This is a genomic window from Nocardioides astragali, assembly GCF_024436375.1.
GTDB lineage: Bacteria > Actinomycetota > Actinomycetes > Propionibacteriales > Nocardioidaceae > Nocardioides > Nocardioides astragali.
Genome location: NZ_JAFMZM010000001.1, coordinates 556561 through 612717 on the forward strand (window position 1 = coordinate 556561; position 56157 = coordinate 612717).

At 70.7% G+C, this 56157-nt stretch carries 54 protein-coding genes and 2 pseudogenes (2 of these 56 cut by a window edge); 31 read left to right on the forward strand and 25 right to left on the reverse strand.

Going from position 1 to position 56157, the window contains the following annotated elements; genetic code table 11:
• Positions 1 to 754: the 3' portion of an FAD-binding oxidoreductase gene (locus tag J3P44_RS02820; RefSeq protein ID WP_255888709.1), read on the forward strand. Its footprint begins 530 nt before the window's first position; the window shows 754 of its 1284 coding nt (coding positions 531–1284); its start codon lies beyond the left edge, outside the window; it ends in the stop codon at positions 752 to 754.
• A gap of 165 nt (positions 755 to 919) precedes the next feature.
• Here J3P44_RS02820 and J3P44_RS02825 read toward each other — a convergent pair whose 3' ends face one another.
• Positions 920 to 1477: a YceI family protein gene (locus J3P44_RS02825; protein ID WP_255888710.1), complete on the reverse strand. Its 558-nt coding sequence runs from the start codon at positions 1475 to 1477 to the stop codon at positions 920 to 922.
• Between the two features lie 78 nt (positions 1478 to 1555).
• On the opposite strand from J3P44_RS02825, the gene J3P44_RS02830 reads away from it, so the two are divergent.
• Positions 1556 to 2206 (forward strand): TetR/AcrR family transcriptional regulator, encoded by a 651-nt coding sequence (locus tag J3P44_RS02830; RefSeq protein WP_255888711.1) that lies wholly within the window; start codon positions 1556 to 1558, stop codon positions 2204 to 2206.
• Positions 2207 to 2356: 150 nt separating this feature from the next.
• Here the strand turns inward: J3P44_RS02830 and J3P44_RS02835 are convergent, their stop codons facing one another.
• The 7 genes from J3P44_RS02835 to J3P44_RS02865 are packed head-to-tail and all read right to left on the reverse strand — an operon-like array spanning position 2357 to position 9603.
• The gene (locus tag J3P44_RS02835; RefSeq protein WP_255888712.1) at positions 2357 to 3259 is read right to left on the reverse strand and encodes an NAD(P)-dependent oxidoreductase; all 903 of its coding nucleotides are present in this window, start codon (positions 3257 to 3259) and stop codon (positions 2357 to 2359) included.
• Positions 3256 to 3948, reverse strand: coding sequence for an SDR family oxidoreductase (locus J3P44_RS02840; protein ID WP_255888713.1), 693 nt, complete (start codon positions 3946 to 3948; stop codon positions 3256 to 3258). The genes J3P44_RS02835 and J3P44_RS02840 overlap by 4 nt, the downstream gene beginning before the upstream one ends.
• On the reverse strand, positions 3948 to 4844 hold the full coding sequence (locus J3P44_RS02845) for a cupin domain-containing protein (RefSeq protein ID WP_255888714.1): 897 nt from the start codon (positions 4842 to 4844) through the stop codon (positions 3948 to 3950). Before J3P44_RS02845 ends, J3P44_RS02840 begins: the two co-directional genes overlap by 1 nt.
• A gap of 49 nt (positions 4845 to 4893) precedes the next feature.
• On the reverse strand, positions 4894 to 6264 hold the full coding sequence (locus J3P44_RS02850; protein WP_255888715.1) for an amidohydrolase family protein: 1371 nt from the start codon (positions 6262 to 6264) through the stop codon (positions 4894 to 4896).
• A gap of 44 nt (positions 6265 to 6308) precedes the next feature.
• Positions 6309 to 7304: an alpha-ketoacid dehydrogenase subunit beta gene (locus tag J3P44_RS02855; protein WP_255888716.1), complete on the reverse strand. Its 996-nt coding sequence runs from the start codon at positions 7302 to 7304 to the stop codon at positions 6309 to 6311.
• A complete protein-coding gene (locus J3P44_RS02860; protein WP_255888717.1) occupies positions 7292 to 8293 on the reverse strand; it encodes a thiamine pyrophosphate-dependent dehydrogenase E1 component subunit alpha in 1002 nt (333 codons plus the stop codon). Before J3P44_RS02860 ends, J3P44_RS02855 begins: the two co-directional genes overlap by 13 nt.
• Complete coding sequence (locus J3P44_RS02865) at positions 8290 to 9603, reverse strand: M24 family metallopeptidase (protein WP_255888718.1); 1314 nt, start codon at positions 9601 to 9603, stop codon at positions 8290 to 8292. The genes J3P44_RS02860 and J3P44_RS02865 overlap by 4 nt, the downstream gene beginning before the upstream one ends.
• A gap of 150 nt (positions 9604 to 9753) precedes the next feature.
• Here J3P44_RS02865 and J3P44_RS02870 point away from each other — a divergent pair, with 150 nt between their 5' ends.
• The 3 genes and pseudogenes from J3P44_RS02870 to J3P44_RS25740 all read left to right on the forward strand — a co-directional run.
• Positions 9754 to 10398 (forward strand): helix-turn-helix domain-containing protein, encoded by a 645-nt coding sequence (locus tag J3P44_RS02870; protein WP_255888719.1) that lies wholly within the window; start codon positions 9754 to 9756, stop codon positions 10396 to 10398.
• A 90-nt stretch (positions 10399 to 10488) separates the two neighbouring features.
• Positions 10489 to 10569, forward strand: a pseudogene (locus J3P44_RS25735) (VOC family protein); the annotation flags it as partial.
• Positions 10570 to 10604: 35 nt separating this feature from the next.
• Positions 10605 to 10778 (forward strand): annotated as a pseudogene (locus tag J3P44_RS25740) (VOC family protein); the annotation flags it as partial.
• Between the two features lie 97 nt (positions 10779 to 10875).
• Here J3P44_RS25740 and msrA read toward each other — a convergent pair.
• Complete coding sequence (msrA, locus tag J3P44_RS02880) at positions 10876 to 11526, reverse strand: peptide-methionine (S)-S-oxide reductase MsrA (protein WP_255888720.1); 651 nt, start codon at positions 11524 to 11526, stop codon at positions 10876 to 10878.
• Positions 11527 to 11662: 136 nt separating this feature from the next.
• On the opposite strand from msrA, the gene J3P44_RS02885 reads away from it, so the two are divergent.
• The 6 genes from J3P44_RS02885 (at position 11663) to ilvA (ending at position 18029) form a co-directional block, all read left to right on the forward strand.
• Entirely contained in the window at positions 11663 to 12376 is a 714-nt protein-coding gene (locus J3P44_RS02885; protein WP_255888721.1) for a hypothetical protein, read from the forward strand.
• Positions 12377 to 12481: 105 nt separating this feature from the next.
• Positions 12482 to 13642 carry a cystathionine gamma-synthase gene (locus J3P44_RS02890; RefSeq protein WP_255888722.1) on the forward strand — a complete coding sequence of 387 codons (1161 nt, stop codon included), beginning with the start codon at positions 12482 to 12484 and terminating at the stop codon, positions 13640 to 13642.
• Between the two features lie 2 nt (positions 13643 to 13644).
• The gene (locus tag J3P44_RS25375) at positions 13645 to 13959 is read left to right on the forward strand and encodes a YidH family protein (protein ID WP_255888723.1); all 315 of its coding nucleotides are present in this window, start codon (positions 13645 to 13647) and stop codon (positions 13957 to 13959) included.
• Entirely contained in the window at positions 13956 to 15365 is a 1410-nt protein-coding gene (locus J3P44_RS02900; protein WP_255888724.1) for a glutamate mutase L, read from the forward strand. Before J3P44_RS25375 ends, J3P44_RS02900 begins: the two co-directional genes overlap by 4 nt.
• Positions 15366 to 15375: 10 nt before the next feature.
• Positions 15376 to 16824, forward strand: coding sequence for an AI-2E family transporter (locus J3P44_RS02905; RefSeq protein ID WP_255888725.1), 1449 nt, complete (start codon positions 15376 to 15378; stop codon positions 16822 to 16824).
• Entirely contained in the window at positions 16821 to 18029 is a 1209-nt protein-coding gene (gene ilvA / locus J3P44_RS02910; protein WP_255888726.1) for a threonine ammonia-lyase, read from the forward strand. Before J3P44_RS02905 ends, ilvA begins: the two co-directional genes overlap by 4 nt.
• Before the next feature lie 3 nt (positions 18030 to 18032).
• Here the strand turns inward: ilvA and greA are convergent, their stop codons facing one another.
• Positions 18033 to 18524 (reverse strand): transcription elongation factor GreA, encoded by a 492-nt coding sequence (greA, locus tag J3P44_RS02915; protein ID WP_255888727.1) that lies wholly within the window; start codon positions 18522 to 18524, stop codon positions 18033 to 18035.
• Between the two features lie 224 nt (positions 18525 to 18748).
• Positions 18749 to 19138 carry a DUF4307 domain-containing protein gene (locus tag J3P44_RS02920; RefSeq protein WP_255888728.1) on the reverse strand — a complete coding sequence of 130 codons (390 nt, stop codon included), beginning with the start codon at positions 19136 to 19138 and terminating at the stop codon, positions 18749 to 18751.
• Between the two features lie 37 nt (positions 19139 to 19175).
• Between J3P44_RS02920 and mca the strand changes: the two genes are divergently transcribed.
• Positions 19176 to 20090, forward strand: coding sequence for a mycothiol conjugate amidase Mca (mca, locus tag J3P44_RS02925; protein WP_255888729.1), 915 nt, complete (start codon positions 19176 to 19178; stop codon positions 20088 to 20090).
• Between the two features lie 23 nt (positions 20091 to 20113).
• Positions 20114 to 20359: a hypothetical protein gene (locus J3P44_RS02930; RefSeq protein WP_255888730.1), complete on the forward strand. Its 246-nt coding sequence runs from the start codon at positions 20114 to 20116 to the stop codon at positions 20357 to 20359.
• Positions 20360 to 20403: 44 nt separating this feature from the next.
• Here J3P44_RS02930 and J3P44_RS02935 read toward each other — a convergent pair whose 3' ends face one another.
• Genes J3P44_RS02935 through J3P44_RS02950 form a run of 4 tightly spaced genes read right to left on the reverse strand, consistent with a single transcriptional unit; the run spans position 20404 to position 24222 of the window.
• A complete protein-coding gene (locus J3P44_RS02935; protein WP_255888731.1) occupies positions 20404 to 21024 on the reverse strand; it encodes a class I SAM-dependent methyltransferase in 621 nt (206 codons plus the stop codon).
• A gap of 21 nt (positions 21025 to 21045) precedes the next feature.
• Positions 21046 to 22176 carry an N-acetylglucosamine-6-phosphate deacetylase gene (gene nagA / locus J3P44_RS02940; RefSeq protein WP_255888732.1) on the reverse strand — a complete coding sequence of 377 codons (1131 nt, stop codon included), beginning with the start codon at positions 22174 to 22176 and terminating at the stop codon, positions 21046 to 21048.
• Between the two features lies 1 nt (position 22177).
• Positions 22178 to 23437 carry a PTS transporter subunit EIIC gene (locus J3P44_RS02945; protein ID WP_255888733.1) on the reverse strand — a complete coding sequence of 420 codons (1260 nt, stop codon included), beginning with the start codon at positions 23435 to 23437 and terminating at the stop codon, positions 22178 to 22180.
• Positions 23434 to 24222 carry a GntR family transcriptional regulator gene (locus tag J3P44_RS02950; protein ID WP_255888734.1) on the reverse strand — a complete coding sequence of 263 codons (789 nt, stop codon included), beginning with the start codon at positions 24220 to 24222 and terminating at the stop codon, positions 23434 to 23436. Before J3P44_RS02950 ends, J3P44_RS02945 begins: the two co-directional genes overlap by 4 nt.
• 95 nt (positions 24223 to 24317) lie before the next feature.
• Between J3P44_RS02950 and J3P44_RS02955 the strand changes: the two genes are divergently transcribed.
• The 4 genes from J3P44_RS02955 to J3P44_RS02970 all read left to right on the forward strand — a co-directional run bounded on the left by J3P44_RS02955 (position 24318) and on the right by J3P44_RS02970 (position 26788).
• The gene (locus tag J3P44_RS02955) at positions 24318 to 25373 is read left to right on the forward strand and encodes an SIS domain-containing protein (RefSeq protein ID WP_255888735.1); all 1056 of its coding nucleotides are present in this window, start codon (positions 24318 to 24320) and stop codon (positions 25371 to 25373) included.
• Positions 25374 to 25452: 79 nt separating this feature from the next.
• Positions 25453 to 25686 (forward strand): PTS sugar transporter subunit IIB, encoded by a 234-nt coding sequence (locus J3P44_RS02960; protein WP_255888736.1) that lies wholly within the window; start codon positions 25453 to 25455, stop codon positions 25684 to 25686.
• The gene (locus J3P44_RS02965; protein ID WP_255888737.1) at positions 25683 to 26153 is read left to right on the forward strand and encodes a PTS sugar transporter subunit IIA; all 471 of its coding nucleotides are present in this window, start codon (positions 25683 to 25685) and stop codon (positions 26151 to 26153) included. The genes J3P44_RS02960 and J3P44_RS02965 overlap by 4 nt, the downstream gene beginning before the upstream one ends.
• Positions 26150 to 26788 carry an HAD family hydrolase gene (locus J3P44_RS02970; protein WP_255888738.1) on the forward strand — a complete coding sequence of 213 codons (639 nt, stop codon included), beginning with the start codon at positions 26150 to 26152 and terminating at the stop codon, positions 26786 to 26788. The genes J3P44_RS02965 and J3P44_RS02970 overlap by 4 nt, the downstream gene beginning before the upstream one ends.
• Before the next feature lie 5 nt (positions 26789 to 26793).
• Here the strand turns inward: J3P44_RS02970 and J3P44_RS02975 are convergent, their stop codons facing one another.
• From J3P44_RS02975 to J3P44_RS02985, 3 genes are read right to left on the reverse strand one after another with little or no spacing between them, the layout of a single operon-like run.
• Positions 26794 to 28980, reverse strand: a complete 2187-nt coding sequence (locus J3P44_RS02975) for an alpha-galactosidase (RefSeq protein ID WP_255888739.1) — start codon at positions 28978 to 28980, stop codon at positions 26794 to 26796.
• On the reverse strand, positions 28977 to 29792 hold the full coding sequence (locus J3P44_RS02980) for a DeoR/GlpR family DNA-binding transcription regulator (RefSeq protein WP_255888740.1): 816 nt from the start codon (positions 29790 to 29792) through the stop codon (positions 28977 to 28979). The genes J3P44_RS02975 and J3P44_RS02980 overlap by 4 nt, the downstream gene beginning before the upstream one ends.
• Positions 29792 to 31819, reverse strand: coding sequence for a beta-galactosidase (locus J3P44_RS02985; protein WP_255888741.1), 2028 nt, complete (start codon positions 31817 to 31819; stop codon positions 29792 to 29794). Before J3P44_RS02985 ends, J3P44_RS02980 begins: the two co-directional genes overlap by 1 nt.
• A gap of 166 nt (positions 31820 to 31985) precedes the next feature.
• Between J3P44_RS02985 and J3P44_RS02990 the strand changes: the two genes are divergently transcribed.
• Genes J3P44_RS02990 through J3P44_RS03000 form a run of 3 tightly spaced genes read left to right on the forward strand, consistent with a single transcriptional unit; the run spans position 31986 to position 35173 of the window.
• Positions 31986 to 33305, forward strand: a complete 1320-nt coding sequence (locus tag J3P44_RS02990) for an ABC transporter substrate-binding protein (protein ID WP_255888742.1) — start codon at positions 31986 to 31988, stop codon at positions 33303 to 33305.
• A gap of 3 nt (positions 33306 to 33308) precedes the next feature.
• The gene (locus tag J3P44_RS02995; protein WP_255888743.1) at positions 33309 to 34244 is read left to right on the forward strand and encodes a carbohydrate ABC transporter permease; all 936 of its coding nucleotides are present in this window, start codon (positions 33309 to 33311) and stop codon (positions 34242 to 34244) included.
• The gene (locus J3P44_RS03000; protein ID WP_255888744.1) at positions 34241 to 35173 is read left to right on the forward strand and encodes a carbohydrate ABC transporter permease; all 933 of its coding nucleotides are present in this window, start codon (positions 34241 to 34243) and stop codon (positions 35171 to 35173) included. Before J3P44_RS02995 ends, J3P44_RS03000 begins: the two co-directional genes overlap by 4 nt.
• Positions 35174 to 35184: 11 nt before the next feature.
• Here J3P44_RS03000 and J3P44_RS03005 read toward each other — a convergent pair whose 3' ends face one another.
• A complete protein-coding gene (locus J3P44_RS03005) occupies positions 35185 to 36174 on the reverse strand; it encodes a YihY/virulence factor BrkB family protein (protein WP_255888745.1) in 990 nt (329 codons plus the stop codon).
• A gap of 148 nt (positions 36175 to 36322) precedes the next feature.
• Here J3P44_RS03005 and J3P44_RS03010 point away from each other — a divergent pair, with 148 nt between their 5' ends.
• On the forward strand, positions 36323 to 36853 hold the full coding sequence (locus tag J3P44_RS03010; protein ID WP_255888746.1) for an SgcJ/EcaC family oxidoreductase: 531 nt from the start codon (positions 36323 to 36325) through the stop codon (positions 36851 to 36853).
• Here the strand turns inward: J3P44_RS03010 and J3P44_RS03015 are convergent.
• The 3 genes from J3P44_RS03015 to J3P44_RS03025 all read right to left on the reverse strand — a co-directional run bounded on the left by J3P44_RS03015 (position 36816) and on the right by J3P44_RS03025 (position 39322).
• Positions 36816 to 38096: a sensor histidine kinase gene (locus J3P44_RS03015; protein ID WP_255888747.1), complete on the reverse strand. Its 1281-nt coding sequence runs from the start codon at positions 38094 to 38096 to the stop codon at positions 36816 to 36818. The two genes, J3P44_RS03010 and J3P44_RS03015, sit on opposite strands and share 38 nt — an antisense overlap.
• Positions 38093 to 38767, reverse strand: a complete 675-nt coding sequence (locus J3P44_RS03020) for a response regulator transcription factor (protein WP_255888748.1) — start codon at positions 38765 to 38767, stop codon at positions 38093 to 38095. The genes J3P44_RS03015 and J3P44_RS03020 overlap by 4 nt, the downstream gene beginning before the upstream one ends.
• Positions 38768 to 38836: 69 nt before the next feature.
• Positions 38837 to 39322 carry a MarR family winged helix-turn-helix transcriptional regulator gene (locus J3P44_RS03025; protein WP_255888749.1) on the reverse strand — a complete coding sequence of 162 codons (486 nt, stop codon included), beginning with the start codon at positions 39320 to 39322 and terminating at the stop codon, positions 38837 to 38839.
• A gap of 92 nt (positions 39323 to 39414) precedes the next feature.
• On the opposite strand from J3P44_RS03025, the gene J3P44_RS03030 reads away from it, so the two are divergent.
• From J3P44_RS03030 to J3P44_RS03055, 6 genes are all read left to right on the forward strand, one after another.
• Positions 39415 to 40065 carry a GTP cyclohydrolase II gene (locus J3P44_RS03030; RefSeq protein ID WP_255888750.1) on the forward strand — a complete coding sequence of 217 codons (651 nt, stop codon included), beginning with the start codon at positions 39415 to 39417 and terminating at the stop codon, positions 40063 to 40065.
• Between the two features lie 242 nt (positions 40066 to 40307).
• Positions 40308 to 40826, forward strand: coding sequence for a TrmH family RNA methyltransferase (locus J3P44_RS03035; RefSeq protein ID WP_255888751.1), 519 nt, complete (start codon positions 40308 to 40310; stop codon positions 40824 to 40826).
• Positions 40827 to 40918: 92 nt separating this feature from the next.
• Positions 40919 to 42178, forward strand: a complete 1260-nt coding sequence (locus tag J3P44_RS03040; RefSeq protein ID WP_255888752.1) for an ROK family transcriptional regulator — start codon at positions 40919 to 40921, stop codon at positions 42176 to 42178.
• A gap of 140 nt (positions 42179 to 42318) precedes the next feature.
• Entirely contained in the window at positions 42319 to 46410 is a 4092-nt protein-coding gene (locus tag J3P44_RS03045) for a 3-keto-alpha-glucoside-1,2-lyase-like domain-containing protein (RefSeq protein WP_255888753.1), read from the forward strand.
• 153 nt (positions 46411 to 46563) lie between these two features.
• A complete protein-coding gene (locus J3P44_RS03050; RefSeq protein WP_255888754.1) occupies positions 46564 to 48531 on the forward strand; it encodes a thioredoxin domain-containing protein in 1968 nt (655 codons plus the stop codon).
• A 10-nt stretch (positions 48532 to 48541) separates the two neighbouring features.
• Positions 48542 to 49753 carry a DUF480 domain-containing protein gene (locus J3P44_RS03055; protein ID WP_255888755.1) on the forward strand — a complete coding sequence of 404 codons (1212 nt, stop codon included), beginning with the start codon at positions 48542 to 48544 and terminating at the stop codon, positions 49751 to 49753.
• Between the two features lie 24 nt (positions 49754 to 49777).
• Here the strand turns inward: J3P44_RS03055 and J3P44_RS03060 are convergent, their stop codons facing one another.
• Positions 49778 to 50938 carry a glycosyltransferase gene (locus J3P44_RS03060; RefSeq protein ID WP_255888756.1) on the reverse strand — a complete coding sequence of 387 codons (1161 nt, stop codon included), beginning with the start codon at positions 50936 to 50938 and terminating at the stop codon, positions 49778 to 49780.
• Between the two features lie 71 nt (positions 50939 to 51009).
• On the opposite strand from J3P44_RS03060, the gene J3P44_RS03065 reads away from it, so the two are divergent.
• Positions 51010 to 51942, forward strand: a complete 933-nt coding sequence (locus J3P44_RS03065) for a DUF1353 domain-containing protein (RefSeq protein ID WP_255888757.1) — start codon at positions 51010 to 51012, stop codon at positions 51940 to 51942.
• A gap of 21 nt (positions 51943 to 51963) precedes the next feature.
• Here the strand turns inward: J3P44_RS03065 and trhA are convergent, their stop codons facing one another.
• On the reverse strand, positions 51964 to 52689 hold the full coding sequence (gene trhA / locus J3P44_RS03070) for a PAQR family membrane homeostasis protein TrhA (protein WP_255888758.1): 726 nt from the start codon (positions 52687 to 52689) through the stop codon (positions 51964 to 51966).
• 95 nt (positions 52690 to 52784) lie between these two features.
• On the opposite strand from trhA, the gene J3P44_RS03075 reads away from it, so the two are divergent.
• The 3 genes from J3P44_RS03075 (at position 52785) to J3P44_RS03085 (ending at position 56051) form a co-directional block, all read left to right on the forward strand.
• Complete coding sequence (locus J3P44_RS03075; protein WP_255888759.1) at positions 52785 to 53564, forward strand: isoprenyl transferase; 780 nt, start codon at positions 52785 to 52787, stop codon at positions 53562 to 53564.
• A gap of 208 nt (positions 53565 to 53772) precedes the next feature.
• Positions 53773 to 55116 (forward strand): RNA 5'-3' helicase PhoH2, encoded by a 1344-nt coding sequence (gene phoH2, locus J3P44_RS03080; protein WP_255888760.1) that lies wholly within the window; start codon positions 53773 to 53775, stop codon positions 55114 to 55116.
• Between the two features lie 260 nt (positions 55117 to 55376).
• Positions 55377 to 56051 carry an aggregation-promoting factor C-terminal-like domain-containing protein gene (locus J3P44_RS03085; protein WP_255888761.1) on the forward strand — a complete coding sequence of 225 codons (675 nt, stop codon included), beginning with the start codon at positions 55377 to 55379 and terminating at the stop codon, positions 56049 to 56051.
• Positions 56052 to 56064: 13 nt separating this feature from the next.
• On the opposite strand, the gene J3P44_RS03090 is transcribed toward J3P44_RS03085, so the two are convergent.
• Positions 56065 to 56157: the 3' end of a GNAT family N-acetyltransferase gene (locus tag J3P44_RS03090; RefSeq protein WP_255888762.1), read on the reverse strand. It continues 510 nt past the right edge of the window; only the last 93 of its 603 coding nucleotides appear in the window; its start codon lies beyond the right edge, outside the window; its stop codon occupies positions 56065 to 56067.

Below are 56157 nucleotides of genomic sequence, written 5' to 3' on the forward strand. Positions count from 1 at the left end.
CGGCAACTTCGGCATCGTCACGGCGTTCGAGCTCCAGGCGCAGCGCGTGGGCACGATCCACTTCGGCAGCATCGCGTTCGCCCTCGACGACCTGCCGCAGCTCATCAAGGGCTGGGCCGCCGTGATGAGCACGGCCCCGGACGAGCTGACGAGCACACTGCTGCTGATGCCCGGATTCGGCGACCTCCCGGCCGGAGTGATCCTCTTCGTCGCCTACTGCGGTGACGACCCCGCCGCGATCGATCCGCTCCGCGCGATCGGGACCGTGGTCGCCGACGATGTCGCCGAGAAGCCGTACGCCGACGTGCTCGAGGAGGCCCACCCGCCGGCCGGGATCCTCCCTGTCGTGGGCAACACGTTCGTCGAGACGATCGACGACGACCTCGTCTCCGCCGTCACGTCGGCTTACGCCACGGGTGGGCGGGTGGTCTTCCTCCGCAGCCTCGGCGGTGCTTTCGGCCGGGTCGCGCCCGACGCCACGGCGTTCGCCCACCGCTCCGCCGAGGCGCTCGTCGTGTCCGCGGCGTTCCTGCCCATGGACGCGACTCCCGAGCAGGTCGAGTCCGCCCAGGCGGTCTGGCGCAGCATCGGCGACCAGGGCATCGGCTCGTACGCCGGGTTCCTCGGCTCGGACACCGAGGCCGACCTGGCCGCGCTGTGGCCGGGCGAGACCCGCGAGCGCCTGGTCGCCGTGAAGCGGACCTGGGACCCGGACAACACCTTCCGGCGCAACTTCAACGTGTCACCGGACTGAGGGGCGCGGGGGCGAGCCGAGTCAGGCAGGCGGTTTCGGCCCTGGTCAACGCGTTTCGGCTACAGCCAGAACTTGGCCCACCCAGCGTTCCGCGGGAGGTCCGTGGCCCAGGGGGAAGGGATCCGGAACCGGCGCGCTGGAGTCGCCGCGCCTCTGCAACTCCGGTCAGTCGGGCGTCGCCACGACGTCGAGCTCCAGGTCGAGGTAGCGGCCCACCAGTCCCCGTGATCCGGTGATGCCGAAGCCGGTGCGATCGAGCTTCCGGACCCAGCCGTGCACGAGGACCTCTTGGCCGGTGGCAATGACTCGGTCCACCTGCACGTCCACCCGTACCGATCGGCCGTGAGCGGTCACGGTGCCGGGCACGAGCCACCCTTCCCCCGGTGTCTCCTGCATGCGTTCGGAGGCGAAGGTGATGTCGGGGTAGTGCTCGACGTCGAGAAAGCTGCCGGATCGGACGTCCCGGTCCCGCCTCGTGCTGTCGGAGCAGAAGCTGGCGGCGTCGACCGTGACGCTCGTCGTGAGCGCGCCTGCGGCGTCTCCGACGTCAAGGGCGCCCTCGCGGACGGAGAACGTGGCGTGAACGGTCCCCAAGCCGAGCATGTGCTTGCCCGAATATCGCACCCGGGACCTGTCCGGGTCGATGCGGTAGTGGCCTGCCGCCACGACGTTGGTCGGGTCGAGCTGCGGGGCCGGCTGCGGGTGGAGCTGCGGTTCGAGCATGGGGTCCTTCTTCCCTGATGACACGCCAGCGCTTCGTTGGAGTGCCGATATATTCATTAGAGTGTTACTCTCACCAATATGTCTGTCAAGAGGTCCTACTCATCCGCTCGCCGCGACGCGCAGGCACGCGAGACCCGCCGGTCGATCCTCGGCGCCGCCCTCACCCTCTTCGTCGCCAACGGGTACGCCGCCACCACGATCGAGACGATCGCCGACGAAGCAGGGGTCGCGGTGCAGACCGTGTATGCCGCGTTCGGAAGCAAGCGCGAGCTCATGCGACAGCTGATCGAGGCCACGATCACCGGCGACGACGACCCCACGCCAGTGACGGAGAGAGCCGAGTCCCGAGCAGTCGCCGACGAGCCCGACCCGCACCGACGCGCACAGCTCGATGCCGCCCTGAGCCGGACGATCGTCCAACGCGTTGCCCCCATCGCGCGAGTGGCGGAAGAGGCAGCGGCATCCGACCCAGCGCTGGCCGCGACGATGGAGACGGTCAGGGCCGCCCGGCGCCACGAGATGCGTGGCTCAGCCACCCTTCTCGCTGGCCCCGAGGGCCTCGGCCTGGAGCCGGAGGAAGCCGCGGCGACCTTGTACGTGCTCTACAGCCCCCAGGTTGCCGACATGCTGATGAGGGACTACGGATGGTCCCCGCAACGCTACGAGACATGGTTGGCCCGCATGATCCTCGAAGGCGTCCTGGGGCAGAGGTCACCCGATCGGAAGTAGGGCGTCAGCGCCCCACTCACGCAGCCCTCTGGCCACCAAGGGCTCAGTCGTGGGGAACTTCACTCCGGTGTCCACGTCCTGTTCGCTAGCACGACGAAGTAGCTCGGCTCGTTGGCTCGTTGGCGCTCGCGGTGGAGTCCTGAGCCTGGATCAGGACTGTGACCTCGGCTCGGTCCTGAGGTGACGGGCGATGGCGCTCAGGTCGGCCGCACCCAGACCGGCGTCGATGGCTTCCCCGGCCACGCGGCGGTTGGTCTCGAGCTGGGGAATGCGGGCGCCAACGGCGCCGGCAAGGTCTGCGGCCAGGTCGAGGTCCTTGGCGACGAGGTCGAGCGCGAAGGCGACCGGCGCCGAGTCGGGGTGTTCGTACGCCGCCCGCTTGTATCCCACGAACGGTGCGGCGACCGCACTGCTCGCGATCACCTCGTATGCCAGCTCGCGCGGGACTCCAGCCTTCTCGGCGAGCACGAGAGCCTCGGCGAGGGTCTGGTTGAGCCCGAAGACCATCGCGTTCACGGCCAGCTTCATGATCGAGCCGGATCCGAGTGGTCCGAGCAGGATGATCCGCTGCGCGAAGGACTCCAGGGCTGGTCGAGCGCGCTCGACGTCGTCGGCCTGGCCGCCGGCCATGACCAGGATCGTCCCGCCCTCGACGCTCGAGACGCTTCCCGAGACAGGGGTGTCCACGAGCACCGCACCGGTCGCCCGGACGTCGTCCTCGAGCGCGCGGATCGTCTCGGGGGCCACCGTGCTGGTGTCGGCCACGACCGTCCCTTGCCTCAGCCCGGCGACCAGACCGTCCTCCCCGCGGTACGTCGCACGCGCCGCCGCGTCGTCAGCGAGCGACACGATCACCACGTCCGCGTCTCGGGCGGCGTTGCGTGCCGTGTCCGCGACGGCGACATCGCCACCGCACTTGCTCGCGACCGACTCCGCGGTCGAGCGGGTCCGATTCCAGACCGTGAGCGGGTAGCCGGCGGCGGCGACGCGAGCCGCCATCGCGGCACCCATCCGGCCGGTGCCGACGACCGAGACGCGCAGCGGGTCGCTCATGTCACCAACCACCCGCCGTCGATGTAGAGGTTGGTTGCGTTGACGCCGCGGTTCTCCAGCAGGAAGTTGACGCCGTCGACGACGTCGTCCATCGAGGCGAGTCGGCGGGTCGGCGTGCGCGAGACGTAGCCGTCCAGCACATCCGCCGGCTTCCCCGACCAGAACGGGCTGTCGCCGACGATGCCAGGATGCAGCGCGTTGACCCGGATCGGCGCCATCTCCAGGGCCAGGGCCGTGACCAGGCCGACCACGCCACCGTTGACGGTGGAGACGGTGATCGAGCCTGGGTAGGGCCGGTCTTTCGCGCGGCCACCGAAGAGCACGACCGACGACTCGTCGTTCATCCGTGGCAGCAGGGTGTGGATCACCTCGGCATACCCGACGAGCTTGAGCACGGCCAGCTTGGTCGCCCGGTCCACGTCGTAGTCGGCGATGGAGTTGTGGTCGCGCTCTATGGCGGCGATCACCAGCCGGTCGACCGTGCCGACACCTGCCAGCGCGTCGGCCAGGCCGTGGGTGTCGTTCAGGTCTACGGCCACGCCGGCGACGTCCCCCTCGACCGACTCGGCCACCTCGGCCGAACGCTCCGGGTCGCGACCGGTGAGCACCACCTCGTCGCCTCGCGCGGCGCGAGCGCGCGCCACCTCGAGCCCGATCCCGGACGTCCCGCCGATCACCAGGGTTCGCATCACGTGTCTCCCTCGAGTCGTTGTCGCAGGTAGTCCCAGTCGCGGGCGAACCGGTAGCCGTGCCGTGGGGGCAGCTGCGGCGCCTGGGTCTCGAGCCAGCGCACGCTCCCGTCCCCGTTGCGGAAGCTGTGCTGGCACCCGACGCCGGCCCAGGCAACGTCACCCGGCTCGAGGTGATACTCCGCACCGTCAAAGGTCGCGTCCACCGACCCGTCCAGGATCAGGTAGGTCTCCTCGAGCGGGTGGTCATGCAGGCCGGCGGCGCCGTGCGGCTCGTACTGCACCATGAACATCGACGACAGGACCGCGCCGAGGTCGGAGTCGACCATCATCTTCAGCGAGATCCCGCTGTAGACCAGCAGCGCCGTGCGCATGCTTGCCGAGACCTCGAGCAGTTCCTGGGACTGCCGGCTCGGGTCCATGTGTGCCGCGGTGATGTGGCCGTAGCGACGGGTGCGCGGGTCGCGGACGTCCGCGTCGACGGCGTCGGTCTCCCCGAAGTCCGGCACCAGCTGGGTGTCGAAGTCGTGCTCGGGTCGGGGCACAGGCACCGAGACCCGGACGAACCGGGTCTCCACGTCTCCCTCGTTGCGCAGCGAGTGGGGTACGCCGATCGGGATCAGCCCGTAGCCGCCGGGCCCGAGCCGAGCCGCCTCGCCCGGAGTCTGGATGACGAGGTGCCCGTCCATGACGTACACGCTCTCCTCGTAGGAGTGGACGTGCGCGGGTACGGCGCCGCCCGGCGCGAGCCGCCCCAGCCCGAAGCCGGTGTGCACCGCGGGCGTGCTCGCGTCGACGACCGACCACTGCTCCAGGCCGGTCGATCCGCCGAGCGGCCCGGCGGCCGGCGACCACGAGAGGTCCGCAGCCCGCCGGACCAGGTGGTGAGTCGTCACGCGGGCTCCATGTGCCAGCCGCAGCGAAGCGAGGATTCGCATGGGGTCCTCATGTGCGGGCCATCTCCTGCTTCTCGGAGGCGGCCTTCTCGGCAGCTGCGACGAGGTGGTCCCGGGAGTCCTGAACCAGTGACATCGCCCGGGGCACGTCGGCAAGAAGCTTGAAGTCCCGCTTGACGAAGCTGCCCGCGACCAGGACGTGCTCGACGTTCGAGACGTCGGCAGACAGCGTGACCGCGGCCGTGGGGTCGTGGACCGGCCCCACGTTGACGGCCGTGGCGTCGATGACGACCACGTCGGCCTGCTTGCCAGGCGTGAGCGAACCTGTCCGGTCCTCGAGGCCCGCGACGTGCGCGCCGTCCAGGGTGGCCATCTGGAGCATGTCCCTCGCGGTCAGCATGTCTTCTGGGATGGGCGTGTCCTGGTCCCAGCAGACGGCATTGACCCGCGCCCGCTCGGCGCCGAAGCCCGCCCGGATCTGGGTGAACATGTCGCCGGGCACCGTCGTCACCACGTCGATGGACAGACTGGGCCGGAGCCCGAACTTCCGGGCCTTGTTGATCGGCGGCCAGCCGTGCCCCATCTGGGTCTCCACCTGGGCCGCGATGGAGATCGTGCCGCCGGTGTCCGCGACCCGCTGCCACTCGTGGTCGCTGAAGTAGCAGCAGTGGATGTACGTCGTGTCGGGGCCCAACAGGCCGAGCCGATCGAGCTGCTCGACCATGCCGAACCGCCCGGCCATCCTGCCCATGCCGACGTGCACCGTGATCGGGATGCCGAGCTCGCGGGCGAGCTGCCACTCCTCCGTCACCACCTGGTCCTGGGTGAACCCGGGCCCCCGGGTGGCCAGCGCCATCGTGAGCAGCCCGTCGTCGCCGGGGACGTGCGTCGACCGTACCCGGCGTACGTCGTCGCCGGGGATCACCTCGGAGCTGAAGAACCAGTACTTCTCCAGCGAGGTGTTGGCGCTGCCGTAGGCGTACTGCGCCCGGATCCCGGTCTCCTTCAGGCCCTGGATGGCTGCGTCGGCGTGGTCGGGGGTGTTGTTGATGTGGGACCAGTCGACCAGCGTCGTGATGCCGGCGTTGAGGCACTCCAGGGATCCGGCGAGGTTGCTCGCGTAGACGTCCTCGGCCCGGTAGAGCGGCGCGAACGTGTCGAGCACCTCCACGAAGTAGTCGTCGAGGGTGGCGTTCGGCGCGCAGTTGCGGATCGCGGCCTCCCAGGTGTGCCGGTGGCTGTCGACGAAGCCCGGGATCACGATCTTGCCGGTGCAGTCGACCACCTCCGCATCGGCGTCGATGTTCGCGTCGACGCCAGTGATCTTGTCGTCCTCGATCAGCACGTCGCCGGTGGTCTGGTCCCCGATGTCCGGGTCGACCGACAGGACGGTGCCGCCCTTGAGAAGGATCTTGCCCATGGTGCTCACCCCTTTCTGATCGACCGGACGGTCCGGACGGTCGGTTAGTACGACATGAGACGGCGCACCGCCTCGACGAGCTTGTCGACGGTGGGAATGACTCGTTGCTCGAGGGCGTCCGCGAACGGCAGCGGCACGTTCTCGCTGGCCACTCGGCGGATGGGTGCGTCGAGCATCTCGAAGCCCTCGTCCGCGACGATCGAGACGACGGTGGCGCCCCACCCGCCCTGGTACGGGTTCTCCTCGACCACGATCAGCCGGCTCGACTTCGACAGGGATCCGAAGACGGTGGCCATGTCCAGCGGGACCAGGCAGCGCAGGTCGATCACCTCGAGCGAGATGCCGTCGCCCTCGAGCTCCGCGGCCGCCGCCAGCGCGAGGGGGACGGTCGCGGCCAGGGCAACGACGGTGACGTCGCTGCCCTCGCGGGCAACCCGCGCCTCCCCGAGGGGCACCACGTGTCCCGGCGGCGCCGCCTCGCCCTTCGACGCGAACAGGCCCTTGTGCTCGAAGAAGACGACCGGGTCGTCGCTGCGGATCGCCGAGGCCATCAGGCCGACGACGTCGGAGGGAGTCGAGGGTGCCGCGATCTTCAGGCCGGGCACGGTGAGGGCCCAGTTCTCGACCGACTGTGAGTGCTGGGCGCCGAAGCCGAGCCCGCCGCCGTTGGCGGTCCGCACCACGAGCGGCACCGTGAGCTGGCCGCCGGTCATGTAGCGGGCCTTGGGGATCTCGTTGGCGAGGTAGTCCCAGCAGCAGGCGAGGAAGTCGCTGAACATGATCTCCGCGACCGGGCGCATCCCCGTCATGGCAGCCCCCATGGCGGCCCCCATGATCGCCTGCTCCGAGATCGGGGTGTCCCACACGCGACCGGCCCCGAACTCCTCGAACAACCCGACCGTGGTCTTGAAGACGCCACCGGCCTTGCCGATGTCCTCGCCGATGCACACCACCGTCGGGTCGCGGCGCAGCTCGCGCGCGATCCCGTCGGCGACCGCGTCGCGGTATGTGGTCATCTGAACGGAGGTCAGGTCCGCCATGCCGCCCCTCCGTCCGCCCAGACGTCCGTGAACGCCTGGGCCGGGTCCGCCGCGGGGGCGTCCTGCGCCGCGCGGGAGGCGCTTGCCACAACCTCGGCGGCGCGCGCGTCGGCGGCGTCCACCACCTCGCGGCTGGCACCGAAGTCGAGCAGGCGTTGCCTGGCCACGGTCAAGGGGTCGCGTGCCATCCACTCCTCGACCTCTTCGGGGGGTCGGTATGTCGCCGGGTCGGTGCGGCTGTGCCCGAAGTGCCGGTAGGTCAGCGCCTCGACGACCGTCGGCCCGTTGTCCGAGCGCGCGCGTTCGACTGCCACCGACATCGTGTCGTGGACCGCGACCACGTCGTTGCCGTCGACCAGCACACCGGGCATGCCGTTGGCGGCCGCCCGGTCGGCCGCGGGGTTGGGGACGGAGGTGACCGACGCGATGGGGGTGTACTCCATGTAGCGGTTGTTCTCGCACACGAAGATCACCGGCAGCTTCCAGACGGCCGCCAGGTTGAGGGCCTCGTGGAAGGCCCCGATGTTGGTGGCGCCGTCGCCGAAGAACGCGACGGCGACCTGCGTCGTGCCCCGCAGCTTCGCGGACCACGCCGCGCCGTTGGCCATCGGCAGGTGGGCGCCGACGATGGCGTAGGACCCGAGCATCCCGTGGTCGGCCTGAGTCAGGTGCATCGAGCCGCCCTTGGCCTTGCAGACCCCCGTGGCCTTCTGCATCAGCTCGGCCAGGCAGCCCTCTGGCGTGGCGCCACGGGCGATCGCGTGGTGGTGGCCGCGATAGGTGGCGAACACGTAGTCGTCGGGACGCAGGGCCGCGCTGGTCCCGACCGCGACGGCCTCGTGCCCCGCGGCCAGGTGCGTGGTGCCCTTGACCAGCCCGCGCAGGAAGAGGTCGTGCGCGGCCTTCTCAGTGCCGCGGATGACGGCCATCTGCTCGTACCAGTCGAGCAGGGTGGACGTGGCGACTCGCTCGATCGTGTTCTCGGTCATTCGGCCCTGCCCTTCGCGGTGTTGAGGTGCGACTGCGAGTCGCGCACTGTGGGCAGTGACCCATCGACGGTCCAGTAGCGCTGGCCGGCGACCAGGAGCTCCTCGGCGGGGAACTTGGTGATCACCTCGCATCCGTCGGCGGTGACGACGACCTCCTCCTCGATCCGCGCGGCCGACCAGCCGTCACCGGCCGGCCAGTAGGTCTCGAGTGCGAAGACCATGCCCTCCTCGAGCACCTCGGGGTGCTCGAGCGAGACCAGCCGGCTGAAGATCGGCTTCTCCCAGATGGACAGGCCGACGCCGTGGCCGTACTGCAGGGCGAACGCAGCCTCCTCGTCCGGGAATCCGAACTCCTGCGCGGTCGGCCAGAGACGCACCACGTCGCCCGTGGTGGTGCCCGGCTTGACGATGGCGATCGCGGCGTCCATGTACTCCCGGCAGCGGGTGTAGGCATCGCGCATCGCCGGGGACGCTGAACCGACGGAGAAGCAGCGGTAGTAGCAGGTGCGGTAACCGAGATGGCTGTGCAGGATGTCGAAGAACGCCGGGTCACCGGGTCGGATGATCCGGTCGCTGTAGACGTGCGGGTGCGGGGAGCAGCGTTCGCCGGAGATCGCGTTCACGCCCTCGACGTACTCGCTGCCGAGGTCGTAGAGCACCTTGCTCACCACGCCGACGCACTCGTTCTCGCGGACGCCCGGACGCAGGAACGAGTAGAGCTCGTCGTACGCCGCGTCCACCATCGAGCAGGCCTGGGTCAGGAGGCTGATCTCATCCTGGGTCTTGATCCGCCGAGCCTCCAGGAAGACCTGTTGGCCGTCGACGACGTCGATGCCCTCGGCCTGGAGGGCGAACAGGATCGGCATCTCGAGCAGGTCGACGCCGAGAGGCTCGCCCTCGAGGCCGTGCTCGCGGAGCACGGTGGCCACCTTGCGGGCCACCTCCTGGGCGATGCCGGCGTCGGGGTGGAAGGCGCCGCGCAGCGTGGAGATGCCGGCGCGGGCGCGCTCGGTGCCGTCGAGCCACGGGTTGAAGAGCTGGTGGTGCTTCGCGGCCGATCCGAAGTCCCAGAGCACCGGCTCGCCGCCGCGGGGGAGCACGGCGAACCGGATCAGCTTGTCCATCGCCCAGGTGCCGATGTGGGTGGCGGTGAGGTAGCGGATGTTCGCGAAGTCGAAGGTGAGCAGGGCGCCGAGGTCGGAGCCGTCCAGGCCGGCCCGGATCCTGGCCAGCCGTTGGGTGCGCAGGCGGTCGAGATCGACGCGCTGCTCCCAGTCCACAGCGTTGGGTCCGTAGGTGCGAATCGCCATCGCAACACCGGCTTTCTCGGGTCATCCGAGTCAATACCCGGCTCCCCAGAGTGTCAAGTGTCACTGGACACTCGAGGCGGCGCTCCCTTTTCGTAGCCACGCAGAGATCGAGATGTGTAGAGTCACACCGCACACTGAAGCGAGGCGTCCATGACCCCTACCGCGGCGGGTACGAGGCCGGTAGAGCTCGGCCGATCGATCCGGGCCGCCCGTGAGAAGCGCGGGTTGTCGTTGCGCGAGCTGGCCAGGCGTGTCAACGTCTCGCCGAGCTTCGTCAGCCAGATCGAGCTCGGCAAGGCCAACCCGTCCGTCGGGACGCTCTATTCGATCCTCTCCGAGCTCGGCACCACCCTCGACGACCTGATCGGCGCACAGTCGGTCGGTTCCCCTCCGGAGCTGGTCGACGCCCCTTCGGACACCTGGGCGCCGGTCGCCGAACCAGTCCAGCCGGCTGTCGGGCGCAAGCGACTTGAGATGTCGGGCGTGGTCTGGGAGCAGCTGACCCACGACCGCGACCCGTATGTCGATTTCCTGCACGTCGAGTACGCACCGGGATCCTCGTCCTGCGCGCCCGACCAGCTGATGCGGCACGGGGGTCGCGAGTACGGCTACCTGCTGAGCGGTTGGCTTGACATCCAGGTCGGCTTCGAGACGTACTCGCTCGGCTCCGGCGACTCGATCCACTTCGACTCGATGACCCCGCACCGGCTGAGCAACCCGTACGAAGAACCGTGCACCGCGGTGTGGTTCGTGCTCGCGCGGCGCGACGACGACCGGCCGAGCGGACTGGAGTAGCGGGCACCGATTCTCGACAGGTGTGAGTCCAGCCGCCCTCTCACCAGCTCGCCCTCGCGATACTGGGCGACATGCCCCTTCGCCTGCATCGTGATCGACGCCCACGACTTGCCGTCCCTGGCCCGATTCTGGGCTGAGGCACTCGGCTGGCAGATCCTGTCCGCCCGTGAGCGGGAGGTGGTCGTCGGAGAAACGGCCGACGCGCGCCCGGCCTGTGCCTTATGCCCGCCGGGGCAGCTCGCAAGAGCGTCAAGAACCGCGTGCACCTGGATCTCACGACCACAGCCGACGATCGCGATTCGGAGATCGCGAGGTTGATCGGCCTCGGCGCTCGCCAGGTCGACGTCGGGCAGACCGGCCAGGAGTCATGGGATGTGCTCGCTGACCCCGAAGCAACGAGTTCTGCGTCTGTGCGAGATCGTGTCGACCACGGCGCGAAGGCTGAGTCGCTGGCGCGTCCTACCCTCGCAAGCGCTGTCAGGCCGTGTCGGGGAACTTCACACCGGTGTTGGCGTGGCAGCGGTAGCCGAACGGGTTCTTCGCGAGGTACTGCTGGTGGGCGTCCTCGGCGTAGTAGTAGGGGGTCTCGCTGGACGGCCGGATCTCGGTGGTGATCTCGCCGAGGCCGCGGCGCGCCAGCTCAGCGCCGTACGCCGCGGTCAGCTCGCGCGCGGTCCGCTCCTGCTCGGGCGTCGTGTAGTAGATCGCTGAGCGGTACTGGGTGCCGACGTCGTTGCCCTGGCGCATGCCCTGGGTGGGGTCGTGGATCTCGAAGAACTTCTTGAGCAGGTCGGCGTAGGAGACGACCGTCGGGTCGAAGACGACGCGGATCGCCTCGGTGTGCCCCGTGTGTCCACTGCAGACCTCTTCGTACGTCGGGTGCGGGGTGCTGCCACCGGCGTAGCCGACCGAGGTGGACCAGACGCCGGGGACCTGCCAGTAGATCTCCTCGGCACCCCAGAAGCAGCCGAGCCCCAGGATCGCGACCTCGTGACCCGCGGGGGCCTCGTCGCTGACGACCGGGGTGTGGAGGACGAGGTGCTCCCCGAGGGTCCACATCGACTCAGCGCGGCCGGGAAGGGCCTGGTCGGGGGCGGGGAGGGTGGTGGGCTTGCCGAGTCCGAACATGCGGCCATTCTCCCCGGTCGCTCAAGGAACTCCGCAAGGAACCGGTCTAGACGTCGTACTACTACCGATGACTCCGTGGTCGAGCCGCCCCCACTGTGAGCACCTCGCAACGCTCATCCATCGAAAGGAAATGTTCATGTCTTCACGTCGATCGGTTCGGCAGCTCGTGGTTGCCGTGCTTCTGGGGGTGCTCGTCGGTGGAGGCCTGATGGCCGTCACTCCCGCGGGCGCCGAGGTCAGCAACGCGGTGGCCACGAACTGGAAGAAGATCTGGAAGAAGAACCTCAAGCCGCTCGCGGACAAGCGCTACTACACCAAGGCGCAGAGCGACACGAAGTACCAGCCGAAGGGCTCCTACGAGACCGCGGGCTCGGGCTACAGCAAGGCGGAGACCTACAGCAAGGGCGAGACCTACAGCAAGGGCGAGACCTACAGCAAGGCCGAGATCGACGCCAAGCTCGCGCCATTCGTCAACTCGGTCGCCGCCTCCGCCGGTGGTGACGACGCGGTGTCGCTGACCACAGCCGACCAGGTCGTCCGCTCCGTGAGCCTCATGCCGCCCGCCGACGGTACGGTGATCGTCTCGTCCAGCGCCTACATCTGGGCGGCCGGTGCAACTGACGTGGTGGCTAGGTGCTCGATCACCACGGGCACCGCCGTGGACGGCGCCGCCTTCCAGTACGTCAACATGCCGGCGGCGGCGATCGCCGAGAGCGACTCCATCGCGGGCACGCGAGCGTTCCCCGTGACCAAGGGGAACCTGCTCACGGTGAACCTGGTGTGCGACGAGTTCGAGGGAAACGTAGTGGTCTCTGACAGCTGGTTGACGGCCATCTTTGCGCCCAACTGAGTCGGCGCAAGTTTGGCCTCGCGGAAGGGCCGTCACCCCGTGGGGGTGGCGGCCGTTCCGCTGTCCCCTCTGACCTCCCCGACCGGCTGGGACTACGCTCGCCGTGTGACCCAGGAACGTGCCAACAAGGCCGGTTTCGAGACGCGTGCGATCCACGCCGGCTACGAGCCCGACGCCATGACAGGGGCGGTCATCCCGCCCATCTACGCCAGCAGCACCTACAAGCAGGACGGGGTCGGCGGACTTCGCGGCGGCTACGAGTACAGCCGCTCCGCCAACCCCACGCGTACGGCTCTCGAGGGCGCGCTCGCGGCGGTCGAGGACGGCGAGCGCGGGTTCGCGTTCGCCTCCGGACTGGCGGCCGAGGACGCGGTGATCCGCGCGCTGACCCGGCCGGGGGAGCACGTCGTCATCCCCGACGACGCCTACGGCGGCACGTTCCGCCTCTTCGACAAGGTGGCCAAGGTCTGGGGCCTCGACCACAGCCCTGCGCCCGTCGCCGACGCCCGTGCGGTGGCCGCGGCGATCGAGCCGGGTCGTACGAAGCTGGTCTGGGTCGAGACACCCACCAACCCGATGCTGACGATCGGTGACATCGAGGCGCTGGCCACCGTCGCCCACGACGCCGGTGCCCTGCTCGTCGTCGACAACACGTTCGCCTCGCCCTACCTCCAGCAGCCGCTGACCCTCGGGGCTGACGTGGTGCTGCACTCGACCACCAAGTACGTCGGCGGGCACAGCGACGTCGTCGGCGGGGCCGTGGTCGTGCGCGACCTCGACCTGGCGGACAAGATCGGCTTCCACCAGAACGCCATGGGCGCGGTCGCCGGACCTTTCGACGCCTTCCTGACCCACCGTGGCCTCAAGACGCTCGGCGTGCGCATGGACCGCCACTGCGACAACGCCGAGGCGATCGTTGCGTTCCTCGACGGCGACCCGCGCGTCACCGAGGTGATCTATCCCGGTCTCGCCACGCACCCCGGCCACGAGGTCGCCGCCCGCCAGATGAAGCGCTTCGGCGGGATGGTCTCCTTCCGCGTCGCCGGTGGCCTCGAGCAGGCGCTCGCGGTCTGCGCACGTGCCGAGGTCTTCACCCTCGGCGAGTCGCTCGGTGGCGTCGAGTCGCTCATCGAGCACCCCGGCAGGATGACCCACGCCAGCGTCGCCGGCACCGACCTCGAGGTCCCCGACGACCTCGTCCGGCTCAGCGTCGGCATCGAGAGCGTCGAGGACCTCGTGGCCGACCTCGACCGGGCCCTGGGGTGAGCGTGCCCGACTCCGACATCCGCTTCTCGCTCGCCAACGAGCGGACGTTCCTCGCCTACGAGCGCACGGCCATCGGCCTCGTCGCCGCCGCGCTGGCCGTCTTCCACCTGCTCGACCCCTCCTGGCCCCAGCGCCTCCTGGGGCTGCTGCTCCTCGCATCTGCGGTGGTGGCCGCCAGCGGCGGCTGGCTGCGCTTCCGGCAGGCCGACCGCGCCATCCGCGAGGGACGCGACCTGCCGGCCGGCACCACCGTGCACGTGATGGCGCTGGCCATCCTCGTCGTGATCGTCGCCGCCGGGATCTCGGTGGTGGTGTGAGCGCCGTCGTCTGCGTCGACTTCGGGTCCACCTTCACCAAGGCCGCCCTGGTCGACCTCGACACCGGCGACCTGCTCGCCACCGCGGCTCACGCCACCACGCTGCCGGGCACCGGCGGGGATGGTGACGTCCTGGACGGGTACGACGCCTGTGTGAGCGCGCTGGCCGAGCAGGACCCCGCCGCCGTGGAGGCCGACGTGCTCGCCTGCTCGAGCGCCGGCGGCGGCCTGCGGATCGCGGTCGTCGGCAACGAGGAGCTGGTGACCGCCGAGGCCGGGCGTCGGGTCGCCCTGTCCAGCGGCGGCAAGGTCGTGCTGGTGCTCTCCGGTGAGCTCGACGCCGACAAGCTCACCTGCCTCCGCGACGCCGAGCCCGACGTCGTGCTGCTGGTCGGGGGCACCGACGGCGGCAACGCCGAGGTCCTCGAGGGCGACGCCGACTTCCTGTCCAAGGTCCCGTGGGCCGGCCCGGTCGTGGTGGCCGGCAACGTCGAGTCCCAGCCCTTCGTCGAAGCCGCCTTCGAGCACTCGCGGACGCCCTACGTCCTGGCCGACAACGTCGTGCCGAAGATCGGCGTCCTGGCACCCGACAGTGCCCGCCGCGCGATCCGCGAGATCTTCCTGAGCCACGTGATCGGCGGCAAGCACCTCAGCCACCGCACCGACGCCCGGGGCCGGGCCTTCACCGACCTCGTCCGCGGCGCCACGCCCGACATCGTCCTGACCGGCGTCGAGCTCCTCGCGCGCGGACTCGACGACCAGCACCCCGGCGCCGGTGACGTGGTCGTCGTCGACGTCGGCGGCGCCACGACCGACGTGCACAGCGTGGTCGAGCTCGACCCCGAGACGGCGTCCATCGACGGGCGGGGCCTGTCCCGCGAGGTCGTCGGCGTGACGCCGGTGACGCGCACGGTCGAGGGGGACCTCGGGATGCGGTGGTCGGCCATCTCGACCGTGGAGGCCGCGGGACGCGTGGACCTCGCCTCCGCGGCGGCACGGCGCCGCGCGCACCCCGACCTCCTTCCTGACTCCGAGGCCGAGCGCGAGGCCGACCTCGACATCGCCGCGGCAGCCGTCCGGATCGCTCTGGAGCGCCACGCCGGGCGCAGCAAGGTCGTGGTCAGCCCGGAGGGGCGGGTCGTCGAGCGCAGCGGCAAGGACCTGCGCGAGGTGGACCTGCTGGTGGGGTCGGGCGGCGTGCTGCGCCACGGCGGCCCCGACGCCGTACGACGTGTGCTGATGCCCGCGACCGGCGACGCGTTCGAGGGAGGCTGGCAGCTTCCGCGCGACCCGGCGGTGGTCGTGGACCGCGACTACGTGCTGGCCGCGGCCGGGCTGCTGGCCGAGGAGCACCCCGTCGCGGCGCACCGCCTCGTGAGCCGTCTCCACACGGCAGGGGATCGGTAGCGTGACCGACGTGAGCGAGCAGCAGGCGCCTGACCCTGACCCGGTCACCGCGGAGAGCACCGACGAGAGCGCCGACGGGTCGGGTCGGCGCCGGCTGTTCCTGCCCCTGGTGCGAAGCGACGACGAGGACGGCCTGCCCGAGCGGATCCTCGCGCAGTGGGCGCAGCTGCGCGCCGAGCGTCGCGCCGAGCCGGCCTTCTCGACGGGCCCGTCCAACTTCAGCCGGGCCCAGGTGCCGTGGGGACTCGACCTCGCTGCCGCCTGGTCGTGGCGGCTGATCGTGATCGCCGTAGCCATGCTCGGGCTGCTGTGGACGTTGCGTTACTTCGCGGTGATCACCCTCCCGCTCGCCATTGCCCTGCTGGCTGCCGCGCTCGCCGCACCGCTCGTCCACGCGCTGCGCAGGATCGGACTGCCGCGCGGGCCCTCGGCCGGGATCGTGATGGTGCTCGGCATCGGGACCGTCGCGCTGCTGCTGACCTTCGTGGGCCAGCAGGTCGCCCAGGGTGCCAACGACCTGGCCGACTCCGTCGCGACGGGTCTGGGACAGGTGCGCGACTGGTTGCGCACGGGGCCGTTGGACGTCTCCGACTCGCAGATCGACGGCTACATCGAGCAGGTCCAGGGGGCCGTCACCGACAGCACCGGCGCCGACGGCGTCGTCACCCGCCTCACCGAGGTCGGCACCGCCGTCGGTCACGTCGTGGCCGGCTTCTTCATCGTGCTGTTCTCGACCTTCTTCTTCCTCGCCGACGGCGACCGCATCTGGGCCTGGCTCGTGCGGATCGCCCCGCGTGCCGCGCGTGAGCGCGTCGACGCCTCCGGCCGGGTCGCGTGGGTCTCGCTCACGCAGTTCGTCAGGGCGACCGTGCTCGTGGCCCTCGCCGACGCGGTCGGCATCATGGCAGCGGCGTACTTCCTCGGCGTGCCGTTCGTGGTCGCCATCGGCGTGCTGGTCTTCCTGGGCGCGTTCGTGCCGATGATCGGTGCCACCGTCGCCGGCATGGTGGCCATCCTCGTCGCCCTCGTGGACCAAGGACCGTGGACGGCGCTGATGATGCTCGCCGCCGTCGTCGTGGTCCAGCAGTTCGAGGGACACGTCCTGCAGCCGGTCCTCATGGGCCGGTTCGTCTCGCTGCACCCGCTGGGGGTGATCGTCGCGATCGGTTGCGGCGTGCTCGTGGCGGGCATCGCGGGTGCGCTCATCGCCGTACCCCTGGCCGCGGCGGGCAACGCGGTGGCCCAGCACCTCGCCGGCTACACCGACGTCGGGGACGACGCCGAGGACGCCCTGCTCGAGGACCTGGCGACCGACGGGATCCCACCCGACGCCGTCCCGCCGGACGACAGCCCGATCGCCGGGTCGGCCGAGCGCGCCAACCACCCCGACAACGTCGGCCGCCCCGGCGGCCCGTCCCACGACCCAGCATCCTCGCCTGCATCAAAGGACGAGTCATGACCGATCAGGTGACCCTCGCCGACATCGTGGCTGCGCGCGAGCTCCTCGACGACGTCACCGTGACGACGCCGATGGAGGAGTCGCGCTGGCTGTCCGCGCTGGTCGGCGGACCCGTGATGCTGAAGTGCGAGAACCTCCAGCGCACCGGGTCCTTCAAGGCGCGCGGCGCCTACGTGCGCATCGCCCGGCTCTCCGCCGAGGAGCGCGCCAAGGGTGTGGTCGCTGCCTCGGCCGGCAACCACGCCCAGGGGGTGGCGCTGGCGGCCGCGACGCTGGGCATCGCCTCGACCGTCTTCATGCCCGAGGGTGCGCCGATCCCGAAGGAGAAGGCGACCCGCGGCTACGGCGCCGACGTGGTCTTCCACGGCCGCTACCTCGAGGACTCCCTGGCCGCGGCCCGGGCCTTCGCCGAGGAGACCGGGGCGATCCTGATCCACCCCTTCGACCACGTCGACATCGTCGCGGGGCAGGGCACGCTGGGTCTGGAGGTCCTCGAGCAGGCCCCCGACGTACGCACGGTGCTGGTGCCGACCGGCGGCGGCGGGCTGCTCGCCGGGGTGGCGATCGCGATCAAGACGCTGCGCCCCGACGTACGCGTGGTGGGGGTGCAGGCCGAGGGGGCCGCGGCCTTCCCCGGCTCGCTCGCCGCGGGTGAGCCCGTGGCGCTGGAGTCGATGACCACGATGGCCGACGGCATCGCTGTCGGGTGCCCCGGCGACATCACCTTCGACGCGGTGCGCGAGCACGTCGACGAGATCGTGACGGTCTCGGAGGAGTCGCTGTCGCGCGCGCTGCTGGCGCTGGTCGAGCGGGCCAAGCAGGTCGTGGAGCCGGCGGGGGCCGCGGCCGTGGCGGCCATGCTCGACAACCCGAGAAACTTCGAGACGCCGGCGGTCGCCGTGCTCTCGGGCGGCAACATCGACCCGCTGTTGCTCAGCAAGGTCATCCGGCACGGCCTCGCGGCGGCCGGGCGCTACCTCTACCTCCGCGTCAACATCCCCGACGTCCCCGGCGGGCTCGCCTCGCTGCTCGGCGAGGTCGGCGCCGAGGGGGCCAACGTGCTGGAGGTCGCCCACGAGCGGATCTCGCCCTCGCTGACCCTCAACGAGGTCGAGGTGCGGATCCAGCTCGAGACGCGCGGCGACCCGCACGCGCAGCACCTGATGGAGCGGCTGCGCGAGCGGGGCTACCGGGTCGACACCTGAGGCTCAGGCCCGATAGGGCTCCGCGTCGACGATCGTCACGCTGAGCTCCTTGCCGTTGGGCGCGGTGTAGCTCACCGAGTCGCCCTTGGACTTGCCGTTGATTGCGGCACCCATCGCCGACTGCGGCGAGTAGACGTCGAGGTCGTCGCCCTCGGTCAGGTTCTCGCGGGCACCGAGCAGGAACTTCTCGGTGTCGCCACCGCCGAAGTCGACGGTCACGACCATGCCGGGCTCGACGACGCCGTCGTTGGGCGGCGTCTCGCCGACCTCGGCCTTGCGCAGCATGTCCTCGAGCTGACGGATCCGGGCCTCCTGCTTGCCCTGGTCGTCCTTGGCGGCGTGGTAGCCGCTGTTCTCCTTCAGGTCGCCCTCGTCGCGCGCGGCCGCGATCTTCTCGATGATCTCCTGGCGCTTGGGGCCCTTGAGGTCATCGAGCTCGGCCTGCAGCTTGTCGTAGGCCTCCTGGGTCAGCCAGACGGTGCCCTGGTCGGTCATGTCGGTACTCCTGCTTCGCGTGGTGCTGGATGCCTGTCGTACTGGGGGTGTGCCTCAGCGCGACCGCATCTGGTCGGTGGTGCTTCTTCCGTCCGATCTGAGTCAGCGCGGCAGCAGACGTGGGCCAGCGCTGCCGGACGGGCAGGACAACAGGCTAGCAAGCGGGGCCAGAAAGCGCAGGTCGGCGGCTCCTGGGCCCGGTCAGGGGCCGCTCTAGGGACCGCTCAGCGGGGGCGCGGCTGGCCCGGGGCGGTGCAGCCCAGCTTCTCCACGGTGGTGGCCCTCCGCTCGGTGCGGATCACCACCTCGTTGGTGCCGGCGACGGGCGTGAAGGCGAGCTCCCCGACGGTCGTGTGATCCTCGGCGAAGGCGCGCAGCCGGCAGCTCGCCTCGACGCCGTCGCCGAGCTCGACGTCGAGCCGCGCCAGCGTCTCGTGGTCGTTGGTGACGTCGAAGGACACCAGGTCCGACGTCACGGCCGGGGTGCTGTGGAACCACACCGTCCAGCCCAGCCAGGCGAGGCTGACCACCGCGAGGGCGACCGCTACCCCGACCGTCACCGGGCGTCGCCACCGCGAGGGGGCGCCGTACCGGTCGGCGAGGTCGCTGGTCACGCTCAGAGCCTAAGTGGCGTCTCCTAGACTCCCGCCCATGGCCCAGCTCTCCGCAGACCGGCCCGGAGCAGACACGTTCCGCGCGGGTCTCCGACTGATGCACGTCCACGCCCACCCCGACGACGAGTCGAGCAAGGGCGCCGCGTCGACCGCGAAGTACGTCACGGAGGGCGTCGACGTCCACGTCGTCACCTGCACCGGTGGCGAGCGCGGGTCGGTGCTCAACCCCAAGATGGACCGCCCCGACGTCTGGGAGAACATCTCCGAGATCCGTCGCGAGGAGATGCACCGCGCGCGCGACATCCTCGGCGTCCGGCAGGACTGGCTGGGCTTCGTCGACTCGGGCTGGCCCGAGGGCGATCCGCTCCCGCCGCTGCCCGAGGGCTGCTTCGCCCTCGTGCCGCTCGAGGAGGCGACCGAGCGCCTGGTGCGGTTCATCCGTGACTTCCGCCCGCACGTCATGACGACGTACGACGAGCGCGGGGGCTACCCGCACCCCGACCACATCCGCTGCCACGAGGTCTCCGTCGCCGCCTACCACGCGGCCGGGGACCCCGAGCGGTTCCCCGACGCGGGGGAGCCGTGGCAGCCGCTCAAGCTCTACTACCACCACGGCTGGAGCTGGGCGAAGACCAACGCCCTGCACGAGGCGATGCTGGCCCACGACCTGGAGTCGCCCTACGAGGAGCGTCTGAAGAACTGGGAACGCGAGCCGGACTGGGACGACCGCATCACTACCCGGGTGCCGTGTGGGGAGTACTTCGGCGTCCGCGACCAGGCGCTGCTGGCGCACGCCACGCAGATCGATCCCGACGGCTTCTGGTTCGCGATCCCGCGCGAGATCCAGCAGAAGACCTGGCCGACCGAGGACTACGAGCTGGTCGACTCCAAGGTCGGGAAGACGCTGCCGGAGGACGACCTCTTCGCCGGCATCCCGATGCCCCCACCGTGACGGCGACCTGAGATGATGGAGCCATGCTCGACCTGCTGATCATCCTGCTGGAGGACCCCACTCCCGAGCCCACCGAGGTCAAGGCGGGACCGCTCGGCTTCGCGCTGTGGATCTTCATGATCCTCGCCGTGGTGGTGCTCGGCTTCAGCCTGGTCAAGCAGCTGCGCAAGGCCCAGGCGGCCAAGGACGCGGGCCTCTACGGCGACGAGCCGGTGGACCGCACCGACCCCACCGACCCCTCGGAGTCCCCGGCCACCGACGAGCGGTGAGCCAGCAACCTTCTCGGCTCGCAGCTCGGTTGCTCACGCACCGCTCAACGCCGGACCACCCGCACCAGGCAGTCCCAGGCCGTACGCCGCTCGTCGCCGCCGTGCTCGTCGGCTGAGGTGACGTCGCGCGCGACCCGCTGGGCGCGCACCACGTCGGCATCGAGGCCGTCCAGGTCGGCCAGCACGTCCTCGGCGGTCATCAGCACGGCCGGGTCCTGGGGTCCGCCGGTGCCCTCGGTGAGGTTGGTCGAGTCGTGGGCGACCAGCAGGAGCGTCCCTCCCGGCCGCAGCATCGCGTACGCCCCGCGCACCGCCCGCCGCCGGTCCTCGGCCTGGACCTGCAGGTAGGCGATCACCACCAGGTCGACCGGCTCGGGCGGCTCCCAGGTCGTCGCGTCGGCGCAGACCCACGTCAGGTCGAGGCTCGCGTCGAGGTCGGCGGCGAGCCGGGCGCCCTTGTCGAGCGCGACCTGTGAGAAGTCGACCGCCGTGACCGACCAGCCGCGGGTGGCCAGCCAGATGGCGTTGCGACCCTCCCCGGCAGCGAGGTCGACGGCCGTGCCCGCCGGCAGGTCGGCGAGCTCGGCGGCCACGAACCGGTTGGGCTCGCGCGACCAGACCAGCTCGCTGGCGGCGTACCGCTCGTCCCACGCGGAGGCGTCCATGCTCACCAGCCTAGGGACGCATCAGGGCTGCTGCCAGGATCCAGCGCGCATCACCCGTACGACGTCCAGCCGGTCGTCGAGGACGACCAGGTCCGCCCGTCTGCCCGCCTTGATCGCGCCCACGTCGTCCAGTCCCCACACCCGGGCGGGCGCCGTGCTCGCGGCGTGCACCACGTCGACCAGCGGCAGGCCGGCCGTCCGGACGGCGAAGCGGACCGCCGCGTCCATGGTCAGGGTCGAGCCCGCGATGGCACCGGTGCCCTCACCGTCGGCGAGCCGAGCCACGCCGTCGCGCACCTCGATGGCCATGGGGCCGAGCCGGTAGTCGCCGTCGGGTGAGCCGGCCGCGGCCATCGCGTCGGTGACCAGCACGCAGCGGCCGGGCTTGGCGGCGAAGACCGTCCGCAGCACCGCGGGATGCAGGTGCACCCCGTCGGCGATCAGCTCCACGTCCACCGGGGCCTCCAGCAGTGCGCCCACGGTCCCCGGCTCGCGGTGGTGGAGCGGGCGCATCGCGTTGAAGAGATGGGTGCCGAGCCGGGCGCCGGCGTCGAGCGCCTCGCGCGCCACGTCGTACGTCGCCACCGTGTGGCCGATCCCGACGACGACGCCCGCGGCGGCGAGCTGGCGCACGGCCGCGATCCCACCGGGCAGCTCGGGCGCGAGGGTCACCATGCGTACGGCTCCGTCGCCGGCGGCGAGGAGCGCCTCCACCGACGCCGGGTCGGGATCCGACAGCGAGCCCGGCTGGTGGGCGCCCGAGCGCTGTGGGCTCAGCCACGGCCCCTCGAGGTGGACGCCGGCGAGGCGCCCGTCCTGCACGAGAAGGGCCAGCTCTCGTACGGCCGCGATCATCCGCTCGCGCGTGTCGGTGACCAGGCTGGCCGCCATCGACGTGGTGCCGTGGGCCAGGTGGGCGGCCGCCACGACGTCGGCCGCTTCCGCCGTCCCGATGTCGAAGGACGCGCCGCCCCCGCCGTGCACGTGGAGGTCGACGAACCCGGGGACGACGGTGGCGTCGCCGAGGTCGACGTCGGGCGTGCGCGGTGGCGCGCCCTCGCCGACCTCGACGATGCGGTCGCCGTCCAGGTGCAGCCACCCCGGCGCGAGGATCCGCGCCGGGGTGACCACATGGCCTGCAGAGACGATCACGTCAGGCCTTGTTGTCCTGCTCGAGCATCGGGTGGCCAGCGGTCTCGTCGTCGTCCTCGCGACCGGGGGTCTTCAGGTTCCACTTGCGGATCACGGCCCGGAAGAGGAAGTAGTAGACCGCCGCATACGCCAGGCCGATCGGGATCAGCAGCAACGGCTTGGTGGCGATGTTGAAGTTGAGCAGGTAGTCGAAGAGTCCCGCCGAGAACCCGAACCCGTCCTTGATGCCCATCGCGTTGACCAGCGCCAGCGAGGTGCCGGTCAGAAGCGCGTGGATGACGTAGAGCGGGAAGGCCACGAACATGAATGCGAACTCGAGCGGCTCCGTGACACCGGTGAGGAACGCGGTGAGCGCGGCGGACAGCATGATGCCGCCGACGAGCTTCTTGTTCTGAGGCTTGGCCTCGTGCCAGATCGCCAGCGCCGCTGCAGGCAGGGCGAACATCATGATCGGGAAGAAGCCGGTCATGAAGGCGCCGGCGGTCGGGTCGCCGGCGAGGAAGCGCGGAATGTCCCCGTGCACCACCCCGGCCGAGCCCTCGTAGGACCCGAAGATGAACCACGGCGGGTTGTTGAGGATGTGGTGCAGGCCGAGCGGGATCAGCAGCCGGTTGAGCGTGCCGTAGACGAAGCCGCCGAGGATGGCGTTGTCGGTCACCCACTCGCCGAGCCCGGTGATCGCCCAGTCGAAGGCCGGGTAGACGAAGCTCATCGCGACCGAGATCGCGAGAGCGGCGAAGGCGGTGATGATCGGGACGAAGCGACGTCCGCCGAAGAAGGCGAGGTAGGGCGGCAGCGAGATGCGGTGGTAGCGCTGCCACAGCCAGGCGGAGACCAGGCCCATCACGATGCCGCCGAGGACGCCGTAGTTGATCAACTCCTGTTCGGCGTCGCCCTCGGGCAGGCCCAGGACGTAGGGCGACATGGCGTCGCCGACGGACTGGAAGACCAGGTAGCCGACGACGGCGGCCAATGCGGTCGACCCATCCGACTTCCTGGCCATGCCGATGGCGATGCCGACGGCGAAGAGCAGTGGCAGGTTGGCGAAGAGGGCCCCACCTGCCGCGCCGATGACGGCCGCCACGCTGTCCCAGCCGGCGCCGTCGGCGCCGAGCAGGTCGGGCTGCCCAAGTCGCAGCAGCAGTGCTGCCACCGGGAGTGCGGCGATGGGGAGCATCAGGCTCCGGCCGAACTTCTGTACGGGCGCGAGGTTGATCCTGCGCCTGGTGGTGCCGCTGTCTGCGGCGTCCTGGGTTGTCACGATGGATCCCTTCTGGTGCTGGTCCTGCTACGGGGGTTGGTGGTGCTTTCCTTGGCGGCGCCCTGCTCGGCGCCGAGGGTCATGTGGAGCTGGTAGCGGTCTCCGCGGTAGCGGGAGACGACGTACTCGACGCGGCGGCCGGCCGCGCTCGACACCCGGCGGAAGACGAGCAGCGGGGTGTGCACGGCGGCCTCGAGGCGGCGTGCGGTCGTGCCCGCGGCGGCCTCCCCCCAGAGCGTCTGCTCCGCGGCGTCGATGACCACGCCGTAGCGCGACGCGAAGAGGGTGTAGAGGGAGCCCACGAGGTCCTGGGTGTCGAGGTCGGGGAACAGCGAGCGGGGATACCACCCCTGCTCGATCGCCATCGGCTGCCCGTCGGCGAGACGCACGCGGTCGATGCGCCAGGCGGTGCCGTCCTGGCCCAGTCGCAGGGCCTCCGCGACCTCTGCGGGGGGTCGCTCCTCGTCCACGCGCATCAGCCGCGTCGAGGGTGCCAGTCCGCGGCTGCGCATGTCCTCCGAGAACGAGGCGAGGTGCAGGCTGCTCTCGATGCGCGGCTGGGCGACGAACGTGCCCTTGCCCTGGATCCGGTGCAGCAGGCCGCCCGCGACGAGGCTGTCGATTGCCTTGCGCACAGTGGCGCGCGAGACGTCGTACGTCGCCATCAGGTCGCGCTCGGACGGGATGGCGGTGTCGGGCCCGAGCTCGTGGGTCGCGAGCTCCGCCAGTACGTCGCTGAGCTGGACGTGCTTGGGCCGGGGGCCGTCGTCGATCCTGCGAGCCATCTCCACCTCTCGACGTAGCTCCGATCAATTGGTACGGTCTGGTACGTACCAGTTGGGAGCATGGCCCCAGCGCCCCGAGCTTGTCAAGGACCCCCATGGACATCTCTCACCCCGGCAACATGCAGACACGGATGGCGTCCGAGATCGCCGAGCAGCCGTCCGCCGTCGCGCGCACGCTCGACCACCTGCTGCTCGAGAAGCCGCGCGTGCACGACCTCGCCGGCGGCCGCCGCCGGGTGCTCCTGGTGGCCCGGGGCTCGAGTGACAACGCCGCGATCTACGGTCGCTACCTCCTGGAGGTGGCTGCCGGCGTGCCGGCCGCCCTCGCCGCCCCCAGCGTCGCCACGCACTACCGCTCACGCCTCGACCTCTCGGACGCCGTGGTCGTCTCGGTCTCGCAGTCGGGAGCCACCGCCGAGATCGTCGAGACCCAGGAGTGGGCCCGGGAGTGCGGCGCGGCGACGGTCGCGGTGACCAACGTGGCGGGCTCACCCCTGGCCGAGGCGGCGGACCTGGCGCTGGTGACGCAGGCCGGCCCCGAGCTCGCGGTGCCGGCGACGAAGACCTACTCGACGCAGCTGGTGGCGCTCGCCGTCCTGGCGGACGCGTTGTCGTCGGGGCCCGGCCTGGAGGACGACCTCCGACGCGTGCCGGACGCGGTGGCCGGGCTCCTCGGCACGGACGTGAGTGCCGCGGCCGAGGCGCTTGCGACAGCCGAGCGCGTGGTGGTCTCGGGGCGGGGACTGCTGCTCGGCACCGCGCTGGAGACCGCGCTCAAGATGGAGGAGACGTGCCTGCGGCCGGTGCGTGGCTACTCCTACGCCGACCTGCGACACGGCCCGATCTCCGTGGTGAGCGAGGGCCTGCTCGCGGTGCTGGTCGCGGCCGCCGGAGGTCCGCTCGCGGAGCCGATGGTCGACCTGGTCCGCGACCTACAGGACCGCGGAGCGCGCGTGCTCGGCATCGGCGGCACGTCGGCGTTCGCCGACCTGTGCGACCTGCACCTGGCCGGCCCGGACCTGCCCGAGACGGTCGAGCCGATCGCGTCCATCGTCCCGGCCCAGCTCATGATCGAGCAGATGGCCACGCGCCTGGGCCTCGACCCGGACAACCCGCGCGGGCTCAACAAGGTCACCCAGACCGACCGCTGACCCCCGCGCCGACGGTTGCGCACCAGCCGTCGCGAACCCAAGGTGTCAAGCACCCACCACCCACGAAAGGTTGACGAAGATGAGCAGCAAGGCAGAGCAGATCCTCGCCGGACTCGGCGGCGCGGACAACGTCGTCGAGATCGAGGCCTGCATCACCCGCCTCCGCACCGAGGTCAAGGACGGCTCCCTCGTGGACCAGGCCGCCCTCAAGGCCGCCGGCGCCCACGGCGTCATGGCGAGCGGCACCATCGTCCAGGTGGTCGTCGGGCCCGAGGCGGACAACCTTGCCGACGACATCGAGGACCTGATGTGACCCCTCCTTCAGTGCAGGTCCTCGCGCCCTGCCCGGGCCGGGTCGTCGCGATGGCCGACGTGCCCGATGCGGTGTTCGCCGAGGAGATGGTCGGCCCCGGCGTCGCCATCGAACCCGACCCTGGCCCCACCACGGTCGTCTCCCCGATCGCCGGCAAGGTCCTCAAGGTGCTGCCGCACGCCTTCGTCGTCCTCGGCGACGGGGTCGGCGTGCTGGTGCACCTCGGCATCAACACCGTCCGGCTCGAGGGGGAGGGCTTCGAGGTCCTCGCCACGCAGGGCAGCGACGTCGCCGCCGGCGACCCGATGATCAGGTGGGACCCGTCCACGCTGCCCGCGTCCGCGGGCGGCCAGGACGTGTCACCGGTCGTGCCCGTGGTGGTGATGGACGCCCCCAAGGGCTCCGTGACGAGCGACGCCATCGGTGCCTCGGTGGCCGCGGGAGACCCGCTCTTCTCGACTCCATGAGCGGCGTCTCGGCGCTGCTGCTGGACCTCGACGGCACCCTCGTCGACTCCGAGCCGATCCACCGGCGGGGCTACCGCGCGTTCTTCGCGCACAAGGGGTGGGACGTCCCCGACCTCTCGGTGTTCACCGGGCGGCGGGCCGAGGACGTCTTCGCGACCGAGCCCGGACCGTGGGCCGGGCTCGACCCGGCCGACGTGCTGGCCGAGGTGCTGCTCCACGTCCCGGACGAGGCGGCGCAGGCGGTGCCCGGAGCGCGCGAGCTGATCGAGGTGGCCCGGGCCGCCGGCGTACCCGTGGCCATCGTGACCTCCGCCGGACCGGCCTGGGTCGAGCGATCACTCGTCGAGTCGCTGCTGCTGGGGCGCGACAGCGTCGACGTCATCGTGACCGCGCGCGACGTGGTGGACGGCAAGCCCGACCCGGCGGGCTTCGCCCTGGCGTGCGAGCGGCTCGGGGCGGATCCGGCGCAGGCGCTCGCGGCCGAGGACTCCCCGGCGGGCGTGCGCGCGGCTCTCGGTGCCGGCGTACGCCGAGTGCACGGCGTCGCCACGACCCACGAGCGCGACCTGTTGCTGGAGGCCGGCGCGGTGGAGGTGCACCACGACCTCCGGGCGTTGTTGCCGCTCGTGCGCTGAGTGACTCAGGCGGACGTGTCGACCGCGACCGCCCGCAGCACCCGCACCTCCTCCGGGAGGAGCGGCGGCAGCACCACGCCGAGCTCCGCCAGCACCCGCCCGGTGAGCACGTTGCCCGGGGCGGACCAGCCGCCGGAGAAGTCGGCGCCGCCCGGGGGCGGCGGGAGCTCCTCGCTGAGCGCGTAGGACCGGTCCGGGTCGAGGCTGGTCAGGCGCAGGGCGGCCGGGTGTTGTGTCGCGGTGGCGGCGACGGTCGCGACGACGTAGCACGCCGCCGAGGCGTCCTCCGCGACGACGCCTGTCACGAGCACAGCAGGGTCCGGGTGGTCGGGATGCACCAGCCTGCCGGTGCCGATCAGCGGCCTGACCTGCTTGTGCAGGTCGATCCACGATCGCAGCTCGGCCAGGTCGCCCTCGTCCAGGCCGGTCAGGTCCCACTCGATGCCGAAGGAGTGGAGCAGCGCGGTGGCCGCGCGGTAGCGCAGTGCGTGGGTGCGGCGGGTGGTGTGCGCGGTCGGGCCGCCGACGTGCGAGCCCATCAGCTCCGGTGGGACCAGCAGGGAGGTCCATCGCTGGAGGTGCTGGCGCTCGAGGGGGTCGATGGTGTCGCTGGGCCAGATCCGGTCGGTGCGGGCGAGCACCTCGGCGTCGACGCGACCGCCGCCCGAGGAGCACGACTCGATCTCCAGAGCGGGGTGCGCTTCGCGCAGCTCGTCGAGGAGCCGGTAGAACGCCAGGGTCTGCCCGTGCACGGCGGGCCGGCCGTCGTGGGTGGCGTCGGTGAGGTCCCGGTTGTGGTCCCACTTGAGGTAGGCGATGTCGAGCTCGTCGAGCAGGGCCAGCAGGGCGTCGCGCACGTCGGCGTAGGCGCTCTCGTCCTGGAGGTCGAGCACCTGCTGGTGCCGCCACTCCGGAGGTGGGGCCTCGCGGCCACCGAGCACGCGCTCGGGGTGGGTGCGCGCCGTCTCGGAGTCGAGGTTGACCATCTCGGGCTCGACCCAGAGGCCGAACTCCATGCCGCGCCGGGTCACGTGGTCGACCAGTGGGCCGAGTCCCTGCGGCCAGACGGCCGGGTCCACCGTCCAGTCGCCGAGGCCGGCGGTGTCGTTGCGGCGGCCGAGGAACCAGCCGTCGTCGAGCACGAACCGCTCGACGCCGACCGAGGCGGCGACGTCGGCCAGCTCGGAGAGCCGCTCGAGGGACTGGTCGAAGTAGACCGCCTCCCACGTGTTGGCGATGACCGGACGCTCGGTCCGGGCGCGGGGAGTGACACCGCGCAGGTGGGCGTGGAACCGGTGGCTCAGGGGGTCGAGCCCTGCGGGCGACCAGGAGCCGAGCAGCTGGGGCGAGTGGTAGGTCTCGCCGGGGCGGAGCACCACCTCGCCCGGGGCGAGGAGCTCGCCCCCGCCGAGCAGGCAGTCGCCCTCGGGGGTGCGCTCGGCGTACGTCGTGTGGTTGCCGCTCCAGGCGGTGTGCACGGCCCAGACCTCGCCCGTGCCGAAGGTGAACGACGGCGTGCCGGCGACCATCAGCAGGGTCGCGTCGTGGCCGGTGCGCCCGCGGCGGGCGTCGCGACGGTGCGTCCCCTGCACCCAGGGATGGCGCTGCGGCGAGCGCTCCTTGCACCAGCGCCCGGTCAGGTCGAGCAGCTCGGTCGCGTGGGCCGCCACGGGGAGCGCGGTCAGGACCGAGCGGAGATGGAGGTCGCCGTCGGCTGAGTTGGTGACGGCGGTGCGGGCGTGCAACAGGCCGGCGTCGTCGAGGGCGAGCTCGACCTCCACCGTCCAGCCGGCCTCGTCGTCGGTCGACGTGCAGGTCACCACGGCGAGGTCGGCGTCCTCCGCCGGGGCCCGGACCTCCCACTCGACCAGGCTCGGCGCGGCCGCGCGGGCGGTGCCGCCGACGCGGTGGCCCTCGAGGCCAGGGGTGCCGGAGAAGCCCCGCGCCCCGTCGGGGACGAGGCCGGTGCGGCGCGGCAGGTTGTAGGAGGAGTTCGCGACGCCCGGCCTGCGAGCCGCAGCCAGGTGGGTCAGCGCGGCGTCGTCCAGGTCGCCCAAGGGTGCTCCCCAGTGCAGGACCTCGGGGACGCCCCCCTTGTCGCGGGCCAGGACCAGGCTCACCCCGCCGCGGGTCAGGTGGAGCGGTGGCTCGGGAGCGCGCGACGGAGGAGAAGAACGTCGTGGGGTGTTCATGCGTCCTCGGCCTCGTCGGTGCCTGCGTCCTCGTCATCAGCCGGGTCCACGACGACCAGCTCGCCGACGCGGTCGGCCAGGGCTCCACTGGCGTGGGCGGAGAGGCCGGAGTCGGTCACGAGCACGGCTGCCTCTGAGAGGGCCGCCATGCTGCTGAGGCCCACCACGCCCCACTTGCTCGAGTCGGCGCACACGATGAGGCGCCGGGACCGCTCGATCATGGCGCGGTTGGTCTCGGACTCGAGCAGGTTGGGGGTGCTGAACCCGGCTCCGACGTCCATCCCGTGCACCCCCATGAAGAAGGCGTCGACGTGCAGGCTGCGCAGCGAGGACACAGCGACTGGTCCCACCAGCGCGTCGGAGGGCGTGCGCAGGCCGCCGGTCAGCAGCACCGACGTGGTCGAGTCACCCGTGCGGTGCAGCACGTCGGCGACCCAGACCGAGTTCGTCACGACGGTGAGGTTGGGGATGCGGGCGATGTGCTGCGTCAGTGCGTGGGTCGTGGTGCCGGCCGACACGGCGATCGCCATGCCGGTGTGGACCAGCTCGGCCGCCGCCGCCGCGATCGCCTCCTTCTCCCGTCGTCGCTGCACCGACTTCACCGCGAAGCCCGGTTCCGAGGCCGACGGCTCCGCGACGGCGAGGGCGCCGCCGTGCACCTTCTCCAGCAGCCCATCGCGGTGGAGCGCGACGAGGTCGCGCCGCACCGTCATGTCGGACACGCCGAGCAGCTCCACGAGATCGGTGACGCGCACCGTCCCGTCCCGGTTGAGCTCTGCGAGGATCCGCCCCCGTCGCTGCGCCGCGAGCATCAGGTCAGCTGCCCCGCTCCGCCGTCCGCTGCCTCGCGGACGACGGCGACACCCCCGGCCGGCACGGCCAGGTCGCCCGCGACCTTCTCCCCGGCGACCAGGTCGACGCCGTGGACCGGCACCTCGGCAGGCGCGTCGCCGTGGTTGATGACGAAGAGCCAGCTGGCCTCCTCGCCGACCCGGCGGGTCACCTCGACGTGCGCAGAGGCACCGGGCAACCGCTCCAGCCCGGCCTCGGTGACCAGGCGCTCGACCAGCCCGTCGGTGCCAGTGGCGTCGAGCCGGGTGGCGACGTACCAGGCTGCTCCCGTGCCGACATCGCGGCGGGTGACCGCTGCCCGTCCGGCGGCGGGCCCGTCCACGTGCGAGGCCACGGCCTCGGCACCGGCCAGCTCGAGGTCCTCGGCCCAGGTGTCGGCGGTGACAGGGCCGGTCGACAGGCCCTCGACCTGGACGGTCTGGCCCTCCAGCAGCGGCAGGAACTCGGTCGTACGCACTCCCAGCAGGTCGCGGAACGCCCCGGGGTAGCCGCCGAGCCGGATGTGGTCGTGCTCGTCGACGATCCCGCTGAAGTAGGTCACCACGACCGTCGCGCCCGCCTCGGCGGCGGCCGTCACGGCGGCGACGGTGGCGTCGGAGACGAGGTAGAGCGTCGGCACCACCACGAGCCGGTAGGACGACAGGTCCGCGCTGGGGTGGACGACGTCGACACCCACGCCCTGCGCGGACAGCGCCCGGTGCAGGTCCTCGGCGCGGTCGCGGTAGCGGACGTCGATGCTGGGGTGGGAGTCCAGCTCGCATCCCCACCACGCCTCGTAGTCGAACAGGATCGCAGCCTCGTTGCGGGGGGTGCTGCCGGCGACCTCCTCGACGGAGTCGAGGACACGGGAGAGCTCCACCACCTCGCGCCACTGCCGGGTGTCGGTCCCGGCGTGGGGGAGCAGCCCGGAGTGGAACTTCTCCGCGCCGGCCCGGGACGCCCGCCACTGGAAGAAGAGCACCGCGTCGGCGCCGTGGGCGACATGCGCGAGGCTGTTGCGGATCATCTCGCCAGGGAGCTTGGCGCGGTTGCGCGGCTGCCAGTTGACCGCGCTGGTCGAGTGCTCCATGAGCAACCACGGCCGCCCTCCGGCGGTGCCACGGGTGAGGTCGGCGCTGAAGGCGAGCTCACGGTGACCGGCGGGGTCGTCGGCGACGACGTAGTGGTCGTTGGAGACCACGTCGAGCTCGGGTCCCCACCGCAGGTAGTCCATCTGCGAGGTCTGCCGCATCACCATGAAGTTGGTCGTCACCGGCACCCCGGGGGAGATCCGGTGCAGGACGTCTCGCTCGACGATGAAGTTGTCGAGGAGCTGGTCGGAGGAGAAGCGCGCGAAGTCCAGCTGCTGCGTGGGGTTGGCGTGCGCCGGAGCCACCCGCGGCGGCAGCACCTGCTCGAAGTCGTTGTAGCGCTGCGACCAGAACGCGGTGCCCCAGGCGTCGTTGAGCCGGGCCACGTCGTCGTCGTACCTGCGGCGCAGCCAGGTGCGGAACGCTTCCGCGCTCACGTCGCAGTAGCAGCGGGCGTTGTGGCACCCGAGCTCGTTGGAGACATGCCACAGGGCGAGCGCGGGATGGTCGTGGTAGCGCTCGGCCAGGGCGGTGCACAGGGCCAGGGCGTGCTCGCGGTAGACCGGTGAGCTGGGGCAGAACCCCTGTCGCCCGCCCGGCGAGAGCGTGCGGCCGTCGTGGGTGACCGGCAGCATCTCCGGATGCCGCTGTGTCAGCCACGGCGGAGGGGAGGCGGTGGCGGTGGCGAGGTCGACGCGGACGCCCGCTGCGTGCAGCGAGTCCATCTGCTCGTCGAGCCAGGCGAAGTCCCACTGGTCGGGGCCCGGCTGGAGCCAGGCCCACGAGAAGACGCCCAGCGTGACGAGGTCCACCCCCGCCTCGCGCATCAGGGCGCGGTCCTCGGCATGGGCCTCCGACGGCCACTGCTCGGGGTTGTAGTCACCGCCGAAGGCAAGGGCAGGCATCGAGATCGGCATGCCGTCACTGTGTCGACCCTCACACACCAAAGTCAACGCTTTCGAGGTGGATTGGGTTCGGAAATGTTCGATCGGGCGTGAAATCCGGGCTCAAGAGGGTTGACGAGGCTGTGTCGATGGTCACATGCTGTCCATCCCTGTTTGATTTTGTCTCCAGGAGGCCATCGTGTCCCGTTCTCACTCCAGCGCCGTCCCCCGGTCCACCGCGGCCACGATGGCGGCGACGCGCCGCTCCGTGCTCCGGGGCATCGGGCTCAGTGGTCTCGCAGTCGGCGGGGCCAGTCTCCTGGCCGCCTGCGGTGGCGACGACGGGCCTGCCACCGGGTCCGGCGCGACGGTGAAGTTCGGCATCAACGAGACCGCCGATGCCGCTCACCAACGCCTTGTCGCGATCGCCAAGGCGTACGAGAAGGAGTCCGGCACCAAGGTCGAGCTCAACGAGGTCGACCACAACACGTTCCAGGAGAGCATCAACACCTACCTCCAGGGCGCCCCGGACGACGTGTTCACCTGGTTCGCCGGCTTCCGGATGGCGCAGTTCGCCGAGAACGGCCTGATCACCGACCTGAGCGACCTGTGGCCGATCGAGGGGCTCAACGACTCCTTCAAGCAGGCGTCCACCGCTCCCGACGGCAAGCAGTACTTCGTCCCGATCAGCTACTACCCCTGGGCGGTCTTCTACCGGAAGTCGGTCTTCGAGAAGAACGGCTGGGAGGCGCCGGCCACGAACGACGACTTCATGGCCCTCATGGACGACATGCAGGGAAAGGGCATCACCCCCTTCGCGTTCGGCGACAAGGACGGGTGGCCGGCCATGGGCACCTTCGACATCCTCAACATGCGACTCAACGGCTTCGACTTCCACATGAGCCTGATGGCCGGCGACGAGGCGTGGGACGGTGACGAGGTCAAGCTCGTGTTCGACACCTGGCGCAAGCTGCTGCCCTACCACCAGGCCGACCCGCTGGGTCGCACCTGGCAGGAGGCGGCGACCGCGATGGGCAAGGGCGAGTGCGGCATGTACCTCCTCGGCACCTTCGTCGTGGACGCCCTTGGCGAGAACGGTGAGGACCTCGACTTCTTCACCTTCCCCGAGCTCGACTCCTCGATCGGCTCCGACGCCCTCGACGCCCCCATCGACGGCTTCTGCGTCGCGGCGGCAGGGAAGAACCAGGAAGCTGGCAAGGCGATGGCCAAGTGGCTGGGCAGTGCGGCTGCCCCCGACGCGGGCAACAGCGCCGCCGACGCACCGTTCATCGCCGCCAACGAAGGCGCCAGCACCGAGACCTACAGCGACCTGCAGAAGAAGTCGGCCGAGGTCGTCGGCGCCGCGGCCAACATCGCGCAGTTCATGGACCGCGACACCAACGCCGACTTCGCCAACACGGTGATGATCCCCTCGATCCAGGAGTTCTTGAAGAACCCCGACGACATCGACGGCGTCACAGCCAGCATTCAGGAGCAAGCCGCCTCGATCTTCGGCTGAGCGATGACCCACATCGACGAGGCCCCTCAGCCCACCAAAGAGGTGGCGCCGGCTCAGGGCCGCGAGAAGAAGCTCCCCGCGAGGGACCGGGCGACCGTCATCACGATGGTGGTGGTCCCGCTGGTCCTCGTCGTCCTGCTCGTCTGGGTGCCGGCGCTGCTCTCGGTGGTGCTGTCCTTCGGCAAGTGGAACGGGTTCGGCGACCTCGACACCATCGAGTGGGTCGGCGTCCAGAACTACGAGGACATCTTCACCATCTATCCGGCGTTCTGGCCGGCGGTGCAGCACAACCTGATCTGGCTGGGTTTCCTCTTCATCTTCCCGACGATCCTGGGAATGCTGCTCGCCGTCATCCTCGACCGGGAGATGAAGGGCAGCCGCTTCTACCAGACGGCGTTCTACATGCCGGTAGTGCTGTCGCTCGCCCTGATCGGCTTCATCTGGCAGCTCTTCTACTCCCGCGACCAGGGCCTGATCAACCAGATCTTCAACAGCCAGGTCGACTGGTACGGCGATCCCGACATCAACCTCTGGGCCGTCCTGCTCGCCACCGCGTGGCGGCACACCGGCTACATCATGCTCATCTACTTGGCGGGTCTCAAGGGAGTCGACGCCAGCCTCCGGGAGGCGGCCGCCGTCGACGGTGCCAGCGAGGTGAAGACCTTCTTCCACGTGATCTTCCCGGTCATGCGGCCGATCAACATGGTCGTGATCGTCATCGTGGTGATCGAGTCGCTGCGTGCCTTCGACCTCGTCTGGGTGATCAACAAGGGCCGCAACGGCCTCGAGGTCATCGGTGCCCTCGTCGCACAGAACGTCATCGGCGAGGCGACCCGCTACGGGTTCGGGTCGGCGCTAGCCGTGATCATGATGCTGATCTCCTCGATCTTCATCACCCTCTACCTGCGAACCGTCTTCCGCGAGGAGCGCACACGATGACGTACGAGACTCCGGTCGCCGTCGCGCCCCCGGCCACCTCGAAGCCTGTCGCCCCGACCCGCAAGGAGGGTGGCGTCCTGAGCAAGCGCCGGGGCGCAGTGGCGACGGTCATCATGGCGCTGCTGGCCCTCGCCTGGCTCTTCCCGCTGGCCTGGGCGCTGATCAACTCCTTCCGCGAGTACGAGTACACGCAGGCCAACGGCTACCTCTCCTTTGGCGGCTGGACCACGAGCAACTACGAGCAGGCCTGGTCGCAGGGCAACTTCGGCGTCCACATGCGCAACTCGCTGCTCATCACCGTCCCGGCCGTGCTGCTGACGCTGTGGCTCTCGTCGATGGTCGCGTTCGTGCTGGCCCGGTTCAGCTACCGCTTCAACCTCGCCCTGCTCGGCGTCTTCCTGGCCGCCAACCTGCTGCCGCCGCAGGCGCTGCTGATCCCGGTGTTCCGGATGTTCCGCGAGATCCCGCTCCCGTTCTTCATGAGCGACTCGGGGTCGATGCTCAACAGCTTCTGGGCGCTCATCCTGGTCAACACGGCGTTCCAGATGGGTTTCTGCACCTTCGTCCTGAGCAACTACATGAAGACACTCCCGCACGAGATCTACGAGTCGGCAGAGCTCGATGGCGCGAGCGTGTGGCGCCAGTACTGGCAGCTCACGATGCCGTTGGTGCGTCCCGCGCTGGCGGCGCTGGCCACCCTTCAGGTCACCTGGATCTACAACGAGTTCTTCTGGGCGACCGTGCTGATCCAGCAGGGCGACAAGCTGCCCGTGACGTCGGCCCTCAACAACCTGCGCGGACAGTTCTTCACCGACACCAACCTCGTCGCGGCCGGGTCGATCATCGTGGCACTGCCCGTGCTGGTGGTGTTCTTCGCGCTGCAGAAGCAGTTCGTCTCGGGCCTGACCTTGGGGTCGACGAAGGGCTGAGCTCTGGCGCGTCAGTCGACGGCACCGTCGCCGACGGTGCGTGCGTGCGGGCCGCCCGGGTCGTCGTACGCGGGGTCGGACTCGCCTGCACGGATCGCCTCGAGCTGGGCGCAGACGGCGGTGCCGTAGAAGAGCGCGATCGACGACAGCAGGGCCCACACCAGCAGGGCGAAGATGCCCGCCAGTGGGCCGTACACGCTGCCGAAGGCACCGCTGTGGGAGACGTAGAGCGCGAGGCCCGCGGTCGCGACGGCACTCAACGCGACCGCGAGGCAGGCCCCCAGCGCGAGCCAGGAGAGCGCCGGCTGCCGACGGCGCGGCGCATGGTCGAGCAGCACGGCGACGGTGAGCACGAGCATGGCCAGCCCGACCGGCCAGCGCAGCAGGTTCCATGTGTCCACCGTCCGGTCGGACCAGGCGTAGTGCTCCACCATCGCGTCACCGAGCGCACCACCTCCGACGATCATGACGAACCCGACGCCCACCGGTGCGGCGAGCACCGCGGTGAGCACCGCGGCCCGGCCGTACTTGAGGAGCGCCTTGCGGTCGCGCCGGATGCCGTAGATGCGGTTCGCCCCGCGCTCGACCTGAGCCATCGCGGTCGTCATCGACAGCAGGGCGAAGCCGAGACCGAAGACGAGTGCCACCTCGCCGGCACGCTCGGACTCGTCCGAGGTGTCCACCGCCGAGGCCAGTGCGTCGCTGTCGCCGGCGCCGGGAGAGAGCGACTGCACGACGTGGGCCACCACCGCGGCCGGGCGCTCCTCGTCGATGTCGGCGGCCAGGCCGGTCAGGGCCAGCAGGAAGGGCACCACGGCCAGGCACGCCTGCAGGGCGAGGGCGCGGGAGTTGGTGAACCCGTCGCCGTAGCGGAACCGCACGAACGACTCGACCACGATCGCGCGCAGTCCGTGGCGGCGCGCCAGGTGCCAGGCGTCCAGGGCGTCCAGCTCGTCACCGTCCATCTCGGTCGTGACGGGGACGGTCCGCGCGGTCGTCATGGCCGAATGCTAGGTGGCCGAGACTTACCCGTCCCCTTGCCGTCGCCTTGACCAGCGCTGACCTTCTGCTGACCGGCCCTTCGCGAGAGTGGTGGCTCGAGATCCACCAGAGGATCCACGAGCGATCCACCAGAGCCAAGGAGACACCATGAAGAAGCTGTCGATCATCGCGGCAGGGGCCGCGCTGTCGGCCGTTGCCTGGGCCGGGCCGGCCACGGTGAGCACAGCGGCGGCGTCCGCACACGCAGACGCCGCGACCCAGCACGCCTCCACCGACCGTGCCAGCGTCCCGAGCAAGGCCCGCATTCGCGCACTCTTCGACCGCTGGAACGCCGCGGTCGTGACCGGGGACGCCGAGAAGGTGGCGGACCTCTACGCACCGGACGCCGTGCTGCTCCCGACGCTGTCACCGGAGATCCGGACCACGCATGCCGGGATCGTCGACTACATGGAGGGGTTCCTCGCGAAGCACCCGAGCGGCGAGGAGCTCCGCTCGGTCGTGAAGGTGCTCGACCCGCGTACGGCGATCGACACCGGCGTCTACCGCTTCACGTTCCACAACGCTGACGGGACGACGTCCTCCACCGCAGATGCCCGCTACACGTTCGTCTACGAGAAGCGGCACGGCGAGTGGTTGATCATCAACCACCACTCCTCGCTGATGCCGGTTGAGAGCTGATCCGCACGCACAGGCCACCGGTGGGGGCGTCGTCCAGCACGACGCTCCCACCGTCGTCGGTCACCAGCTGCTTGACGATGGCCAACCCGAGGCCCGAGCCGGACCGGCCGGTGAGCCCGCGCCCGCGCCAGAACCGGTCGAAGGCCCGCGCCTTCTCGTCGGCCGTCATCCCGGGACCCTCGTCGTGGACCTCGATGACGACCGCGTCCTGAGATGCCTGGAGGTCGACCCGGATCGTCGCTCCGTCCGGCGACACGGCGAGGGCGTTGGCCAGGACGTTGTCGAGCACCTGGTCCAGGTGGCCGGGGCCCGCGACGACCAGGGGAGCGCCCTCGGACGAACCGGTCGCGGCCAACCGGATCCCGCGCTCTGCCGCAGCGGGGCGCCAGACGGCGAGGCGCTGCTCGATCACCTCAGGCACGCAGACCGGCTCCGTCCCGCCGGGCGTGGCGTCCGCTCGGGCGAGCGCGAGCAGGCCGTTGACCAGGTGGCCCATCCGTACGACCTCGCCCGCCGCCTGCTCGACGTCCTCCCGGACGGTCGGGTCGTCGACGCCGTCGGCGATGTTGTCGAGGGAGAGGCGGAGCGCCGTGAGGGGTGTGCGGAGCTGGTGGGAGGCATCGGCCACGAACACCTGCTGCGCGGCGATCAGGCCCTCGAGCCGCTCGGCGCCGGAGTTCAACGCCCGGGCCAGCGTCTGCATCTCGGGCGGCCCGGTCACCGGGGCTCGGGCGGTCAGGTCGCCGTCGCTGAGCCTGCCGGCCATCGCGTGAAGGTCACGCAGCGGCCGGGTCAGCCGACGTACCGCAACGGCACCGAGCACTGCCGCGACCGCCAGGATCCCGCCGGCGAGCAGCGCGCGCACCGCCCAGATCTCCCACACCTCCTCGTCGATCTCGCCGGTCGGGTAGCTGATCCGCACCGCGCCCTGGGTGGAGGCGGGAACGGTCACGACCAGGGCGACGTCGTCCCACTGTGCCCGGGTCCCGCCACTCCACGTGGGAAGCACCTCCACGCGCCCCGGCGTCTCCCGCTCGTAGGCCCGGATCGTCGTGGCCAGTGAGCCTCGCGACGCCTCGTCCCCGTTGGCCAGCAACAGAGCCATCGCCGTCGCGTCCCGCTGGACGGTCGCCTCCGTGTCGTCGCGCACGTGCTCGCTGACGGGGATGGCGAGAGGCACCTTGAAGGCCAGGAGCGCCGCCGCGACGAGCACCACGTACGCGACCGAGAGCCTCCGGATCACGAGGTGGCCGCGACCGGCTCGACGACGAGGCGGAAGCCGACGCCCCGCACGGTCTCGAAGGTCACAGCGCCGGCGAGCTTGCGGCGCAGCGCGGAGACGTGGACGTCGAGGGTCTTGGTGGGCCCGAACCAGTTCGTGTCCCAGACCGCTTCCATGATCTGCTCGCGGGTGATCAGGGCGCCGGGCTGCTCGGCCAGGAAGGACAACAGCTCGTACTCCTTGCGCGCGAGCAGCACCTCGACCCCGTCGAGGAACACCCGTCCGGCCCGCCGGTCGATGGTGACCCGGCCGTACCGCCCCTCGTCCGACGGCGGCTGGTCCGGGTGCGTACGGCGCATGACCGCCCTGATCCGGGCGATCACCTCACGCACGCCGAACGGCTTGGACACGTAGTCGTCGGCACCCAGCTCCAGTCCGACGACCCGGTCCGCCTCGTCACTGCGCGCGCTCACGACGATGATCGGCACGTCGCTGCGCGATCGCAGGACCCGGCAGACGTCGAGGCCGTCGCCGTCCGGCAAGCCGAGGTCGAGCAGCACGACATCGCTCCGCGGAGCCGCCAGGGCCTCCGCCGCGGTGGCGACCAGGTCGACCTCGTAGCCGTACCTGACCAGGCCGCGTCGCAACGACGTGGCGATCGACTCGTCATCCTCCACCAGCAGCACTCGCACGGCGGAAACCATAAGCGGGCCGGGCGGTGCCGTCATCAGCAACCACTGGCGAGGCCGGGTCAGCCGCCCTCAGGGCGTCGTCGGTTGAGCACACTCCTGCTCGGCGAGCATGCGCCGGCTGGCCTCGCCGAGTCCGTCGGCGATCGCGGTGAGCTGGTCGCGGGTCAGGGCGTCGATCAACAGCTCCCGCACCAGCGCGACGTGACCGGGGGCGGCGCGCTGCATGAGCTGCCTGCCCTCGTCGGTGAGGGCGGCGTAGACCCCGCGGACGTCGATGGTGCACGGAGCGCGCTGCACCAGGCCGGCCTTCTCCAGCTGGGAGACCTGGTAGGTGAGCCCGCTCTTCGAGTTGAGCATGCTGTCGGCCAGCTCGGTCATCCGCATCGCGCCGCCCTCCGCGAGGGAGAGCCGGGCCAGGATCCCGTACTGGAGGTGGGACAGGCCGACATCCTCGCGCAGCTGCTGGTCGAGGCGACGCTCGAGCAGCGCGCTCGTGGCGACGAACGCCTGCCATGCGCGCATCTCCTCGTCGTCGAGCCACCTCGGATCAGTCACGGCCGAAGTCTACCGCGAAAGTTGTTCGAATTCGAATCACCTGCTACCTTGTGCGAGGTCGTTCAAATTCGAAACATCAAGGAGCAGCAGACATGGACTCCACCTCTGACCGCGTGGCGATCAGGACCCAGGTGCAGGTGCCGCTGCGCTTCGGCGACGGCTACACCGCGCTGGCTCGCGTCACGACCTTCCGGGGGCTCGCCGACGGTCAGGAGCACCTGGCGCTGGAGCTCGGTGACCCCGAGGACGGCGAGCTCCCGCTGGTGCGCCTGCACTCGGAGTGCCTGACTGGTGACGTCTTCGGATCCGCGCGCTGCGACTGCGGGCCGCAGCTGCGCGAGGCGGTCGAGCAGATCGCGTCGGCCGGGGGAGTGCTGCTCTACCTGCGGCAGGAGGGCCGCGGGATCGGCCTCTACAACAAGCTCGACGCCTACGCCCTCCAGGACGCCGGGCTGGACACCTACGAGGCCAACACCGCCCTGGGCTTCGCCGAGGACGCGCGTGACTACAGCGCCGCGGCGCAGATGCTGGCGACGCTGGGCATCACACGGCTGGACCTCCTCACCAACAACCCCGACAAGGTGGGCCAGCTGCGCGAGCACGGGGTCGCCGTACGCCGCAGCGTCCCGACCGGGGTGTTCGCCAGCGAGAGCAACCTCCGCTACCTGCACGCCAAGGCGGAGCACACGCGGCACACGATCCTGCTCCCCGCCGTGACCGCCTCGGCGGTCGCCGCGGGCTGACCGCGCTCACCGCCAGGACCTCGCGATCGACCAGGCCCGAAGGCGTCCGGCTCACCGCGAGACCGACAGCCCGAGCATCCTCCTGCACCGCTTCCACGAGACCATGCCGGGAGTCTACGGATCGCAGGACGCACGCTCAGCGACGTCGGATACGCTGACGGAACCACTTCGTCGATGGATCCGGCGCCGCCGCTGAAAGGCGCCCTCTGAATGATCAGTTCTGGAGTCCAGACCACGCGCCGATGAGTGGCGCTCAGACCAAGCCGGCCGAGCTGCGATCACGGCGCCGACGCGGGCGCCACAGCTGCTGGGACCACCTCATCATCGCTCCGTTGTGGGTCGCCTACGACGCGAATCTCGGCACCTTGCTGCGCACGTGCGATGCGATCGGTGCATGCCTCGCGGTCCCTCGCACAAGGCACTACCAGGACGCACTCCGTGTCGGTGACACGCTCCGCGGTCGGCGGCCGTGCATCCACTGGGTCGCACCGACGAAGGAGGGGTGGATCGACGAGCAGCGGTCGGCCGGGCGCCGGATCGTCGCAGTCGAGCTCGCCGAGGGGGCGACTTCCCTGCCCCGGCTGACGCCCGCACGCGGATCCACGGTGTTGCTCCTCGGCCACGAGCACCAGGGCGTACCCGATGAGGTGCTTGCCGACGTCGACGAGTGTGTGGAGATCCCCATGGTCGGTTGGGGAGCCAGCCTCAACGTGGCGGTGGCAGGCAGCTTGGTCGCCTATCGGCTTGCCGGGCTGTCGTGACCCCACTCCTACGCTGGAAGAGCGCGCATCACACGACGTCGCGCTGAAGCGCCCGCACGCCGCGGTGCCGACTACCCGTCACCATGTGTCTCATGCCGAAGAGACTTCCGCTGGACCCGTCGACCGCCGTTCCCCCGGACGAACGGGTCGATCATCGCCTCATCCGGCGGGTCAACCTGGGGCTCGTCCTTCGAAGCCTGCGCGACCGGGGTCCGCGGTCCCGGGCGAACCTGGCGGCGGAGCTCGGGATCACGCGGTCGACGGTGTCGAGCCTGGTGAGCGAGCTGGCCGATCGTGGTCTGGTTCGGATCGGGAACTTCCAACGCGGCGCGATGGGGCGGCCGGGACTCGAGGTGGAGCTCGACGGTCGCTCTGTCTGCGGCCTCGGCGCAGAGGTCAACGTCAACCACGTCGCCACGCTCGCCCTCGACCTGTCGGGCCGCGTGGTCGCGGAGCACAAGCTGGCCCTCGCGGCGAACGAGCTCCCTGCCGAAACTGTCGTCGACCGGCTCTCCACGCTGGTGCGGGACACGGTGTCGGAGCTCGAGTCGCAGGGTGTCGCGTCGGTCGGCGTCACCGTGGGCATCGCCGGGCTGGTCGACCGTGCCGATGCCGGGCTCACCCGCGCTCCGAACCTTCAGTGGCGCGACGTCCCGGTTGGCGCGATGGTCCGCGCCCGGCTCGGTGACCTACGGGTCGCCGTCGACAACGAGGCCAACCTTGCTGCGCTCGCGGAGGCGACACCCGGCGACCCGGACCGTCAGGACATCGTGGTGATCTTCGGTGAGGTCGGCGTCGGTGGCGGCATCGTCGCCGGGGGCCGGCTGCTGCGCGGGCAGCAGGGCTATGCCGGTGAGTTCGGCCACATGGTCGTCGAGCCTGGAGGGCGGGTGTGCGGGTGTGGCCGCCGCGGATGCTGGGAGGCGGTCTGTGGCCTCCGCGCGCTGCTCGAGCTCGCAACGGACGCCGGCGATCCGGTGCGGGACCCGTCGGTGGCCATCGAGGAGCGCCTCGCCGAGATCAACCGGCGGGCCGACGCCGGCGACCCCCGCACGCTCGCCGCACTGGGGGAGGTCGGTTCCTGGGTGGGGGCGGGCGCAGCGATACTCACGAACGTCCTCAATCCGGCGGCGATCGTGCTCAGCGGCTATTTCGCGATCGTCGGCCACCACATGATCGCGGCGATCGAGGACCAGATTGGGGCTGGCGTGCTTGCAGCGGACGCGGGCGGGACCCGTGTCGAGCTCTCCGAGCTCGGCTTCGGCGCGGCCGTGCGAGGTGGTGCGCTCACCTCGCTGGAACGCGTCTTCGATGACCCCACGTGCGTGGAGCCGCGCGGCTCGGAGGACTGACCAGGCACGCCTGGCCACCGGCCTCAGGTGCGGCAGAGGCCGTTGACACCTCTCGTCCCCGTCCCTAGTGTGGCGTGCGTCACACTTAGTTTGGTGGCACAACAAACTAAGTACCTCGGAACCAGGACAGGGAGTCAGCGATGCAGCAGATTGCGCTTGGAGAGGCCGCGCCACCGGAGATCGGGCGGCGACGTTGGTGGTGGATGGGAGTCGTGGCCGCGCTGGCGGTTGTCTTGTCCACGCTGGCCGGCGCGCCGGCGGCGAGGGCTGCGGAGGCGTGTGCCCTGGCCCAGGTGTGCGAGGCGGAGCTCGGGACGCTCCACGACGGAGCCGGGGTCGCCACCGAGCATGCTGGCTACACCGGGACCGGCTTCGTGGACCGGATGTGGGGAGCTGCGGGTGTCGTGCTCGAGGTGGATGCGCCCGAGGCGGGAACCCATCGGGTGACGATGCGGTACGCCAATGCCGATCCCGGCAGCGGGTTCGCCAGCCGCCGGTTCACGCTGACCGTCAACGGGACGACCCACGTGCCGGTCCTGTTCCCGCAGACTGCCAATTGGGCCACGTGGTCCACAGTGACCGTGGCGGTCCCCCTGGCCGCAGGCGTCAACCAGCTCGACCTGCACACCGGGCCCGAGAACAACGGACCCATCAACCTCGACCACATGGTCGTCACCTCCGCCGACCAGATCACCGAGGCCGGCGTGACGATGCGCATCTTCGACGTGGACACCGCGTTGGAGGAGCTTTGCACGCTCAAGGCGGGTCAGACTCCCAACGTGGACGTGCTGCGACCGGTCGTCGACTGGTCGACGGCGGACGACTTCGGAGGCTACGACGCGAACTTCGTCGCCCAGGTGGTGGCGGACATCGAGATCGCCGAAGCCGGGGACTACACCTTCCGCCTCGAGAGCGACGACGGATCGCGGCTCACCATCGCCGGCGAGCAGGTCATCGACCACGACGGGATCCACGCCGCCGAACCGAAGGACGGCGACGTCACCCTGGCCGCCGGCTCGCACGACCTCGAGATCGACTACTTCGAGGCCGGCGGGGACCAGGCGCTCACGCTGTTGTGGCGCCGTCCCGGCGAGACGACCTTCGAGGTCGTCCCGACCTCCGTGCTCACGACCGAGGGCGGCGGCGCACGCGTCGTCTCCCCGGGCGTCAAGGAGTGCGAAGGCTACGGCGAGGACGCGGGCGACGGTCTTCCGCTCAGTGACGTCCACCCCAGCTTCGAGCTGAGCGACCTCCGTCCGGACGACGCCTTCCAGCCGGACGTGTCCGGGATGGCCTGGTACCCCGACGGCAGTCTGGCCGTCCTCACCTGGGGGAAGTCGCAGACCTCCTCGAGCGGCAAGCTCTACAAGGTCACCAACGTCCAAGGGGCGGTCGACCTCGGCCAGGTCGACTACACCGAGATCGCCTCCGGCCTGCAGGAGCCCCAGGGTGTGCAGATCGTCGACGGCGAGATCTATGTGTCGACGAAGGCGGGCCTGGACCGGCTCGTCGACCAGGACGACGACGGCTTCTTCGAGGGACGCGACCGGCTCGCGGCGTTCCCCTATGCCGACAACTTCCACGAGTTCGCCTTCGGCCTGCCCTACCGCGACGGCCACTTCTACGTCGCCCTGTCGTCGGCGCTGGACCGCAGCGGTGTCACGAGCGTCCCGCAACCATCGCCCGACCGTGGCACGGTGGTGAAGATCAACAAGGACACCGGCGCGATGGACTACATCGCGGGTGGTCTGCGCACGCCCAACGGCATCAACTGGGGGCCCAACGGCAACCTCCTGGTCACCGACAACCAGGGCGGATGGGTGCCCACGAGCAAGCTGGTCGAGATCAAGGAAGGCGCGTTCTACAACCAACCCACGACCTTCGAGGACCCGGCGACGGGCGAGATGCGCGACGGCCGGTTCGATGACCAGCCGGTGACGCCTCCGGTGCTGTGGATGCCGCACGCCGAGATCGCCAACTCGCCGTCGACGCCCGTCGTCATGGAGGAGGGCGTCTTCGCGGGGCAGCTCGCGATCGGCGACGTCACCTACGGCGGGGTCCAGCGCGCCTACCTGGAGGAGGTCGACGGCCAGCTCCAGGGAGCCCTGTACCGAATGAGCCAGGGGCTCGAGGCCGGCATCAACGAGATGATCATGGGCCCCGACGGCGATCTCTACCTCGGTGGGATCGGCTACGACGGCAACTGGAACCAGCCCGGCAAGCTCCGCTACGGACTGCAGAAGCTGGTCGCCAACGACACCGTGACCATGGACATCCTCACGACGGAGATCACCGAGAACGGCTACGACCTGACCTACACCAAGCCGCTCTCGGCGGAGACCCGACAGAACCTCGCGTCGAAGTACCAGGTCGAGCAGTGGCGCTACAGCGCCACCGCTGCGTACGGCGGCCCGAAGCTCGGCGAGGAAGCCCTCAGCGTCGAGGTGGCCACCGTCAGCGAGGACGGCCGGACGGTGAGCCTCACCATTCCCGGGGTCAAGCCCGGACACGTGACGCACATCCGCTCGCCACGGCCGTTCACGGCCGAGGATGGTGAGCAGCTGTGGAGCACGGAGGTCTGGTACACCGCCAACGCGGTCCCCGGCTACGTGTCCCCTGCGGACCAGGGGTTCTACGAGGCCGAGGACGGCGCACTCGGCGGCAGCGCCGGGATCGCCAGCGACCACAGCAAGTACTCCGGCTCGGGCTTCGTCGGCGGGTTCGGAGCCGTGGGCGCCGCGCTGACCTTCCACGTGAACGCCGAGGCGGCCGGACCACAGCCTGTGCACCTGCGCTACGCCAACGGGCCGCACCCGACACCCGCAGCGACGAAGACCGTCTCGCTCTACGTCAACGGCGTGGAGGTCGACCCGTTGGAGCTGGCGAGCACGGGCGAGTGGCAGGACTGGGCGTTCGTCACCCGCGAGCTCGATCTGCAGGAGGGGGAGAACACCATCTCCGTCAGGTACGAGCAAGGTGATGACGGCTTCGTCAACTTCGATGCCCTGAAGGTCGGCGCTGCCAACGACATCTGCACGCCCCAGAATGCCGGGGCCGGTTACACGAGCCTGTTCGACGGGACGCTGGACAGCCTCGAACCGTGGCGGCACGCCAGCGGTGGTTCCTTCAGCCGGCGCCCCGACTGCTCGCTCAAGACGGTGGGTGACATCGGGCTGCTGTGGTACGACCAGGAGCAGTTCGACGGCTACAGCCTCAAGGCCGAGTGGAAGCTGGCCGGAGACGACAACTCCGGTGTCTTCGTCGGGTTCCCGGACCCGGGTGACGACTGGACTGTCGCCTTCACCCGGGGTCACGAGATCCAGATCGATCCCACCGACGACGCGGACTCGACGACCGGGTCGATCTACAACCACCAGGCACCCGACGCCGAAGCCCGCGACGGGGCCCTGAACCCGCCCGGGCAGTGGAACGAGTACGAGCTCATCGTCGAGGGTCAGCGCATCCAGGTGTTCCTCAACGGCGTGAAGATCAACGACTACACCAACACCGACCCCACCCGGATGACCATCCCTGGCTACATCGGGCTGCAGAACCACGGGGGCGCCGACGATGTCTACTTCCGCAACATCCGGATCAAGGATCTCGACACCGACACCGACCCCGACCCCGACCCCGACCCCGACCCCGACCCCGACCCCGGCACGGGCGAGGCACCCACCGTCAAGGCATCCGCCGCGCCGGCCTCGGGTGCGGCTCCACTGGAGGTGCGGTTCTCGGCCGCAGGTGTCGATCCCGAGGGCGGACCGCTGACCTACCTCTGGGAGCTGGAGGGCAAGAAGGTGCCGGGGCAGACCGTGGTGCACAAGTTCACGCAGCCCGGCAGCTACACCGCCACCGTCACGGCGACGGACGAGGACGGCAACAGCGCCTCTGACAAGGTCGCGGTCACCGTCACCGCTACCGCTCCGGCGTCGGCTGACACCGGACGCCCGACGGTCACACCGGTGTCACCCAGAGGCCGGGTCAAGGACCGCACACCGAGGGTGGTGGCGGCCGTCCGGGACATCGGCTCAGGCGTCGCCGGATCTGGCATCACCGTGACGGTCGACGGCAGGCGGCTGCGCTTCACGTACGACGAGCAGCGGGGCCGCGTGGTCGCCGCCGTCCGGAAGGCGTTGAAGCCCGGCTTGCACCGAGTGAAGGTGGTCGCCGTCGACCGGGCGGGAAACCGCACAGTGCGGCGGTGGTCCTTCAGGGTCGTCCGCAGGTAGCTGGTCCACGCTGACGATCGGTGCGGGCTGCGCAGAGCGCGGTCCGCACCGATTCGTCTCGCCACGAGAGCGTTGGCCGCGATGTCGCCGCGCGCCACTCTCGTGTATCACTGAGACGAAGGCTCTACGTGCCACTCGTCAGGAGTCACAGGAATGGCCAACCGTCTGGCTGGTGCGACCAGCCCCTACCTCCTTCAACACGCCGACAACCCGGTCGACTGGTGGGAGTGGGGACCCGACGCCTTCGCCGAGGCGAAGCGTCGTGATGTACCAATCCTGTTGTCAGTTGGGTACGCCGCCTGCCACTGGTGCCACGTGATGGCGCACGAGTCCTTCGAGGACGAGGGGACCGCGGCCCAGATGAACGAGAGCTTCGTCTGCATCAAGGTCGACCGTGAGGAGCGCCCGGACGTCGACGCCATCTACATGCAAGCCACGACGGCGATGACCGGTCAGGGCGGCTGGCCGATGACGGTCGTCCTCGACCACGACGGCAATCCCTGGTTCGCCGGCACCTACTTCCCCGACGAGCCGCGGCACGGCCTCGCATCCTTCCGGCAGGTGCTGCAGGCGCTCACCGACGCGTGGCGCGACCGGCCCGACGGCGTACGCCAGCAGGCCGCGCAGCTGCGCGAGCACCTGCAGGCGCCGGCCTCGCTGCCCGTGGCGCCGATCGGCGCGGACGCGATCGACGCGGCGGTCACGGCGCTCGGCCGGGACTTCGACCCGACCGCGGGTGGCTTCGGCAACGCGCCGAAGTTCCCCCCGACGATGGTGCTGGAGCTCCTGCGTCGGCGGGTGGCCCGTGGCGACGACGACGTCGCCAGGCGCGCCGCACACATGCTGGGTCGCACGGTCGCCGCGATGGCGGGCGGCGGCATGTACGACCAGCTCGGCGGCGGGTTCGCCCGCTACTCCGTCGACCGTGGATGGGTGGTGCCGCACTTCGAGAAGATGCTCTACGACAACGGGCAGCTGCTGGCCCTGTACGCCCGTCTCGGCACCCCGCTGGGCGACCGGGTGGCGCGCGAGACCGCGGACTTCCTCCTGCGCGAGCTCGCCACCGCCGAGGGTGGCTTCGCCAGCGCGCTCGACGCGGACAGCGAGGGCGTCGAGGGGAAGTTCTATGCCTGGACGCCCGCCCAGCTCGTCGAGGCGCTGGGCGAGGACGACGGGGCGTGGGCGGCCGGGCTGCTGTCGGTGACAGACGCAGGCACCTTCGAGCACGGCTCCTCGACGCTGCAGCTGCGGCACCCGCCCGACGACCCAGGGCGGTGGGCCGCGGCGCGGCAGCGCCTGTTCGAGGCGCGAGCGTCCCGGGTGCGTCCGGCCCGTGACGACAAGGTGGTCGCGGCCTGGAACGGCCTCGCGATCAGTGGCCTGGTCGCCACCTGGCAGCGCCTCGGCGAGCAGCGGCACCTCGACGCGGCAGTGGCCGCGGGACGGCTGCTGGTCGACGTGCACCTGGTCGAGGGGCGCCTGCGCCGGGTGTCCCGCGACGGCGTGGTGGGCGCTCCCGACGCGGTGCTGGAGGACCTCGGCTGCGTGGCCATGGCGTTCGTCGACCTCGCCACCGCGACCCTCGACGCCACGTGGACCGACCACGCCCGGACGCTCCTCGACGACGCGCTCGCCCGGTTCCCAGCCGAGGACGGCGGCTTCTTCGACACCGCCTCCGACGCCGAGGCGCTGGTCGCGCGCCCCCGCGACCCGTCCGACAACGCCGCGCCCAGCGGGCTGTCGAGCACCGTGCACGCGCTGGTCGCCTTCTCCGCGCTCACCGGCGAGCCGCGCCACCGCGCAGCCGCCGAGGAGGCCCTCGCCACTGCCGGAGTGCTCGCGCAGCAGGCGCCGCGCTTCGCCGGCTGGTCCTTGGCCGCGGCCGAGGCGATGCTCGACGGACCTCGGGAGGTGGCGGTCGTCGGCCCGCCCGGACCGGAGCGCGACGCGCTGGCGCAGGCGGCGTACGCCCTGCCCGGCGCCGTCGTGGTGGTCGCCGACGGCCCGCGCGACGACTGGCCCCTGCTCGCGGGCCGCGTCGCCGTGGATGGCAGGTCGGCGGCGTACGTCTGCCGCCACCACGTCTGCGCCGCCCCGGTCACGGATCCCGCGGAGCTCTAGGGTCGTCAGGGTGACCGAGCTTCCTGTTCTCGACGGCGCAGACCAGCGCGTCCTCGGCAGCCTGTTGGAGAAGCAGACAACGGTGCCGGCTTCGTACCCGCTCACCGGCAACGCGCTGCGGGCCGCCTGCAACCAGACGAGCAGCCGGGAGCCCGTCGTCGATTTCGACGAGCAGACCGTCGAGCGGACCGCGCGGTCGCTCAAGGACCGGGGGCTGCTACGCATCGTGTGGGCGGACACCGGACGGCGGACGCTGAAGTACCACCAGATCCTCGATGAGCGACTCGGGCTGGATCCCGACGAGCGCGCGCTCCTCACCGTCCTGTTGCTCCGGGGCCCGCAGTCGCCGGGCGAGCTGCGAAGCCGCACCGAGCGGCTGCACGCGTTCGCCGACAGAGGCGAGGTCGAGGAGTGTCTGCGCCGGATGGCGGGACGTCCTCAACCACTGGTGCGCGAGCTCGAGCGGCGACCCGGGCAGCAGGATCGCCGCTGGGAGCACCTCCTCGGACCGGGACCGGAAGAGTCAGGGCGAGCCGTCGAGGGTGCGGTCGACCGTGACGTCGTGATCGCCGGCGGCGCCGACGCGCGCGACGCGAAGGTGCGGGCGTCGTACGACGCCGTCGCCACTTCCTACGCCGACCACCTCGTCGATGAGCTGCGAGACCTGCCGTTCGAGACATGGCTGCTGGACCGGGTTCTCGCCCATGCGGCCGGGCAGCCTGTGGTGGAGGTCGGCTCGGGCCCGGGACACGTCACGGCGTACTTGGGCAGTGGTGGGGCCGACGCAACGGGGATCGACCTCTCGCCCGCGATGGTGGCCGAGGCTCGCCGACGTTTCCCAGGTCGAACCTTCGAGGTCGGCGATCTGCGGCAGCTGAGCCGTCCGGCCATGAGCGCCGGGTGGGCGGCCGTCCTGGCGTGGTACTCACTCATCCACCTGGCAGCCTCCGAGCTGCCCGACGCCATCGCGGCCCTGGCTCGCCCGCTGTCACCCGGGGGATGGCTGGTCATCGGCATGCACGCCGGTGGCGAAGTCCGCCGGCTCGAGGAGTGGTTCGGCCATCACGTCGACCTCGACTTCGTCCTGCACGAGCCTGCGTTCGTGGTCGGGGTCGTCGAGTCCGCGGGTCTTGTCGACGTCGAGTGGTACGTCCGCGGGCCGTTGACTGCCAGGGGGGAGACGACACGGCGTCTGTACGTCGTCGGTCGCAAGCTCGCGTAGGGGCGCCCAGCCATTTGATGCGGACTATCGGTGGGCGGTCCAATCCGTGCCGGCGAAGGCCTCCAGGACCGAGACGGCCGAGCCGACGTCCGGCAGGGCCCGCAGCTCGTCCGCCACACCCAGGCACCGCTCGCCCATGGCGGCATCCGCCAGCACCTCGCGCACCCGATCTCCGATCTCGTCCGGCGTCGCGGTGGCGGCGTCGAGGGTGGAGGCGACACCGAGCTCCTCGGCCCGCAGCGCGTTGTGGGGCTGGTCCGCGCCGAGGGGCAGGAGCACCGACGGAACGCGGTGGGCGAGCGCTGCCATCAGGCTGCCCGATCCTCCGTGCGAGACGACGAGGTCGATCACGCGCAGCACGTCGGCCTGCGGCACGAACCGCTCGACCCGGACGTGCGGGGGCTGGGGCCCGAGCTGGGCGGGATCGAGCTCGCGCCCGACGGTGACGACCACGTCGGCCTCGACCTCGCCCAGCCCCGCCAGGAGTCGCTCGAAGAGATCGCCGGACTGCTTGTTGAAGATGGTGCCCAAGGTGGCGTAGACGCGCCGCCTTCCGGCACGTGCACGAGTCCTCGTCGGCGCCGCGGCCGACCGGTAGTGGACCGGTTGCTGGGGCAGCGGCGAGCAGGGGCTGCGGAAGGAGGGCGGGAAGTCCGACAGCACCGGTCCGGAGGTCAGCCGGGTCAGGCCCGGGTCGGGCGCCAGCCCGTGCTCGGCACGTACGACGTCGAGCTTCGGGCCCACCAGGTCGGGGCGGATCAGCAGCCCGGAAGCGAGCACCAGGTGGGTCGCGACCGGCACTCCGAGCAGCTCGGCAGCGATCGTCGTCCCGAGGTCGGTCTCGTCACGCACCACGAGATCCGGCCGGAAGTCCTCGATCACACCAGGCAGCTCAGCTGCCATCCGGCGCGCGCCCCTGTCGCCGAAGTTCTGGGCGAACTCGATCTCCGCGGCCTCGGCGTCGGTGGCCTCGAGGGGAGTCAGGTCGCGGACGGCGGGCGCGCCGTCGTGGTGCGGCCGCGGACTCGTCGCATAGGCACGGAAGCCCGCCTCCTCGATCCGCGGGACCAGGCCACCGGAGCCGGCCACCGCGACCTCGTGCCCCTGTGCCTGCGCCGCTCTGGCCAGAGGGAGCAGGGGGGCGAGGTGTCCGAGCCCGCCGACGAACGTCCAGAGGATCCGCATGGTGGGCCCAGCCTAGGGTCGGCCGCGCTGGGACGTGGCTCGCTGTCGGTCCGCCCGGCCACACTGGAGGCATGCGGACTCGGGAGCACGGGAAGATCGACGGCCAGGTGGTGCAGCAGCCTCGCCGGTTCTACGACGGTGGCACCTTGCCCCGTGACGGCCATCCGGGCGAGCCGCCGGACCCGGGTGCCGACCCCCGCATCGTGCTCGAGCGGCACGCCGAGGAGGGCGTCGAGACGTTCGCCCTCGAGCGGCGCCTGGCCTACCTCGACCGTCACGTCGGCGAGCTGCTCGTGCCCGCCGACCACGACTTCCGCACCGACCTGACGTCGGTGCCGGCACTGTTCACGTGGCTCGTGCCCAAGACCGGTGCCCACCTGCCTGCCGCGCTGCTCCACGACGCGCTGGTGGGCGGCCGCGTCGACCCGGCGTCGTACGTCGCCACGGAGGGGCACGTCGTCGACCGCGTGCGGGCCGACCGGATCTTCCGCGACGCGATGGCCGACACCGGCACGGGCGTGATCCGGCGCTGGATCGTCTGGACCGCGGTCACCGTCGCGACGATCTTCGTGGGGCGCGACGTGCCGTGGTCGCGCGCCAAGCACTGGTCCTATCGGGTCGCGGCCGGGGTGACGATCGTGGCGATCCTCTACATCGGCTACTCCGCGACCAGCGACCTCTTCGACCGGTCGTGGCCGGCCGCGGTGGACGTGCCGTGGATGGGGGAGCGGTCGTGGTGGGTGGAGGTCCTCGGCGGGCTGTCGGGAGCGATCGTCCTGCCGCTCGCGCTGAGCCTGCTGTGGGGCCGGCTGCGGATGGCGGGCGCCATCGCGGGCGTCATGCTCGCGGTCCTGCTGCACGTCACGGTCGGTCTGGCCATGATCGGCGCCAGCTACATCGCGCTCGAGCGGCTGGCGCGCCGCTCACCTCTCCTGGCCTGGACCCTGGCCGGCCTGGTGGTGGTCGCGGCGCTGGTGACGTTCGCGGCGGTCAGCTTCGGCTGACGCCGAGGTGTCCGCGCAGGCTCACCGCAGGGAGTACGTGGCCAGCGAGATGCCGACGTAGTGGGCCGCGAAGGCCAGCACGGTGAAGGAGTGGAACACCTCGTGGAAGCCGAACCACCGTGGTGAGGGGTTGGGCCGCTTGAGGCCGTAGACCACACCGCCGAGCGTGTAGAGGATGCCGCCGGCCGCGACCAGGATCAGGGTCGCGATCGCGATGCCGCTGCTGAACCGGTCGGCGCCGTCGAGGAACTGCGGGATGAAGAAGAGCGCCGCCCACCCGAGCGCGAAGTACATGGGGGTGTAGAGCCAGCGCGGCGCGTCGATCCAGAACACGCGGAAGAGGACACCCGCGATGGCCGCGCCCCAGACGACGAGCAGCAGCGTCGTGCGCGCGGTGCCGTCGAGGAAGAGCAGGGCGTAGGGGGTGTAGGTGCCGGCGATCAGCACGAAGATGTTGGCGTGGTCGAAGCGACGCAGGAACGCCCAGGTGCGCGGCGACCACGTGCCGCGGTGGTAGATCGCCGACACCGTGAAGACGAGGATCGCCGACAGCGCGAAGGCGGCGGACCCGACGCGCGTCGTGGCGGTGGGGGACAGGGCGATCAGGACGATGCCCGCGACGAGGGCGACCGGCGCGGTGCCGGCGTGCAGCCAGCCGCGCAGGTGGGGCTTGACCTCGGCCAGCTTGTCGGACATCAGCTCGCCGGCGCGCTCCACGGCGTGCTCGACGCGGTCGCGCTGGGTCATGAGCCGGTCACCATGCCGACAAAAGTACCCGGATCGGGGTGACGCGCGCACGCGGCGGCGAGGAGGGCTGGCTCACACGGCGTTACCATCGGCAGGTGGTCAGGCTGAAGGACGCAGCGCGGCGGGTGCTCTACCCGGCCTATGAGTCCCGCGTGGTGAAGCGGCTCCCGCCCGACCAGATCCCGCACCACGTCGGCGTGATGCTCGACGGCAACCGGCGCTGGGCCAAGGCGGTCGGCCTCAACACCGCGGAGGGCTACCAGGCGGGGGCCGACAACATCCGTCCCCTCCTCGGCTGGTGCGAGGAGGTCGGGGTCGGGGTGGTCACGCTCTGGCTGCTCTCCAGCGACAACCTCACCAACCGGCCCGCCGAGCAGCTCACCGGCCTGCTGACGATCATCGAAGGTGCTGTCGAGTCCCTGGCCGAGGCCGGCCGCTGGCGGATCCACCCGGTGGGGGCTCTCGACCTGCTGCCGCCCGAGACTGCTGAGCGGCTCAAGGCGGCCGAGGAGGCGACGCGCCACATCGACGGCCTGCTGGTCAACGTGGCGGTCGGCTACGGCGGGCGACGCGAGATCGCGGACGCCGTACGCGCGCTGCTGGCGGACCACGCCTCCCGCGGCACGTCGCTCGAGGAGCTGGCCGACCTGATCGACGTCGAGCACATCGCCGAGCACCTCTACACCAAGGGCCAGCCCGATCCCGACCTCGTGATCCGCACGTCCGGCGAGCAGCGGCTGGGCGGCTTCCTGCTGTGGCAGTCGGCCAACTCGGAGTTCTACTTCTGCGAGGCGCTCTGGCCCGATTTCCGGCGCGTCGACTTCCTGCGGGCCATCCGGTCGTACGCCGCTCGCGAGCGCCGCTTCGGCGGTTGACGTCAAGTCACCTGCTGGCCACCACCCGTTCGGGCGTGTCGGCCTTGAACACGGCGTCAACCGGCGTAATTTCGCAGCATCGGCAGGTGGGGAAGCTTGCCGAACCGGGAGGCAGTCCTTGAGCACTCAGATGGGAGCTCTCCGGTCCGTTGAATGACATCGGGCCGGGCGAGGAGTGCGCGCGCCGACCCGTAGCAAGGGGTTAGTCGTGGCCAGCAAGACCTCATCGCGTCCCTCTTCCGCAGAGCCGTCCGGCTCAGGTGCCCGCAGGACCTACGTCCTCGACACCAGCGTCCTGCTCGCCGACCCCGGCGCGCTCACCCGCTTCGCCGAGCACGAGGTCGTGCTGCCAGTCGTGGTGATCACGGAGCTCGAGGGCAAACGGCACCACCCCGAGCTCGGGTTCTTCGCCCGTTCGGCGCTGCGTTCCCTCGACGAGCTGCGCGTCGTGCACGGCCGTCTCGACGAGCCTGTCGCCATCGGGACGGAGGGCGGCACGCTCCGCGTGGAGCTCAACCACACCGACCCCGACTCGCTGCCCTCCGGCTTCCGGTTGGGCGACAACGACACCCGGATCCTGGCGGTGGCGCGCAACTTCGCCAACGAGGGCAGGCGGGTCACGCTCGTCTCCAAGGACCTCCCACTGCGGATCAAGGCGTCCGCGGTCGGCCTCGACGCGCAGGAGTACCGCGCCGAGGCGATCAGCGACTCCGGCTACACCGGCATGACCGAGCTCGAGGTGCCCGCGGCCGACCTCGACGAGCTCTACGAGGACGGTGTCATCGACCTCGCCGAGGCCCGCGACCTTCCCTGCCACAACGGCCTTGTCCTGCTGTCCGAGCGTGGTACGGCGCTGGGTCGCGTGGGCGCTGACAAGCGGGTCCACCTGGTCCGCGGCGACCGTGACGCCTTCGGGGTCCACGGCCGCTCCGCCGAGCAGCGGATCGCGCTCGAGATGCTGCTCGACCCCGAGGTCGGCATCGTCTCGCTCGGGGGCCGGGCCGGCACGGGCAAGTCGGCGATGGCGCTCTGCGCCGGGCTCGAGGCGGTGATGGAGCGCCGCCAGCACAAGAAGGTGGTCGTCTTCCGGCCGCTGTTCGCCGTGGGTGGCCAGGAGCTCGGCTACCTGCCCGGCTCGGAGAACGAGAAGATGTCGCCCTGGGCCCAGGCCGTGTTCGACACCCTCGGCGCGCTCACCGGCAAGGACGTGATCGACGAGGTGATGGACCGCGGCATGCTCGAGGTGATGCCGCTCACCCACATCCGCGGACGCTCGCTGCACGACGCCTTCGTCATCGTCGACGAGGCGCAGTCACTCGAGCGCAACGTGCTGCTGACGGTCCTCTCGCGCATCGGCGCCAACTCCAAGGTCGTGCTCACCCACGACGTCGCGCAGCGCGACAACCTGCGCGTCGGGCGCCACGACGGCATCGTCGCGGTGGTGGAGAAGCTCAAGGGCCACCCGCTGTTCGCGCACGTCACGCTGACCCGCTCGGAGCGCTCGCCCATCGCGGCGCTGGTGACCGAGATGCTGGAGGACGTCACCCTCTGACGTGGCGCACGTCGCTGGGACACAGGAGGCTCGTGGGGCTCACGAGCCTCCTGTGACGCAAGGGACATAGGTAATTCGGGTGTTCGGTTTGCACGCCCCACACGCCTCGTGCATGGTGGTCGTGATCGTTTCGTGACCTTTCAACCAGGTCAGGCCTGGGACACCCCCGAGAACACCGTCCCGACCGCCTCGTGGAGCGACTCGACCCGTGGTGCCTCTCGAGCCGCACACCCCTGTCGTCAACCCGTGAGACCCCCTTCGTGCCCCAGTCTGTGAAGTACGTCCCCACGCACCGCGCCCCCGGCAAGCACAAGGCCGCGCGCGTCCCCCGCCAGGCCCTGCGCACCACCCTCGCGCTCACCGGGCTGGCCGCCGCCGTCACTGGCGTGAGCGTCGCCGGCGGCATGTTCTCCCAGGACCCCTCGCTCACCCCCGCTGCCGCCGACGTGACCACCACGTCGTCCGACAACACCGCCGAGATCCGGCTCGAGAGCGCGCCGAGCACCGGCGCGCCCGACCTGGAGGAGCGCGCCCGCAGCACTGACGCCTCCCGCTCGTCGCGGCGTACGGACGCCACCAAGGCCGCCGCCCTGTCGATGTCGGCCGGCTCGGCAGTGACCAGGTCACAGAAGCTCTCGGAGGGCGACCCGCGTGACATCGCCCGCGCCCTGCTCCCGCTCTACGGCTTCTCGTCCGACCAGTTCTCGTGCCTCGACTCGCTCTACGTGAGCGAGTCCGACTGGCGGGTCGACGCCGACAACCCGACCTCGTCGGCGTACGGCATCCCGCAGGCGCTGACCCAGCTGCACGACCTGCCGGCGGACTACATGACCTCGGCCGAGTCGCAGATCCGGTGGGGCCTCGAGTACATCCAGGACACCTACGGTACGCCGTGCAACGCGTGGGAGTTCAAGCAGAGCAACAACTGGTACTGAGCCTGGCCACCCGTCAGGTGGGTGGCACCTCGATCACCATGACGCAGTTCTTCAGACCCTTGGGGCGCACGTAGGTGAAGCCGAGGCGTTCGTAGAGCCGCCGCGT

Coding starts and splice junctions, on each gene's coding strand:
- ilvA (WP_255888726.1), top strand. CDS start 16,821: ATGACCGATCAGGTGACCCTCGCCGACATCGTGGCTGCGCGCGAGCTC.
- J3P44_RS02995 (WP_255888743.1), top strand. CDS start 33,309: ATGACCCACATCGACGAGGCCCCTCAGCCCACCAAAGAGGTGGCGCCG.
- greA (WP_255888727.1), bottom strand. CDS start 18,524: ATGACCGACCAGGGCACCGTCTGGCTGACCCAGGAGGCCTACGACAAG.
- J3P44_RS02980 (WP_255888740.1), bottom strand. CDS start 29,792: ATGCTCGCGGCGCAGCGACGGGGGCGGATCCTCGCAGAGCTCAACCGG.
- J3P44_RS03035 (WP_255888751.1), top strand. CDS start 40,308: ATGAGTGGCGCTCAGACCAAGCCGGCCGAGCTGCGATCACGGCGCCGA.
- J3P44_RS03040 (WP_255888752.1), top strand. CDS start 40,919: ATGCCGAAGAGACTTCCGCTGGACCCGTCGACCGCCGTTCCCCCGGAC.
- J3P44_RS02885 (WP_255888721.1), top strand. CDS start 11,663: ATGTCTTCACGTCGATCGGTTCGGCAGCTCGTGGTTGCCGTGCTTCTG.
- J3P44_RS02870 (WP_255888719.1), top strand. CDS start 9,754: ATGACCCCTACCGCGGCGGGTACGAGGCCGGTAGAGCTCGGCCGATCG.
- J3P44_RS03000 (WP_255888744.1), top strand. CDS start 34,241: ATGACGTACGAGACTCCGGTCGCCGTCGCGCCCCCGGCCACCTCGAAG.
- J3P44_RS02975 (WP_255888739.1), bottom strand. CDS start 28,980: ATGAACACCCCACGACGTTCTTCTCCTCCGTCGCGCGCTCCCGAGCCA.
- J3P44_RS03005 (WP_255888745.1), bottom strand. CDS start 36,174: ATGACGACCGCGCGGACCGTCCCCGTCACGACCGAGATGGACGGTGAC.
- J3P44_RS02930 (WP_255888730.1), top strand. CDS start 20,114: ATGCTCGACCTGCTGATCATCCTGCTGGAGGACCCCACTCCCGAGCCC.
- J3P44_RS02935 (WP_255888731.1), bottom strand. CDS start 21,024: ATGGACGCCTCCGCGTGGGACGAGCGGTACGCCGCCAGCGAGCTGGTC.
- J3P44_RS03060 (WP_255888756.1), bottom strand. CDS start 50,938: ATGCGGATCCTCTGGACGTTCGTCGGCGGGCTCGGACACCTCGCCCCC.
- msrA (WP_255888720.1), bottom strand. CDS start 11,526: ATGTTCGGACTCGGCAAGCCCACCACCCTCCCCGCCCCCGACCAGGCC.
- J3P44_RS03065 (WP_255888757.1), top strand. CDS start 51,010: ATGCGGACTCGGGAGCACGGGAAGATCGACGGCCAGGTGGTGCAGCAG.
- J3P44_RS02970 (WP_255888738.1), top strand. CDS start 26,150: ATGAGCGGCGTCTCGGCGCTGCTGCTGGACCTCGACGGCACCCTCGTC.
- mca (WP_255888729.1), top strand. CDS start 19,176: ATGGCCCAGCTCTCCGCAGACCGGCCCGGAGCAGACACGTTCCGCGCG.
- J3P44_RS02865 (WP_255888718.1), bottom strand. CDS start 9,603: ATGGCGATTCGCACCTACGGACCCAACGCTGTGGACTGGGAGCAGCGC.
- J3P44_RS02960 (WP_255888736.1), top strand. CDS start 25,453: ATGAGCAGCAAGGCAGAGCAGATCCTCGCCGGACTCGGCGGCGCGGAC.
- J3P44_RS02950 (WP_255888734.1), bottom strand. CDS start 24,222: ATGGCTCGCAGGATCGACGACGGCCCCCGGCCCAAGCACGTCCAGCTC.
- J3P44_RS03045 (WP_255888753.1), top strand. CDS start 42,319: ATGCAGCAGATTGCGCTTGGAGAGGCCGCGCCACCGGAGATCGGGCGG.
- J3P44_RS02855 (WP_255888716.1), bottom strand. CDS start 7,304: ATGGCGGACCTGACCTCCGTTCAGATGACCACATACCGCGACGCGGTC.
- J3P44_RS02860 (WP_255888717.1), bottom strand. CDS start 8,293: ATGACCGAGAACACGATCGAGCGAGTCGCCACGTCCACCCTGCTCGAC.
- J3P44_RS02955 (WP_255888735.1), top strand. CDS start 24,318: ATGGACATCTCTCACCCCGGCAACATGCAGACACGGATGGCGTCCGAG.
- J3P44_RS03050 (WP_255888754.1), top strand. CDS start 46,564: ATGGCCAACCGTCTGGCTGGTGCGACCAGCCCCTACCTCCTTCAACAC.
- J3P44_RS02985 (WP_255888741.1), bottom strand. CDS start 31,819: ATGCCGATCTCGATGCCTGCCCTTGCCTTCGGCGGTGACTACAACCCC.
- J3P44_RS02850 (WP_255888715.1), bottom strand. CDS start 6,264: ATGGGCAAGATCCTTCTCAAGGGCGGCACCGTCCTGTCGGTCGACCCG.
- J3P44_RS03030 (WP_255888750.1), top strand. CDS start 39,415: ATGGACTCCACCTCTGACCGCGTGGCGATCAGGACCCAGGTGCAGGTG.
- J3P44_RS03010 (WP_255888746.1), top strand. CDS start 36,323: ATGAAGAAGCTGTCGATCATCGCGGCAGGGGCCGCGCTGTCGGCCGTT.
- J3P44_RS02830 (WP_255888711.1), top strand. CDS start 1,556: ATGTCTGTCAAGAGGTCCTACTCATCCGCTCGCCGCGACGCGCAGGCA.
- trhA (WP_255888758.1), bottom strand. CDS start 52,689: ATGACCCAGCGCGACCGCGTCGAGCACGCCGTGGAGCGCGCCGGCGAG.
- J3P44_RS02835 (WP_255888712.1), bottom strand. CDS start 3,259: ATGAGCGACCCGCTGCGCGTCTCGGTCGTCGGCACCGGCCGGATGGGT.
- J3P44_RS02840 (WP_255888713.1), bottom strand. CDS start 3,948: ATGCGAACCCTGGTGATCGGCGGGACGTCCGGGATCGGGCTCGAGGTG.
- J3P44_RS02825 (WP_255888710.1), bottom strand. CDS start 1,477: ATGCTCGAACCGCAGCTCCACCCGCAGCCGGCCCCGCAGCTCGACCCG.